Origin of the sequence: Kribbella sp. CA-245084, from assembly GCF_050942355.1 — a bacterium.
Lineage (GTDB): Bacteria > Actinomycetota > Actinomycetes > Propionibacteriales > Kribbellaceae > Kribbella.
Window position 1 is genome coordinate 2085865 of record NZ_CP192053.1, and the last position, 56513, is coordinate 2142377.

Annotated in this window: 54 protein-coding genes (2 of these 54 only partly in view); 38 read left to right on the forward strand and 16 right to left on the reverse strand. The window is 68.1% G+C overall.

The annotated features are described in order from the left end of the window. Positions 1–82, reverse strand: the 5' portion of a protein-coding gene (locus ACQPYH_RS10190) for a polysaccharide deacetylase family protein (RefSeq protein WP_432889401.1). It extends 707 nt beyond the left edge of the window; the window shows 82 of its 789 coding nt (coding positions 1–82); the start codon lies at positions 80–82; its stop codon lies off the left edge, out of view. A gap of 128 nt (positions 83–210) precedes the next feature. Here ACQPYH_RS10190 and ACQPYH_RS10195 point away from each other — a divergent pair, with 128 nt between their 5' ends. Then, on the forward strand, positions 211–2028 hold the full coding sequence (locus ACQPYH_RS10195; protein ID WP_432889403.1) for a bifunctional metallophosphatase/5'-nucleotidase: 1818 nt from the start codon (positions 211–213) through the stop codon (positions 2026–2028). Here the strand turns inward: ACQPYH_RS10195 and ACQPYH_RS10200 are convergent. Continuing rightward, entirely contained in the window at positions 2018–3511 is a 1494-nt protein-coding gene (locus ACQPYH_RS10200; RefSeq protein WP_432889405.1) for a M1 family metallopeptidase, read from the reverse strand. The two genes, ACQPYH_RS10195 and ACQPYH_RS10200, sit on opposite strands and share 11 nt — an antisense overlap. A gap of 114 nt (positions 3512–3625) precedes the next feature. Here ACQPYH_RS10200 and ACQPYH_RS10205 point away from each other — a divergent pair, with 114 nt between their 5' ends. The 7 genes from ACQPYH_RS10205 to ACQPYH_RS10235 all read left to right on the forward strand — a co-directional run bounded on the left by ACQPYH_RS10205 (position 3626) and on the right by ACQPYH_RS10235 (position 11886). Continuing rightward, positions 3626–4738 carry a histidine kinase gene (locus tag ACQPYH_RS10205; RefSeq protein WP_432889407.1) on the forward strand — a complete coding sequence of 371 codons (1113 nt, stop codon included), beginning with the start codon at positions 3626–3628 and terminating at the stop codon, positions 4736–4738. Further along, the gene (locus tag ACQPYH_RS10210) at positions 4735–5679 is read left to right on the forward strand and encodes a response regulator (RefSeq protein WP_432889409.1); all 945 of its coding nucleotides are present in this window, start codon (positions 4735–4737) and stop codon (positions 5677–5679) included. The genes ACQPYH_RS10205 and ACQPYH_RS10210 overlap by 4 nt, the downstream gene beginning before the upstream one ends. 86 nt (positions 5680–5765) lie before the next feature. Further along, entirely contained in the window at positions 5766–7829 is a 2064-nt protein-coding gene (locus ACQPYH_RS10215) for a hypothetical protein (protein WP_432889411.1), read from the forward strand. A gap of 43 nt (positions 7830–7872) precedes the next feature. Beyond that, entirely contained in the window at positions 7873–8562 is a 690-nt protein-coding gene (locus tag ACQPYH_RS10220) for a FadR/GntR family transcriptional regulator (protein ID WP_233714572.1), read from the forward strand. Then, the gene (locus ACQPYH_RS10225; RefSeq protein WP_432889413.1) at positions 8559–9302 is read left to right on the forward strand and encodes a creatininase family protein; all 744 of its coding nucleotides are present in this window, start codon (positions 8559–8561) and stop codon (positions 9300–9302) included. The genes ACQPYH_RS10220 and ACQPYH_RS10225 overlap by 4 nt, the downstream gene beginning before the upstream one ends. A 93-nt stretch (positions 9303–9395) precedes the next feature. Beyond that, on the forward strand, positions 9396–10346 hold the full coding sequence (locus ACQPYH_RS10230; protein ID WP_432889416.1) for an alpha/beta hydrolase family esterase: 951 nt from the start codon (positions 9396–9398) through the stop codon (positions 10344–10346). A 1-nt stretch (position 10347) separates the two neighbouring features. Continuing rightward, a complete protein-coding gene (locus tag ACQPYH_RS10235; protein WP_432889419.1) occupies positions 10348–11886 on the forward strand; it encodes an AbgT family transporter in 1539 nt (512 codons plus the stop codon). Here the strand turns inward: ACQPYH_RS10235 and ACQPYH_RS10240 are convergent. Together ACQPYH_RS10240 and ACQPYH_RS10245 are read right to left on the reverse strand one after the other, a co-directional pair. Then, positions 11879–12457, reverse strand: coding sequence for a nicotinamidase (locus tag ACQPYH_RS10240; RefSeq protein ID WP_432889422.1), 579 nt, complete (start codon positions 12455–12457; stop codon positions 11879–11881). The two genes, ACQPYH_RS10235 and ACQPYH_RS10240, sit on opposite strands and share 8 nt — an antisense overlap. Before the next feature lie 74 nt (positions 12458–12531). Beyond that, positions 12532–13311, reverse strand: coding sequence for an SDR family NAD(P)-dependent oxidoreductase (locus ACQPYH_RS10245; RefSeq protein WP_432889425.1), 780 nt, complete (start codon positions 13309–13311; stop codon positions 12532–12534). A gap of 137 nt (positions 13312–13448) precedes the next feature. Here ACQPYH_RS10245 and ACQPYH_RS10250 point away from each other — a divergent pair, with 137 nt between their 5' ends. Both ACQPYH_RS10250 and ACQPYH_RS10255 read left to right on the forward strand, forming a co-directional pair. After that, complete coding sequence (locus tag ACQPYH_RS10250) at positions 13449–14600, forward strand: cation:proton antiporter (protein ID WP_432889427.1); 1152 nt, start codon at positions 13449–13451, stop codon at positions 14598–14600. Then, the gene (locus ACQPYH_RS10255) at positions 14597–15634 is read left to right on the forward strand and encodes a DUF2252 family protein (protein WP_432889430.1); all 1038 of its coding nucleotides are present in this window, start codon (positions 14597–14599) and stop codon (positions 15632–15634) included. The genes ACQPYH_RS10250 and ACQPYH_RS10255 overlap by 4 nt, the downstream gene beginning before the upstream one ends. Here the strand turns inward: ACQPYH_RS10255 and ACQPYH_RS10260 are convergent. Beyond that, complete coding sequence (locus ACQPYH_RS10260; RefSeq protein ID WP_432889433.1) at positions 15623–16771, reverse strand: NAD(P)/FAD-dependent oxidoreductase; 1149 nt, start codon at positions 16769–16771, stop codon at positions 15623–15625. The genes ACQPYH_RS10255 and ACQPYH_RS10260 overlap by 12 nt on opposite strands. 94 nt (positions 16772–16865) lie before the next feature. Between ACQPYH_RS10260 and sigJ the strand changes: the two genes are divergently transcribed. The 6 genes from sigJ to ACQPYH_RS10290 all read left to right on the forward strand — a co-directional run bounded on the left by sigJ (position 16866) and on the right by ACQPYH_RS10290 (position 23489). Beyond that, the gene (sigJ, locus tag ACQPYH_RS10265; protein ID WP_432889435.1) at positions 16866–17723 is read left to right on the forward strand and encodes an RNA polymerase sigma factor SigJ; all 858 of its coding nucleotides are present in this window, start codon (positions 16866–16868) and stop codon (positions 17721–17723) included. A gap of 44 nt (positions 17724–17767) precedes the next feature. Beyond that, the gene (locus tag ACQPYH_RS10270; RefSeq protein WP_432889437.1) at positions 17768–19321 is read left to right on the forward strand and encodes a fibronectin type III domain-containing protein; all 1554 of its coding nucleotides are present in this window, start codon (positions 17768–17770) and stop codon (positions 19319–19321) included. A gap of 172 nt (positions 19322–19493) precedes the next feature. Further along, complete coding sequence (locus ACQPYH_RS10275) at positions 19494–20618, forward strand: sensor histidine kinase (RefSeq protein ID WP_432889440.1); 1125 nt, start codon at positions 19494–19496, stop codon at positions 20616–20618. Then, a complete protein-coding gene (locus tag ACQPYH_RS10280; RefSeq protein ID WP_432889442.1) occupies positions 20615–21274 on the forward strand; it encodes a response regulator in 660 nt (219 codons plus the stop codon). Before ACQPYH_RS10275 ends, ACQPYH_RS10280 begins: the two co-directional genes overlap by 4 nt. A 137-nt stretch (positions 21275–21411) precedes the next feature. Then, on the forward strand, positions 21412–22617 hold the full coding sequence (locus ACQPYH_RS10285; RefSeq protein WP_432889444.1) for an MFS transporter: 1206 nt from the start codon (positions 21412–21414) through the stop codon (positions 22615–22617). 107 nt (positions 22618–22724) lie between these two features. Continuing rightward, complete coding sequence (locus tag ACQPYH_RS10290) at positions 22725–23489, forward strand: sulfite exporter TauE/SafE family protein (RefSeq protein ID WP_432889446.1); 765 nt, start codon at positions 22725–22727, stop codon at positions 23487–23489. On the opposite strand, the gene ACQPYH_RS10295 is transcribed toward ACQPYH_RS10290, so the two are convergent. Genes ACQPYH_RS10295 through ACQPYH_RS10315 form a run of 5 tightly spaced genes read right to left on the reverse strand, consistent with a single transcriptional unit; the run spans position 23486 to position 28614 of the window. Beyond that, positions 23486–24481, reverse strand: a complete 996-nt coding sequence (locus tag ACQPYH_RS10295; RefSeq protein WP_432889448.1) for an ElyC/SanA/YdcF family protein — start codon at positions 24479–24481, stop codon at positions 23486–23488. The two genes, ACQPYH_RS10290 and ACQPYH_RS10295, sit on opposite strands and share 4 nt — an antisense overlap. Positions 24482–24523: 42 nt before the next feature. After that, entirely contained in the window at positions 24524–25537 is a 1014-nt protein-coding gene (locus ACQPYH_RS10300) for a LacI family DNA-binding transcriptional regulator (RefSeq protein WP_432889450.1), read from the reverse strand. A gap of 22 nt (positions 25538–25559) precedes the next feature. Next, complete coding sequence (locus tag ACQPYH_RS10305; RefSeq protein ID WP_432889452.1) at positions 25560–26402, reverse strand: carbohydrate ABC transporter permease; 843 nt, start codon at positions 26400–26402, stop codon at positions 25560–25562. After that, positions 26399–27298, reverse strand: coding sequence for a carbohydrate ABC transporter permease (locus ACQPYH_RS10310; protein ID WP_432889454.1), 900 nt, complete (start codon positions 27296–27298; stop codon positions 26399–26401). Before ACQPYH_RS10310 ends, ACQPYH_RS10305 begins: the two co-directional genes overlap by 4 nt. Then, complete coding sequence (locus tag ACQPYH_RS10315; protein WP_432889456.1) at positions 27295–28614, reverse strand: ABC transporter substrate-binding protein; 1320 nt, start codon at positions 28612–28614, stop codon at positions 27295–27297. Before ACQPYH_RS10315 ends, ACQPYH_RS10310 begins: the two co-directional genes overlap by 4 nt. A 157-nt stretch (positions 28615–28771) precedes the next feature. Here ACQPYH_RS10315 and ACQPYH_RS10320 point away from each other — a divergent pair, with 157 nt between their 5' ends. Genes ACQPYH_RS10320 through ACQPYH_RS10330 form a run of 3 tightly spaced genes read left to right on the forward strand, consistent with a single transcriptional unit; the run spans position 28772 to position 33202 of the window. Next, positions 28772–30766: a beta-galactosidase gene (locus ACQPYH_RS10320; protein WP_432889458.1), complete on the forward strand. Its 1995-nt coding sequence runs from the start codon at positions 28772–28774 to the stop codon at positions 30764–30766. A gap of 2 nt (positions 30767–30768) precedes the next feature. Beyond that, the gene (locus tag ACQPYH_RS10325; protein WP_432889460.1) at positions 30769–31923 is read left to right on the forward strand and encodes a glycoside hydrolase family 53 protein; all 1155 of its coding nucleotides are present in this window, start codon (positions 30769–30771) and stop codon (positions 31921–31923) included. Between the two features lie 43 nt (positions 31924–31966). Then, positions 31967–33202 (forward strand): D-arabinono-1,4-lactone oxidase, encoded by a 1236-nt coding sequence (locus tag ACQPYH_RS10330; RefSeq protein ID WP_432889462.1) that lies wholly within the window; start codon positions 31967–31969, stop codon positions 33200–33202. On the opposite strand, the gene ACQPYH_RS10335 is transcribed toward ACQPYH_RS10330, so the two are convergent. Together ACQPYH_RS10335 and ACQPYH_RS10340 are read right to left on the reverse strand one after the other, a co-directional pair. Beyond that, positions 33192–33890, reverse strand: coding sequence for a cache domain-containing protein (locus tag ACQPYH_RS10335; protein ID WP_432889464.1), 699 nt, complete (start codon positions 33888–33890; stop codon positions 33192–33194). The two genes, ACQPYH_RS10330 and ACQPYH_RS10335, sit on opposite strands and share 11 nt — an antisense overlap. Continuing rightward, positions 33887–34633, reverse strand: coding sequence for a FadR/GntR family transcriptional regulator (locus ACQPYH_RS10340; RefSeq protein ID WP_432889466.1), 747 nt, complete (start codon positions 34631–34633; stop codon positions 33887–33889). The genes ACQPYH_RS10335 and ACQPYH_RS10340 overlap by 4 nt, the downstream gene beginning before the upstream one ends. Positions 34634–34752: 119 nt before the next feature. Between ACQPYH_RS10340 and ACQPYH_RS10345 the strand changes: the two genes are divergently transcribed. From ACQPYH_RS10345 to ACQPYH_RS10370, 6 genes are all read left to right on the forward strand, one after another. Next, entirely contained in the window at positions 34753–36189 is a 1437-nt protein-coding gene (locus ACQPYH_RS10345; protein ID WP_432889468.1) for a gamma-aminobutyraldehyde dehydrogenase, read from the forward strand. Continuing rightward, on the forward strand, positions 36186–37256 hold the full coding sequence (locus tag ACQPYH_RS10350) for an ABC transporter ATP-binding protein (RefSeq protein ID WP_432889470.1): 1071 nt from the start codon (positions 36186–36188) through the stop codon (positions 37254–37256). The genes ACQPYH_RS10345 and ACQPYH_RS10350 overlap by 4 nt, the downstream gene beginning before the upstream one ends. A gap of 33 nt (positions 37257–37289) precedes the next feature. Further along, a complete protein-coding gene (locus tag ACQPYH_RS10355; RefSeq protein ID WP_432889472.1) occupies positions 37290–38492 on the forward strand; it encodes an ABC transporter substrate-binding protein in 1203 nt (400 codons plus the stop codon). After that, positions 38489–39337, forward strand: a complete 849-nt coding sequence (locus ACQPYH_RS10360) for an ABC transporter permease (RefSeq protein ID WP_432889474.1) — start codon at positions 38489–38491, stop codon at positions 39335–39337. Before ACQPYH_RS10355 ends, ACQPYH_RS10360 begins: the two co-directional genes overlap by 4 nt. Beyond that, positions 39337–40146, forward strand: a complete 810-nt coding sequence (locus ACQPYH_RS10365) for an ABC transporter permease (RefSeq protein WP_432889476.1) — start codon at positions 39337–39339, stop codon at positions 40144–40146. Before ACQPYH_RS10360 ends, ACQPYH_RS10365 begins: the two co-directional genes overlap by 1 nt. Before the next feature lie 66 nt (positions 40147–40212). Continuing rightward, a complete protein-coding gene (locus ACQPYH_RS10370; RefSeq protein WP_432889478.1) occupies positions 40213–40941 on the forward strand; it encodes a hypothetical protein in 729 nt (242 codons plus the stop codon). A gap of 24 nt (positions 40942–40965) precedes the next feature. Here the strand turns inward: ACQPYH_RS10370 and ACQPYH_RS10375 are convergent, their stop codons facing one another. Together ACQPYH_RS10375 and ACQPYH_RS10380 are read right to left on the reverse strand one after the other, a co-directional pair. Then, on the reverse strand, positions 40966–41430 hold the full coding sequence (locus ACQPYH_RS10375; protein WP_432889480.1) for a MarR family winged helix-turn-helix transcriptional regulator: 465 nt from the start codon (positions 41428–41430) through the stop codon (positions 40966–40968). After that, a complete protein-coding gene (locus ACQPYH_RS10380) occupies positions 41427–42716 on the reverse strand; it encodes a nicotinate phosphoribosyltransferase (protein ID WP_432894370.1) in 1290 nt (429 codons plus the stop codon). Before ACQPYH_RS10380 ends, ACQPYH_RS10375 begins: the two co-directional genes overlap by 4 nt. 106 nt (positions 42717–42822) lie before the next feature. Here ACQPYH_RS10380 and clpS point away from each other — a divergent pair, with 106 nt between their 5' ends. The 7 genes from clpS (at position 42823) to ACQPYH_RS10415 (ending at position 49867) form a co-directional block, all read left to right on the forward strand. Then, positions 42823–43110, forward strand: coding sequence for an ATP-dependent Clp protease adapter ClpS (clpS, locus tag ACQPYH_RS10385; RefSeq protein WP_130444963.1), 288 nt, complete (start codon positions 42823–42825; stop codon positions 43108–43110). Then, entirely contained in the window at positions 43107–43658 is a 552-nt protein-coding gene (locus tag ACQPYH_RS10390) for a DUF2017 domain-containing protein (RefSeq protein WP_432889482.1), read from the forward strand. The genes clpS and ACQPYH_RS10390 overlap by 4 nt, the downstream gene beginning before the upstream one ends. Positions 43659–44003: 345 nt before the next feature. After that, positions 44004–46991: an isoleucine--tRNA ligase gene (gene ileS, locus ACQPYH_RS10395; protein ID WP_432889484.1), complete on the forward strand. Its 2988-nt coding sequence runs from the start codon at positions 44004–44006 to the stop codon at positions 46989–46991. A 123-nt stretch (positions 46992–47114) separates the two neighbouring features. After that, complete coding sequence (locus ACQPYH_RS10400; RefSeq protein WP_432889486.1) at positions 47115–48092, forward strand: aldo/keto reductase; 978 nt, start codon at positions 47115–47117, stop codon at positions 48090–48092. Between the two features lie 71 nt (positions 48093–48163). Continuing rightward, the gene (locus ACQPYH_RS10405) at positions 48164–48622 is read left to right on the forward strand and encodes a Mov34/MPN/PAD-1 family protein (protein ID WP_432889488.1); all 459 of its coding nucleotides are present in this window, start codon (positions 48164–48166) and stop codon (positions 48620–48622) included. A gap of 1 nt (position 48623) precedes the next feature. Continuing rightward, positions 48624–48917, forward strand: coding sequence for a MoaD/ThiS family protein (locus ACQPYH_RS10410; protein WP_432889491.1), 294 nt, complete (start codon positions 48624–48626; stop codon positions 48915–48917). Between the two features lie 2 nt (positions 48918–48919). Beyond that, a complete protein-coding gene (locus ACQPYH_RS10415) occupies positions 48920–49867 on the forward strand; it encodes a PLP-dependent cysteine synthase family protein (RefSeq protein ID WP_432889492.1) in 948 nt (315 codons plus the stop codon). Between the two features lie 44 nt (positions 49868–49911). On the opposite strand, the gene ACQPYH_RS10420 is transcribed toward ACQPYH_RS10415, so the two are convergent. Further along, on the reverse strand, positions 49912–50205 hold the full coding sequence (locus ACQPYH_RS10420; protein WP_432889494.1) for a hypothetical protein: 294 nt from the start codon (positions 50203–50205) through the stop codon (positions 49912–49914). Positions 50206–50436: 231 nt separating this feature from the next. On the opposite strand from ACQPYH_RS10420, the gene murI reads away from it, so the two are divergent. The 3 genes from murI (at position 50437) to ACQPYH_RS10435 (ending at position 52940) form a co-directional block, all read left to right on the forward strand. After that, positions 50437–51240, forward strand: a complete 804-nt coding sequence (gene murI, locus ACQPYH_RS10425) for a glutamate racemase (RefSeq protein WP_432889495.1) — start codon at positions 50437–50439, stop codon at positions 51238–51240. A gap of 127 nt (positions 51241–51367) precedes the next feature. Then, entirely contained in the window at positions 51368–52114 is a 747-nt protein-coding gene (locus ACQPYH_RS10430; protein ID WP_432889496.1) for an MBL fold metallo-hydrolase, read from the forward strand. Positions 52115–52124: 10 nt separating this feature from the next. Then, positions 52125–52940 (forward strand): alpha/beta fold hydrolase, encoded by an 816-nt coding sequence (locus tag ACQPYH_RS10435; RefSeq protein ID WP_432889498.1) that lies wholly within the window; start codon positions 52125–52127, stop codon positions 52938–52940. On the opposite strand, the gene ACQPYH_RS10440 is transcribed toward ACQPYH_RS10435, so the two are convergent. After that, entirely contained in the window at positions 52920–53756 is an 837-nt protein-coding gene (locus tag ACQPYH_RS10440) for an alpha/beta fold hydrolase (RefSeq protein ID WP_432889500.1), read from the reverse strand. The two genes, ACQPYH_RS10435 and ACQPYH_RS10440, sit on opposite strands and share 21 nt — an antisense overlap. 77 nt (positions 53757–53833) lie before the next feature. On the opposite strand from ACQPYH_RS10440, the gene ACQPYH_RS10445 reads away from it, so the two are divergent. The 3 genes from ACQPYH_RS10445 to ACQPYH_RS10455 form a co-directional block, all read left to right on the forward strand. Then, on the forward strand, positions 53834–54535 hold the full coding sequence (locus tag ACQPYH_RS10445; RefSeq protein WP_432889502.1) for a TetR/AcrR family transcriptional regulator: 702 nt from the start codon (positions 53834–53836) through the stop codon (positions 54533–54535). Between the two features lie 61 nt (positions 54536–54596). Then, positions 54597–56105 (forward strand): DHA2 family efflux MFS transporter permease subunit, encoded by a 1509-nt coding sequence (locus ACQPYH_RS10450; protein WP_432889504.1) that lies wholly within the window; start codon positions 54597–54599, stop codon positions 56103–56105. Beyond that, positions 56102–56513, forward strand: the 5' portion of a protein-coding gene (locus tag ACQPYH_RS10455) for a TetR family transcriptional regulator (protein ID WP_432889506.1). The gene runs 173 nt beyond the window's last position; the window shows 412 of its 585 coding nt (coding positions 1–412); it begins with the start codon at positions 56102–56104; its stop codon lies off the right edge, out of view. Before ACQPYH_RS10450 ends, ACQPYH_RS10455 begins: the two co-directional genes overlap by 4 nt.

Consider the following 56513-nt stretch of genomic DNA (forward strand, 5'->3'; position numbering starts at 1 on the left):
ACGGACTGGCGGCTTGGGCTAGGACGGCACCGCAGAGCAGGGCGGCGACCAACGGCAGAAGTTTGCCGGGCGGCTTGGTCATGCACGGCATCCTCTCGCGCCGGGTGGTTCATCCGGGCACCGGGTCGCCCTTAGGGTGGCCCTCAGGCCGGAGATCCCGGCGGCAGACCAGTGAGGCGGCTGATGACCGACAGCGGTGAGCGTACGACGATGACCAGACGAACCCTGATCGGTGGAGCATCCGCCCTGGCCGCAGCCGGGTTCACGGCTGTCCCGGCGTACGCCGGTGGACCCGGCCACGGCCGGACCGTCCGGTTGAGCGTGATGGGCACGACCGACCTGCACGGCAATGTCTTCAACTGGGACTACTTCAAGAACACCGAGTACGACGACTCCGCGCACAACGACATCGGCCTGGCGAAGATCTCGATCCTCGTCACCGCGGTCCGGGACCGCATCGCCGCGGACCGCCACGCGCCGCGCCCGCTCCTGCTCGACGCCGGTGACACCATCCAGGGCACCCCGCTGTCGTACTACTTCGCCAAGATCGAGCCCATCACCGGCGGTCACACGCACCCGATGGCCGCCGCGATGAACCAGATCGGGTACGACGCGGCCGCGCTCGGGAACCACGAGTTCAACTACGGGATCGAGATCCTGCGCAAGTTCCAGCGGCAGTTGCGGTTCCCGCTGCTCGGCGCGAACGCTCAGGATTGGACCACCGGGCTGCCCGCGTTCCCGCCGTACGTGCTGAAGCGGGTGCAGGTGCCGGGCGAGAAGCCGATCACCGTCGGCATCCTCGGCCTGACCAACCCGGGGATCGCGATCTGGGACAAGGCGAACGTCGAGAACAAGCTGAAGTTCGGCGGCATCGTCGAGCTGGCCAAGATCTGGGTACCGCGGGTCCGCAAGGCCGGCGCCGACATCGTGATCGCGTCCGTGCACTCGGGCATGGACCTGTCCTCGTCGTACGGCGACGCGCTGCCGTACCCGGAGAACGCGTCCGTCCTGATGGCCGAGACGGTCCCCGGCATCGACGCCGTACTCGTCGGTCACGCGCACCTGGAGATCCCCGAGCGCCTCGTCACGAACAAGACCAGCGGCGAGCAGGTCGTGCTGAGCGAGCCGCTGAAGTGGGGCATGCGGCTGTCCCTGATCGACCTCGACCTGCAGAAGGTCCGTGGCCAGTGGAAGGTTGTCGGTCGGCATAGCCAGGTGCTGAACGCGAACACGGTCGACGCCGATCCTGCCGTCGTCGCGCTGCTGCAGAAGGACCACGACAAGGTCGTCGAGTACGTCAACTCGAAGATCGGCACCTGCACCGAGGCGATGTCCGCGGCCACGGCGCCGTGGGAGGACACGGCCGCGCTCGACTTCGTCAACTTCATCCAGGCGGATGCTGTCTCGAAGGCTTTGGTCGGTACGCCGCAGGAGTCGCTGCCTGTGCTGGCGATCGCCGCGCCGTTCAACCGGGCGGCTGCGATTCCGGCCGGCGATGTGTCGATCCGCGATGTCGCCGGGCTGTACGTCTTTGACAACACGCTGCTCGCGGTGACGATGACTGGCGCGGAGATCAAGGACTATCTGGAGTTCTCGGCGCAGTACTACAAGCAGGTGACCGGGGCCGGGCCGTTCCCGTCCGACCAGGTGACCAACGCGCCGACTTCGACCGCGCCGAACGGTACGCCGGACTACAACTACGACGTCCTCGGCGGGCTGACCAAGCCACTGACCTACAAGATCGATATCGCCAAGGGTGTGGGGGCGCGCATCACGGACCTTGCGTACGACGGGGTCGCGGTGGCGGCCGACCAGCAATTCGTTGTCGCAGTCAACAACTACCGCCAGTCCGGCGGCGGCAACTTCCCGCACGTCTCCACCGCGCCGGTCGTCTACAACCGCCAGGTAGAAATCCGCCAACTGATGATCGACTACGTCACCGCCACCGGCGAGGTCGACCCAACCACCTTCCACACGGTCGACTGGTCCCTAACCTCCAACGGCACCCCGATCGTGATCACCGCCTGACGCTTGCCTTCGCTGTGCTGTGCCAGTCCGGGTGGCCTGGCATGGGAGGGGTTGTAGGGCTGTAGAGCCAGTTGTCGAAGTACTGCGTGAGGTTGCGCCCGCTGACCTGGTTCGCGACGTCGATGTAGTCCTGCGTCGTCGCGTTCCGGTCGCGGTAGCGGTCGAAGAAGGTCTGCTCGATCCGCCGGAACGTCTGCTCGCCGACGATCGTGTTCAGGCCGGTGAGCATCAACTGACCGGGTGCGTCGGTGTCGAACAGCAGCCCGATCGGGTTGTCGACCCGCCCCATCGGGCCGGACTCGTCGCGGTTCTGCTGGTCGGCTGCGTAGAGGTCCTTGAGCTCGGCGTTCAGGTCGGTGAAGCCGCGGGCGGCGGCGTACTTGCGTTCGTAGTAGCGGGCGTGGCCTTCGCTCAGCCACATGTCGTCCCAGCTGCGGACGGCGACCGCGTCACCGAAGTACTGGTGCGTCATCTCGTGGACGAGCGTCGGCGCCTCGTCCTTCGGCGGCAGGGAGAGCCCGGCACCGAACGTCGACAGCGTGGCGGTCTCGAGCGCGACACCGTCGTACCCGCTCGCCAGCCCGAGTACGCCGTACTGCTCGAATGGGAACGGTCGCCCGATCTGCCCCTGCAGCCAGGCCAACTGGGCCGGTGTCTCCCTCGCGGTGACCTCCATCGCGTCCGTCAGCGGATGTCCTTGCAGCGACAGCTTCGTGAGGTAGCTCCGGACCGGCAATCCGTGCGGTCCTGTCTGGCGGAGCTCACGAAACTTGCCGACGGCAATCTGTACGACGTCGGTCGGGATCGGGTGTGCCGTTTGGTATACCCAAGTGGTGTCGCTGCCGATCCGGTACTTCGTGATCAGCCGACCGCCGGCGACACCCATCCGATCGTTCGGCGCCGTGATGCGGATCGTGAACCTGGCCTTGTCGCTCGGGTGATCGTTCGACGGGAACGCGAGATGCGCTCGGTCCGGCTGGCTCATGATGGCGAAGCCGTCCGCGGTGTTGTTCCAGAACTCGAGCGGGTACGGCGTGCCGGCGGGCCAATGCACGCTCGCGGGCGGCGGGTTCAGTGACCGATCGGCCGTGTAGACGACGCGCACGGTGAACGGGAGGTGGTTGTGAATCGCCCGCGCCGGGGTGACCGTCAACTTCTCGCCGGCCTGCTGGTACTTCGCCGGTCGTCCGTCCACGGTGACCGACGAGATCGCCTGCCCGACCGAGTCGAGCCCGAACCGCGACAGGTCCTGCGTCGCGACCGCCCGCATGGTGACCGCGCCGGGCATCTTCGTCGTCCCAGTTTGGTATACCAAACTCACGTCGTAGCTCTGCGCGTCGTACCCTCCGTTGCCCAGTCCCGGAAACAGCCGATCGCCGAGGTCCTGCGCACCGGGCGTCGCCGCGTAGGCACTGCTCACCCCGAGCGGGAGCAGGACGATGGTTGCCGCGAGCAAACTACCGAGCCGTCGTCTGGTTGCCATGTACCCCCAGACTTCCTGACAACGGCCCGGGGTACATCGGTCCTCGAGCTCAAACTGACCTAGTACCAAAGTGGTAGACCATCATCGGTTCGTCGAAGGCTCTACGGTGGTGGCATGCGGCTCGCGTGGTGGGACGGCAAGGTCCGGACCCTCATCTTCGACGTTCTGCTCGCCGCGGCGGTTACCGCCGGCACACTGCTGGACATCACGAACAACGGCACGCTGCGCTGGTACGGCGCCGTGTTCCTTGGGGTGTTGTTCTGCGGGATGGTGATCCGTCGGCGGTTTCCTTTGCTGTTCGCCGTGCTCGCTCCAGTCAGTCAGGTGTTCCCGAGCGTGCCGGTGAGCATCGCGGCGTACACCGCGGCGAGCCGCAAGGGCTTGCATTGGTATACCGCAGTCTCGGCCGTGATCGGCGCGATCGTGATCGTCGTGTGGCCGGTCCCCGGGCGGAGCCACCTCTCCTGGGCCGAACAGGCCGCTTCTGTCGCGTTGTTCGTCGGCGGTCCGGTCCTGCTCGGACTTTGGGCATACCAAAGGCGCGCGTTGCTCGCCGCCCTTCGCGATCGCGCCGACCAGGCAGAGCGCGAGCGCGACCTCCGCTCCGAGCGCGCGGTGACCGACGAGCGACGCCGGATCGCCCGCGAGATGCACGACGTGGTCGCGCACCGAGTGAGCGCCATTGCGCTGCAGTCGGGCGCGTTGACGATGACCGCGCCGGACGAGCAGACCGAGAAAGTTGCCGAGATCATCCGCAGGACGAGTACGTCGGCGCTCACCGAACTGCGCGAGATCCTTCAGGTACTCCGGGACGAGCTGCCCTGGGAGCCGGGCCATGTCGCGCCGTCGATCGGTGGGGTGCCTGTGCTGGTCGCGGACGCGGAATCGACGGGGCAGATTGTCTCGCTGGACTTGGCGGATCCGGTTCCCGAGGCGTCGTCTGCCGTCGGGCGGGCGGCGTACCGGGTGGTGCAGGAGGCGCTGACGAACGCGGCCAAGCACGCGCCGGGTGTTCGCGTAACCGTGAGGATCGTTGCTGAGGGCGACGATTTGACCGTCGAGGTGACGAATCCGCGGGGCGTCGTGGGAGTCGCCGTACCAGGGTCGGGGTACGGGTTGCTAGGGATGCGAGAGCGGGTCTCGCTGGCCGGCGGTCGGCTCGAGACCGGGTGGGACGGCGGAGTGTTCCGGGTCAAGGCGGTGTTCGGGCTGAAGGCGGAGGAATGACGATCAAGGTGCTGCTCCTCGACGACGAGGAGCTCGTACGCAGCGGCATCCGGCTGATCCTGCAGGCCGGCGGGACGGCCGAGGTCGTTGCCGAGGACACCGATGGTTCGCGCGTGGTCGAACTGGTCGAGAAGTACACTCCGGACCTCGTGCTGACAGACATCCAGATGCCCAAGGTGAACGGCATCGAGATCACTCGCCGAGTGAACGCCCTGCCAGCTCCACCACCTGTTGTAGTTCTCACGACCTTCGACCTGGACGAGTACGTCTACGAAGCACTCCAGGCAGGCGCCATGGGCTTTCTCCTGAAGGACATCGCCCCTAGGGCACTGGTCGACGCCGTAGAGCAAGCCGTCCAAGGCGACTCGATGCTGTCGCCCCAGATCACCAAACGCCTAATCGCGGCCTACACCGCCCGCCCAGCTCCACCGGGATGGCGGCGAGGGGCCGCGGGGAGGAAAGGCGCGGGCAGCACGTCCAGCACGTCCAGCGGGAGTGGCGCAGGTGGTGTGGGCGGCGCAGCTGGTGCGGGCGGCTCAGGTAGTGCGGGCGCGTGGGGTGCTGTACTCGAGCGAGCCGGAGGCGGAGCAGCCTCGCGCGGCGCAGATGGTCCGCGCGATGAGGGCGGCGGAGGCGGGGCGGCCTCGGGTGGCTCAGGTGGTGCGGGTGGGTGGGGTGATGCTGCACGCGAGGGAGGCGGAGCTGGAGCGGCCTCGGGCGGTGACGGCGCGTGGGGCTACGACGTTCTGGAGGAATTGACGCCGCGAGAGCGGGAGGTTGCGATGGCGGTAGGCGAGGGTTTAAGCAACGCGGAAATCGCACGGCGGCTCGAGCTGCGGGAGTCGACGGTGAAGGTACACGTCACGCACATCCTGGCCAAGCTCGCCGTACCCAACCGCACCAAGATCGCCCTCCTGATCCACGACGCCGGCTTGGCCTAGAACCCCGGCCGTTTCTCCTTATAAGTAAGGGGTTCGAGGTACCCGCCGATTTGGCCGAGACCTGATCGTGACCTAGAATAGAACACATGTTCGAAGGAGATCTGAACGACCTCGCCACCGTGGACCTACTGACCACGGCAGCTGAGTTCGCCCGGATCCAGGAACGCGCCGCCGTCCGCACCCTCGAAGCCGCCCTCGCGTTCGCCGACCGCAACGCCGTCGTGTCCGGCGATCCCGTCCTCCCTGGCTACGAACGGATCCAGGTGTACGGCGGTGACGGCTGCCCGGGCGTCGCGGAGTTCGCGCCGATCGAGCTCGGCGCGGTGCTGCGCATGTCGAGCGGCGCGGCCGCGTCCTTGATCGGCGACGCGCTCGCCCTGTGCCATCGACTCCCCAGGATCTGGGCCGCAGTCCTGTCCGGGAATGCGATCGCATGGCGCGCCCGCAAGATCGCCCAAGCCTGCATGTCCCTGTCACTGGAAGCCGCCGCGATCGTCGACCGACGCGTCGTCGGAATCGTGGACACCGTCACCCCCGGCAAACTCGCCACCATCGTCTCCGCCGCCGTCTGGCAGGCCGACCCCGAACTAGCCAAAGCCCAAGCCGAAGCCGCAGCCCGGGCCCGCGGAGTGTTCATCACCCCCTCCGACGACCACGGCACAAAGCGCTTCTGGGTCCGCGCCGCCGCCGGCGACGTCATCAGATTCGACGCCACCATCGACGACCTGGCCCGCGCCCTCAAAACCCTCGGCGACACCGACTCCCTCAACCAACGCCGAGCCAAAGCCATCGGCTGGATCTCGGACCCCGCCGCAGCGCACCACCTCCTAGAGGTAGCCCGCCACCTAGCCCGCACCCAACCAACCCACACCCCCACCCCGCACGGCGCCACCGCCCACGACCCCGGTCCACACGAAGCGGCCCCGCCCGACGCGTCCCTGAAGGCTCCAGCTCACAACGACGCAGCTGGCTCGAGTCGGGCCGAATCCCCACCGCGCTCAGCAACTGCCTCCGCCTCGCCGACCACGGCCGCCACCGACGCGGACGCTGCCGCCTGCGATGTCGACCAGCGCGGCACCGCCCCGCACGAGACCGCACCAGATGGCGCAGCCCCGCACGACACGCCTAGTGCCTCCTGGCGCCACTCAGTGCCGCGTGACGACCGGCCGTACGACGAGGTGCCGTACGGCGCGTGCGACGAGCCTCCGCATGACGAGGCGTCTTGCGACGAGCCTCCGTATGGCGACGAGCCACCGTACGACGAGGCGTCGTGCCACGAGGTTCGGTACGAGGAGCTGTCGTGTCACGAGCCTCCGCGCGACGATGCGTCATGCCACGAGGTGCCGTACGAGGAGGGCTCAGATGGGTCCGGCTCGGGAGTTGGCGCGCGTGGCGGCTCGGGTGTGACCTGCCAGGGCGCATTCCTGCGGGCCGCGGTGCCGGGCGACGTGGCTGCACGTGCGGCTGCCGGCAGTTGCGATGGTGAGGACTCGTTTGCGCGGACGGCCGTCGGTGACTGTGATGACGAGGATGCGTTTACGCGGCGGGTGTTGGCTGGTGGGCTTGCAGCGCGGCTTGCTGCGATTAAGCAGGATGCCTATAGCAACGGTCTTGGTGCTGGTAGTGGGCGGGCGAGACGGCACACGGTGTACGTGCACTTGACTGATCAGACGCTTGCCACCGGGACCGGCGTGTTGCGGGTTGAGGAACTTGGCCCGTTGCTGGCGCATCAGCTCAGCGAGCTGCTTGGCCATGAGCGGATCGTTGTTAAGCCGGTGATTGACCTGCATGACCAGGTCAGCGTGCATGCGTATGAGATTCCTGACCGCATTCGGGAGCGTGTCCGCCTTCAGTACCCGGTCGACATGTTCCCGTACAGCGGCGCCGAAGCCACCATGCGCATGGATCAGGACCACATCACTCCATACGACCGGACCGGCGCACCCAGCCCACCAGGCCGGCCGGGGCAAACCGGGACTCACAACCTCATACCGCAAGGTCGGCTCCATCACCGCGCCAAGACGTTCGGTGGCTGGCGTAACCGGCGTCTGCCTACTGGCGCCATCGAGTGGATCAGTCCTCATGGATTCACGTTCCATGTCGACCACACCGGCACCCACCCGGTTCCGCCCGACGGCGCGGTTCATTGAAGCAGGTCTTGACCCGGGAAAGGCTAAGTGATTTAGTCAGTTTGTGACTTACTCAGCGGCTGAGGTGCCGCCTAGCCTGTCGGACCGGTTGACCGAGTCGATTCTCGGGATCATCCGGGACGGCGGGTTGGGGCCGGGGGATGCGATTCCGTCTGCGCGGGAGTTGGCGAAGCGGTTCGCGATCACGACGCCGACGGTGCGCGAGGCGCTGCGGAAGCTGGAGGCGACCGGGGCGGTCGAGTTCCGGCACGGCTCGGGCACGTACGTCGGGCCGACGATCAACAACGTCGTACTGGCGAATCCGCATCGGCCGCCGATCACGAAGGACTCGGTGCTGCAGCTGATCAGCGCTCGGCTCGTACTCGAGCCGGCCGTCGCCGCGCAATCCGCGGTCGCACGCCAGCCCGAAAACCTGGAGCGCCTCGAGGCCGCGGTCACCAACGCGCTCATCCCGCCCGGCGGGCCGGCGTTCGCGCTCAACTTCCACGTCGAGCTCGCCGCCGCGTCCGGGAACCCTTTACTGCAAGAGGTTCTGTCGTCCTTGCTGAAGGTGCGCGTCCGCGAGCAGCAGCAGATCCGTGCCCTGTACGACAACCGCGAGCGCGACCACGAAGAGCACCAAGCGATCGTCGAGGCCGTCCGTGCCCAAGATGCCGCCGAGGCCGAACGCCTGACCCGCGAGCACCTCGACAACATCCGCCGCGCCATCGAGTCCGCCCCGGAGTGGTCATGAACCTTGCCGAGATGACGACCGACGAAGCGCTCGTCGCCGTACGCCGCTCCCCGCTGGTGATCGTTCCGGTCGGCGCGCAGGAGCAGCATGGTGGCGGGATGGCGATGTCCACCGACACCGTTCGCGCCGTCGGCGTGGCCGAGCGGGTCGCGGAGCGGCTGGCCGGTCGCGCGGTGATCGCGCCGGCCGTCCCGTACGGCGTTTCGCCGCACCACATGGCGTTCGCCGGCACCATGACGTTGTCTCCGGCAACGTTCATGCAAGTACTCCGGGATGTCGTCGCCAGCCTGCACGAACACGGCTGGCAACGGTTCCTGGTGATCACCGGGCACGGAGGCAACAACGCCGCCCTCTCCGTGCTGGCGCAGGAGTACGTCCGCAGCGAGCTCACGTTCGCGTGGACCCCGGTCACGTCCGTGGTGTCGGACCTGATCACAGGAGTCAGCGAGGTACACGGTCACGCCGGCGAGGCGGAGACCGCACAAATGCTGTACCTGGCCCCGGACCTGGTCCAGGCCGATCGTCTGGAGCCGGGCGCCACCATGCTCGACGAACTGACCACGACAGCCCGGCTGTCCCGGCAGACGCGCGGTCCGCGGCTGTCTGTCGGGTTCGACGCGTACCACAAGCGTGGCGTACTGGGTGACCCCCGTCGCGCCACCGCCGAGGACGGCCGTCTCCTGGTGGAGACCGCCGCCGACCGGATAGCCGCCTTCGCCGACGAGTTGCTCTCGGCCTGACGCCGCACCACCCCGAACACTGGACCTTCGCTCAGGGAGGTCCAGGCGCGAGCCTGCCCGCCTGCAGGCCGCCTGCCCGAGGAGGCACCCCTGATGAACCTCGCACGCCCGAAAACACTCAGCGGTTGGTATACCACCCGGCGGATCGGCGCACTGCTGGCGTCGGCGGCCCTGGTGACCGCCGCCACCACGTTGCCCACAGCAACAGCATCCGCCGCGTCCAGCACCGCCGGCTGTGGCAAGCAAGCCGCCCCGAGCGGCGACTACACGATCCAGAGCGGCGGGATCACCCGCACCTATCGCCTGCACGTTCCGGACAACTACAAGAGCTCCAAGGCGTCCGAGCTCATTTTGGTATACCACGGTCGCGGCAAGACCGGCGCCCAGACCGAAGCGTTCTCCGACCTGTCGAAACTCGACGCGATCGTTGCCTACCCCAACGGTGTGATCGGCGACGAGGACAAGCAGGCCTGGCAAGGAGCGCCGTACGCCGCCAAGGGTGTCGACGACGTGAAGTTCACCGCCGACCTGCTCGACGACCTGGAGTCGAAGTACTGCGTCGACACGCGCGCCGTCTACGCGACAGGCAAATCCAACGGTGCGGGATTCACCGGGATTTTGGCATGCCAAATGGCCGACCGGTTCGCGGCGATCGCCCCGGTCTCCGGCGCGTTCTACATCGAGGGCACACACTGCGCGCCGAGCCGTCCGATCCCGGTACTCGACATCCACGGCACCGGCGACACGACGATTCCGTACGGCGGTGACGGCGAACGGGACCTGCCGAGTGTCCAGACCTGGGTCCGCGACTGGACGGTCCGCGATCACTGCAATCCCGATCCGAAGACGAGTCAGCTCGGTGACGACGTACTGAAGTTCACGTACAAGGGCTGCAAGGCTGACGTCGTACACGTCGCGGTCACCGACGGCGGGCACAGCTGGCCGGGCTCGGACTCCACGTCCGGACCGGGCTACGTGACGCAGACCTTCGAAGCGCATGAGCTGATCGGCGCCTTCTTCCAAGCGCACCGGTTGAGGAGCTGACATGAGTACGGCTACAACCGCCGACCGCAGGGAGCTGCCCCGGCTGGTCCGGGCGATGGCTGTCATCGAGCGGGTCGGGAACGCACTGCCGCATCCGTTCTGGCTGTTCTGGATCCTGTCCGCGATCCTCGCTGTCGTCAGCGCGATCCTGTCGGCGCTGGATGTCTCGGTGCTCTCGCCCAAGGACGGCAAGGAGGTCGCCGTACAGAACCTGCTGTCCGGCGACGGGCTGCAGATGGCGGTCTCGACCGCCATCTCGAACTTCGCCGAGTTCCCGCCGATGGCGACGATCGTGGTCGTGATCATGGGTGTCGCGCTGGCCGAGCGGACCGGGTTCCTGCAGGCGCTGATGCGGGTCAGCGTGTCGCGGGTGCCTACGTCGATGGTGGTGTTCGCGGTCGCGTTCGCCGGCACGATGGCGCACGTGGCGTCCGCGGCGGCGTACATCATCCTGGTGCCGCTGGGCGGGCTCGCGTTCCGTGCGGTGGGGCGGTCGCCGATCCTCGGCATCGTGGTGGCGTATACCGCGATCGCCTCCGGGTACGACGCGAGCCCGATCCCGACCCCGAACGACGCGATCTTCGCCGGCATCACCACCGCGGCCGCGAAGACGATCGACCCGAATGCGCACATCTCGGTGCTGTCGAACTGGTTCTTCAACATCGCGTCGTCGATCCTGCTGGCGTTGGTGATCACGCTCGTCACCAGGCTGGTGCTGAGCAAGCGGACCGACTTGGACGCCGACCCTGACGCACCCGGCGACGACCCGGATCAGCTGGCGGTATCGGTTGCCGAGCGCAAGGGTCTACGCAGGGCGGGCATCGTGTTCCTGATCGCCGCGGTGGCGATCGTCGCTGTACTGCTGCCGCACGATTCCCCGTTACGCGGCAAGGACGGCAGCATCGTCGACTCCCCGTTCCTGGACGGGATCGCGATGGTCGTCGCCGTGCTGTTCGGTCTCGTCGGCATCACGTACGGCGTGACCGTGAAGGCGATCGAGCGCGCGGCCGACGTACCGAAGTTGATGGCCGAGGGCATCAAACAGATGGCGCCGGTACTGGTGCTGTTCTTCGCGATCGCGCAGTTCCTCGCGTACTTCGACTGGAGCAACATCGGCGACCTGTTGTCGGCGGAATCGGCCCGCTGGCTGGGCGATCTCGGTGCGCCGAAGGTGGTGATCTTCCTCGGCATCCTCGCGCTGCTCACAATCATCAACGTGCTGGTGACCAGCGGCTCGGCGATGTGGTCGGTGACCGCGCCGATCCTGGTCCCGATGATGCTCCTGCTCAACGTCCCCGCCGAGACCACGCAGGCGCTCTTCCGCATCGCCGACTCGGGCTCGACCGCTATCACCCCGATGAGCCCGTACTTCGTGATGGCCCTCGGCTTCCTGCAGCGCTACCGAAAGGACGCGGGCGTCGGCACGCTGGCGTCGTACACCGTGCCACTGGCGGTATCGATGACGATCGCGTGGACCCTGCTGTTCCTGGCTTGGTGGGCCCTAGGCATCCCTCTGGGCCCAGGCGCACCCGTCAGGTGACGTTGACCCCGGCTGTGCGCAGGTCGCTCAGTGCCTGCTCGGTGCTGGACGGAGCGACCCCGGCAGTCAGGTTGATGAGGACGGTGGTGTCGAAGCCCTCCTTGCGGGCGTCCAACGCAGTGGCGCGGACGCAATAGTCCGTAGCGATCCCGCAGACGTCGACGTCGGTCACGCCCTTGCCGCGCAGCCAATCGGCCAGGGCGTGACCGCCTTCGTGGGACTTCCCCTCGAACCCCGAGTACGCCGCCGCATACTCACCCTTGTCGAAGATCGCGTCGAACGGCTGCGGGTCCAGGTTCGGATGGAAGCTGACCCCGTCCGTCCCGGCTACGCAATGCCGAGGCCACGACTGGACGTAGTCAGGCTCCCTGGAGAAGTGGTCACCGGGATCGATGTGGTGATCGCGAGTGGCTACGACGTACGCGTACTGGCGCTCGTCGGGCTCCGCCTCGTGCCACTGGTGGAGGAGTTCGCCGATCCGGAACGCAACGTCGGCGCCGCCCGCGACGGCCAGGCTTCCGCCTTCGCAGAAGTCGTTCTGCACATCCACCACGATCAGTGCCCGGGCCATCGCGACGCTCCTTCATCGGGGAGTTCCCTCTGCCCACGGTACAAGCGTCGACGCCGTCGCGGCGGTATTGCGCGTCAGGCAGGCAGCAGGGTCCCGCCGGTGACGCGCAGGATCTGGCCCTGGATCGCCTTGGTCCGCGGCGAGGTCAGGAACAGGATGGCGTCTGCGAGTTCGGTCGTCTCCGGCAGGTGCCGCGCGCTGAATCCGGCCGCGATCTGCTCGAGCGCGGCCTGCGGGATCACCCGGTGTTCGCCGTTCTCGAGCGTGATACCTGGCATGACGACGTTGACCAGTACGCCGTCCGCACCCAGGTCGTGCTGCACGCTCGCGACCAACCCGTGCAGTCCGGCCTTGGCCGCGCTGTAAGGCCACGAGCCCGGCAGACCACGCTCGGCCAGGTCCGTCGAGATCAGCACGAGACGCCCGTGTCCGGACCGCCGCAGCGCCGGCGCCACCTGCTGGACGAGGTGGAAGTTGCCCTCCAGGTTGGCCCGCATGATCGGAACCCACCACTCCGCCGGCCCGTCCTCGACCTTGGTCGGCCGCTCGTGGAACCCGGCATTGCCCCAGTCGACCGCGTTCCCCACCACAACGTCGAGCCCACCCCAGTGCTCCACGACGGACGAGACTGCCGACGCGATCGTCTCGGGCACACCCAGCTCCATACCGACGACGTACGCCGTACCGCCCGCCGCCTCGATCTCCGCCGCGACCGCTTCGGCCGCGTCCTTGCGCGAGTTGTAGGTGATCGCGACCCGCGCCCCCTCGGCGCCGTACGCGATCGCCGTGGCCCGCCCGATCCCCGACGACCCGCCCGTCACCAGCACCGCCGCGCCCTTGAATCCCAGGTCCATGACCCGTCCTTCCGGTATTTGTTAGTCGGCTAAGCAGAAAACTTAGCCGACTAATTAATCCGACGCAACCCGACCACGTCCGCCGAATCTCAGGCTTGCGGGAGCACAATGGCGCTCTCTTGGGGAAAGGAGCTGCGGTGAGCTTCACCATGCTGGCCGTGGTGGTTGCAGTCGGTCTGGTCGGTCCGCTGCTGGCGTTGCCGCGCGGCTGGCACATCCCGGTCGTGCTCGGCGAGCTGCTGGCCGGCGTCATCCTGGGCAAGACGGGGTTCGGGTACTTGGTCGCGTCCGACGACAAGTTCACGTTCCTCGCCGATATCGGGTTCGGGCTGGTGATGTTCGTTGCCGGGACCCACGTTCCGGTCCGGGACGAGAGCTTGCGCAAGGCGATCCGGCCCGGGCTGCTCCGCGCGGTGGTGACCGGCATCGTCGCGACCGGCCTCGCCTACGCCCTGAACGCGATCTTCGACACCGGGCACGTCGCGCTGTACGCCGTACTCATGGCCTCCTCGTCCGCGGCGCTGGTCCTGCCGATCGTCAACTCGCTCGGACTCGGCGGGCGGCCGGTGGTCGAGCTACTGCCTCAGGTCGCGATCGCCGACGCCGCCTGCATCGTGGCGCTGCCGCTGGCGATCGATCCGCCGCACGCCGGCCGGGCGGCGCTAGGTGCGCTCGCGGTCATCGGTGCGGGCGGGGTGACGTACGTCCTGCTGAACTGGGCAGAGCGGTCCGGTGCGCGGCGTCGGGCGCACAAGGTGTCGGAGGACCGCCAGTTCGCGGTCGAACTGCGGGTCAGTCTGATCGTGCTGTTCGCGCTGGCCGGCCTGGCGACGGAGACGCACGTGTCGATCATGCTGGCCGGGTTCGTCCTCGGGCTCGCGGTCGCGGCCGTGGGCGAGCCGCGGCGGCTGGCGCGGCAGTTGTTCGCGCTGACCGAAGGTTTCCTCGGGCCGGTGTTCTTCGTCTGGCTCGGGGCGTCGCTCGACCTGCGGGAGCTCGGCACGAAACCCGAGTTCACCGGCCTCGGCGCGGCGCTCGGCCTCGGCGCCGTGATCAGTCACCTGTCCGGGATGCTGACTCGGCAGCCCGCGAGCCTCGGCGTGCTGGCGTCGGCCCAGCTCGGGGTACCTGTCGCGGCGGCCACGGTCGGTACGACGCTGCACGTGCTCCAGCCGGGGGAGCCGTCCGCGCTGATCCTCGGTGCGCTGGTGACGATCGCGGCCGGCGTCGTCGCGGGTGGGATCGCCGTACGGCGTGGGCTGGTCTCGCCGAAGGCGGTGTCGGGGTGACGGCCGATCCGGTGGCGGCGACCGCGGCGTACGAACGCTGGCTAGCGAACCGGATCCCCGTCGTACCAGAGGATCTCGAGCTCAAGCACCGCGAACTGGCGGCGGATCCGCTGCGCTTCCTGCGCGGGACGTACTACCTCTGGCTCGAGCGCGTCACCGAGCTGGCGCCGACCGTCCTGGCCGGTCCGCAGGTGCCGGCCGTCGGCGACCTGCATGTGCAGAACTTCGGGACATGGCTCGACCATCGCGGCGTACGGCGCTGGGGCGTCAACGATCTCGACGAACTGGGCTGGGGTTCACCCGCACTCGACCTGCTCCGGCTCGCGGTCTCGGCCGTGCTGACGCCGCAGGTGTCGATCAGCCCGAAGCGGATCTGTCGACTGCTCCTCGACGCCTGGTCCACGGCGAAACCGGGTCGCGCGGTCGATCTGGCCGACCCGGGCGCTGAGCATCTGCGTGCGCTGGTGCCCAAAGAGACCGACGCCGCTCGGTACTACGGCAAGCTGCGCGAAGGCACCCCGGCGGACCCGTCGGTACTGCCCGCCAGCGTCCAGGCGGCCGTGAAGATCGACAACGCCTCCTGGCATCATCGCCAGGCGGGTACCGGATCCCTTGGCCATCCGCGGATGGTTGCTGTCGGCAAAGACATTGCGCGCGAGGTGAAGGTCGTCGGTCCACCCACCGCCGGCTATGTCCCGATCGGTGCGCAATCCGACGACCTTCTCTACGGCCGCGTCCTGAGTGCAGTCCGCGGACCTTACCCGATGCGTCGCATCGACGGTTGGCAACTCCGCGCACTGTCCCCGGACGTCGAACGCATCACGATCGAATCCCTCCGCCCGAAAGCCGTCGAACTCGTCCTGACCTCGATGGCCCGAGCCGCCGCCGACGTCCACGGCGTCATCCCGCACCACCTCCACGACGCCCGCCGCCACGTCGAAACCCTCCCACCAACCTGGCTACTCGACGCCACCCAGCTACTCGCGGACGACACCAAGTCCCGCTACGACGAGTACGCCGCCTCAAGCAGTTGAGACGCGCGGCCCGCCCTTGGGCCAACCCATCGAACCGGGCTCCTGCGCCTCGCGGCGGATCCTTTTCTCGATGACGAACTTGCAGGCCGTCTCCTTGATCACCGCGCCCAGCCGGCCCGCGATGTAAAGGTTCACCGCGGTGTCGTCCTTGCGCGCTAGTTGCCGGATGCCGGCGTGGCGCCCGAGGCTGACGCAGGCCCCCGTGAAGGCGAGGTCGAGCGCTGCCGGTTCGGTCCCCGCGATGCGGCTGAGTACGGTGTTGGCCGCCTGTGCCCCGAGCGGCCCAGCGGCGTACGTGCTCATCCGCAACGGCCGGCCCGACGGCGCGGCTGCGTCACCGGTCGCGACGATGCGGTCGTCGTCGACGCTGGTCAACGTCTCGTCGGTGAGCAGCCGACCGAGCGTGTCGGTCTGCAGTCCGCTCGCAGCCGCCAACTCCGGTACGCCGAACCCCGCCGACCAGATCGTCAACGAACTCGCGTGCACAGCCCCGTCGGACAGCACGACGGCATCCGCCCGTACTTCGGTCACCCTGTCCGCCTCGAGTACGACGACCCCGTGCCGAGCCAGCCACTTCGCGATGTATCGACGACCCTGCGCGCTGAAGGTCGGCGCCAGCTTTCCGCCACCTATCAGCGTGACCTTGCGCCCCTGCTCAGCCAGCTCGGCAGCCGTCTCGATACCGGTCAGCCCGCCGCCGACCACCGTGACTGGAGCATCGCCAGGCAACTCGTCCAGCCGACTACGCAGGAGTTGCGCAGCCTCGTACTCCGCGATGTCGAACGCGTGCTCTGCCGCGCCGGGCACCGACGACGGAATCGCTGCCGTACTGCCGACCGCATAGATGACGTAGTCGTAGTCCAGCACCTCGCCCGATGCGAGCCGCACTGTGCGCGGGGCGGTGTCGATGTACGTCGCGCTGTCGACGACCAACTGGATGCCCTCGCCGAGCAGGGTGCCGTAGTCGATCGTGGCCTCGCCGGTCCGAGCGACGAACTGGTGCAGCCGGATGCGTTCGACGAACTTGGGGCGGGGATTGACCAGCGTGATGTCGATATCGGCGCGGAGCCGCAGATGGTTCGCCGCGAGCGTTCCGGAGTACCCGCCGCCGATGACGACGACCTTGTGTTCAGACATGGTGGACTTTCCTCTCGTTGTCTCACCAGTCCGACAAGCGAGTCCCTCGGAACGTGAGGCCTCACATTTCGCCGCGCTGCGCTGTCGTACGGACATGAACGAACGGCGCCAGCTGATCAACCTCGCCTACCGCCTGCTCGGCTCGCTGGCCGACGCGGAGGACGTTGTCCAGGAGGCCTACACCCGTTGGTATGCCATGTCTCCGCAGCAGCGGGACGCGATCGCGTCGCCGGGCGCCTGGCTGACGACGGTCACCAGTCGTCTCTGCCTGAACCTGCTCTCATCGGCGCGAGTACGGCGCGAGACGTACGTCGGTGAATGGATCCCTGAGCCGCTGCCCGAACCCACGAGCCTCGACCCGGCCGATCGGGTCACGCTCGACGAGTCGGTGAACATGGCCTTCCTCGTCGTGCTCGAGTCGATGACTCCGGCCGAGCGCGTCGCGTTCATCCTGCACGACGTCTTCCGATACCCGTTCGCCGAAGTTGCCGAGATCGTCGGCCGAAGCCCGGCGGCCTGCCGCCAGCTGGCATCGTCGGCGCGCCGACGGATTCGCGACTCGCAGGCGCCCGCGACACCGGCCGCCCGGCAGGCGCAGATCATCAGGGAGTTCAAGCAGGCGTGGGAGGCCCAGGACATCGAGGCTCTCGTCGGCCTGCTCGATCCCGACGCCACGGTCGTCGCGGACAGCGGCGGCCTGGTCAGCGCCGTACTCGGGCCGATCGAGGGCGCCGAGCGGATCGCGCGGTCGATGCAGAAGTTCGCCGGCAAGCTCCGCGAGCTGACGATCGTGGAACGTACGGTCAACGGCCAGCCCGGGCTGGTCGCGCAGCAGGACGGCGTGACCGTGACGGTGTACGCGTTCGAGGTCGTCGGGGACTGGATCAAGCACATCTGGGGAGTCCGCAACCCCGGCAAACTCCGGACCTGGTTTCGTGACAATGTGAGCTGACAGTTATCGTTTGACGGCGCATAGTCACCGAGGGGGGTTCGTTCATGAAGAAGGCTGTCCTGGCAGTTGTCACCGGCGCGGCTGTGGTCGCCGCGGCACTGGTTCCGTCGGGGCCTGCGGTGCAGGCGGCCGAGTCGGCTCAGTCGGCTGGGCAGGCGCACACTGCGCCGCCTGGTTTCGGCTCGGCGTTGTCGTCGGTGGAGCAGACGTCGTGGCAGACGAACGCGAGCGTGAACGCGGTCGCCGTGGCGGGCAACCTGGTGTTCGCGGGCGGGCTGTTCACCCGGGTCCGGCCGCCGGGGAAGGCCCGGGGCGTCGGTGACGCCGCACGCAAGTACTTCGTCGTGCTCAATCGGACCACCGGCGTACCGACGCGGTTCGCGCCGCAGGTCAACGGGCCGGTGTGGAGTGTGGCCACGTCGCCCGACGGCCGGTGGGTCGTGATCGGTGGCGACTTCACCGTCGTCGACGGTGTGCCGCGGTCGCGGGTGGCGATGTTCGACGTGGCGACCGGCAAGCTGGTCTCCGGGTGGGACCCGGTGGTCAACTTCCGGGTCGCGGCACTGAAGATCACCGCGAAGACGGTGTACCTCGGCGGCTCGTTCGGCCTGGTGGACAAGATGGCGCGCAGCCGTCTCGCCGCGGTCACGCTGAGCACCGGCACGCTGTTGCCGTGGAGCCCGGACGCGAACGACGATGTCCACGCGATCGAGATGTCCACCGACGGCGAGCGGGTGTTCGTCGGCGGCGGCTTCACCCGGATCGACGGCCGGAACGATCACGCGCTCGCGATGCTGAACGCGAAGACCGGCGCACTACTGTCGATGCGCGCGTCCGGGGCGATCCCGCCCGAGACCGAGGGCTGCGACAGCCAGGTGAAGGACCTCGAAGTCCAAGGAAACAAGGTCTTCGCGGCCAACGCCGGCTCGGGTCTCGGCTGCTACGACGGGGTCCTGGCCGCGGACGCGACGACGGGCAAGCTGATCTGGCAGAGCCACTGCCTGGGCGCGACCGAGGCGATCAAGGCGATCGGCAACTGGCTGTACAAGGGATCGCACGCGCACGACTGCAGCGCCGACGGCGGGTTCCCGGACAAGACCGGGATGCACCACCTGCTCGTCTACAGCACGATCACCGGCAAGCTCGGCCCGTGGTTCCCGAACACCGACGCCGGCGGCGAGACTCTCGTCGGCCCGCTGGCGTTCGCGTCCGGCGGCAACGACCTGTGGGCCGGCGGCGACTTCACCGAGGTGAACGGCGTACCGCAGGAAGGCCTGACGCGATTCAGCAGCGCACCGGGTGGAGCCGCACCGATCCGGCCGGCCGCCCCGAAGGTCGCGAGCGCCCGGGCCAACAAGGTGACGATCAGCTTCCCGACCGTCCTCGACCGCGACAACCTGACGCTGACCTACCTCCTGTACCGCGGCAGCACGCGCATCGGCAGCTGGTCCCGTACGTCGAACTCGTGGACCAAACCAACCGTCACAACCGTCACCGACGCGCGCCTGACCAGCGGCCAGGCCCTGTCCTACCACCTCGAGGTCAGCGACGGCCGCAACGTACAAAAGAGCCCAACGGCCAAGGTCAAAGTCCGCTAACTCAACAGCGCGTGCCGGGCCAACGGCGCGTTCGGCGGCTCTGGCACGAACCCGGATGCGTCGTCCGTCGTCGCGGCTCTTGATCGCCGCAGCAAGCTTCGGGTACATCGGACCACGGGCCGACGGACCTCGGGCCGAGGTGGTGGTCCGTCGGCTCGGTTAGGTTCGACCTGTGACAGAGGGTGCGGAGTACGGGCTGAGCCGACGGCAGCTGATCGTTGCCGACGGCGTCGTCGCCATCGGGTACGCCGTCCTGCTCACCACGTCGACGGGCTGGGGCCTCGGGAGCATCCTCACCGCGCTCGGGCTTGCGGCGGCGATCGCAGGCCGACGGCTCTGGCCAGTGCCTGCGTTCGCGATGGTCGCCTTGGTTTCGGTGTTTGCTGTTCTCGCCGACGTACTCCGTGACCCGCTGCTCGCCGCCGCCTATGTCTTGTACGTCGTCGCGCTCACCCGCGCGTCGCCGCGGCCGCTGTCCAGTCGGCGCTTGATCGGCCTGGGGAGCAGCGTCGGACTGGTCGTGCTGGTTCTCGCATTGATCGCGGGGGCACCGGCCGGCCGGACGGATGTGACGCTGGTGCTGACCGGGTTCGCGGCGCTGTACGGGGCGTGGATGCTCGGCCGGGTGGTCCGGGACCGACGGGCCGCCGCAGCGCGTGCGGCGCAGGCGCTGGCCGAGCGGGCCGTTGCCGACGAGCGGCTGCGGATCGCGCGCGAGCTGCACGACATCGTTGCCCACAGCATGGGTCTGATCGCGGTGAAGGCCGGCGTGGCCAACCATGTTCTTGCGGTGCGTCCCGAAGAGGTGTCCGACGCGTTGTCCGTGATCGAGTCGACGAGCCGTGACGCCCTGGTCGAACTGCGGCACATGCTCGGCCTCCTCCGTACGTCGAACGAGCCGACCGACCTCGCTCCGCCCGCCGGCCTGTCCGCGCTGCCGGAGTTGGTATCCCGCGTCGAGTCGACCGGAGTGCGAGTCGAGCTGGAGGTCGACGTACCCGAGCCGTTGCCTGAGGCGGTCGGGTTGACCGTCCATCGCATCGTCCAGGAGTGCCTGACCAACGTGACCAAGCACGCGCGCGCCGGCCGATGCCACGTGACGGTTCGCGCCGACGCGAACGCCGTACAAGTGCAGGTGACCGACGACGGGACCGGGGGATCCGCGGTGGAAGGGCACGGGCTGATCGGGATCCGGGAGCGGGTGAGTATGTACGACGGGTCGTACCGGGCCGGGCCGCGGGACCAGCGCGGGTTCGAGGTCGTCGTACGGCTGCCGTTCCAGCGGGTGAGCGCATGATCCGGGTGCTGGTCGCCGACGATCAGGCCTTGTTGCGGGGCAGCTTCCGCGTGCTGATCGACACGACGCCCGGGCTGGTGACGGTCGGCGAGGCCGCCGACGGGGTCGAGGCGGTCGAGCTGACCCGGCAAGAGCGCCCGGACGTGGTCCTGATGGACATCCGGATGCCGCGGGTGGACGGGATCGAAGCCACCCGGCAGATCTGCGCGGCCGGCCCGACGCCGCGGGTGCTGATCCTGACCATGTTCGATCTGGACGATTCCGTGTACGCCGCCTTGCGGGCCGGAGCGAGCGGCTTCCTGCTGAAGGACGTGCCGCCGGCCGACCTGCTGCAGGCGATCAAGATCGTTGCGGCGGGTGAAGGGCTGCTTGCACCGTCCGTCACGCGCCGGCTGATCGCGGAGTTCGCCCGCCTCGCCGAGCCGCGTCAGGCGCCGTCGACCGCGCTCGGCGGGGTGACCGATCGTGAGCGCGAGGTGTTGTCGCTGATCGCGCGGGGCCTGTCGAACAAGGAGATCTGTGACCACCTGCACGTCGGCGCCGGCACGGTGAAGACTCACATCGGCCATCTGCTCGCCAAACTCCACGCTCGGGACCGCGCGCAACTGGTGATCGCCGCCTACGAATCAAATCTGGTGCGGCCGCGGCGGGGATGATCTACGCTCGCCGTCGAGTCGAAACCTTCAAAGGAGTTGGGGATGCCCGGTCAACCGGGCACGCGCTGACAGTCATCGTCATCGCGTGCCGCCTGCAGCAGTCGTCGCGGAGTGGCACCTTTCCTTGGGGCTTCGTCATGTCGCTGTGGACGCATCGTGATTTCGTTCGGCTCTGGATAGGCCAGAGTGCATCTCAACTCGCAAGCTTCGCCGCTGAGGTGACGCTGCCGCTGGTCGCGGTCACCTCACTCGGCGCCGCCGCCACACAACTCGGCGTGCTGCGTGCCGTGCAACAACTCCCGATCCTGTTGTTCTCGCTGGTGGTCGGCGTACTGGTCGACCGCTGGCGGTTCCGGACTGTGCTGGTGGCTGCGGATCTGGGGCGTGCGCTGGTGTTCGCCTCGGTACCGCTCGGACTGGGGCTCGGGTTGCCGTTCCTGTATGTCGTGGGTTTCGTGGCTGGGACGTTCACGGTCTGCTTCGACGTGGCATACCAATCCGCGCTGCCGCGTCTCGTCGAGCGCAATCAGCTTGCCCAAGGCAACAGCATGCTCGAGACGACGCGATCCGCCGCACAGATCTCCGGGCCGGCGCTCGGCGGCGGACTCGTGTCGTTGCTGACCGCACCGATCGCGGTCCTCTCCAGCGCCGCGCTCTTCGCGTTCTCCAGTCTGTCCGTCGCCCAGATCCGCAACCGGACAACAACCGGTGTTCCGCGGACAGGTGTATTGCGCCAGATCGGCGAGGGTCTCCGCATCGTGCGCCACGACAAGTCGTTGCGGGCGATCGCGGCCGCGACCTGTGTGTACCAGTTCGGCTTCACCGCACTGACAACGGTCTATCTGCTGTTCCTGAGCCGCACCCTCGACCTGCCGAGCGCGGTCGTCGGCCTGGTGCTGGCGTCGTTCGGCCCCGGCGTACTGATCGGCTCGTTGCTCTCCGCCTGGCTGCCGAGACGCTTCGGCTACGGCCCGGTCGTCGTCTTCGCCGCATTGATCTCGGATCTCGTCATGCTGACCACCTCGACGCTGCACGGCTCCGGACCGATGACGATCGCCGCCCTGATCGTCATCAACATTCTGTACGGCGCCCTCAGCCAGTCCGTCGACGTGGCGGTCACCGCGATCCGCCAACTGGTCACCCCACTCGACGTCCAGGGCCGAGTCGTTGCCACGATCAACTTTCTCGGGTTGGGGCTGACTCCGTTCGGAGCGTTGCTCGGCGGCGCCGCGGCCGGAGGACTGGGAATCCGCGCTGCGTTGCTGATGTCGACTCTGGCGCTGCTTCTCTCCCCGCTCTGCCTGAGCCTGTCCCCGCTGGCTCGGCTACGTCACCTCAGCTGATGAGTCAGCTCGATCCGTAGCGGAGAGGTCACCCATCGCAGTCTGCCTTGGCGCCGGATCACCGGGCACCGGCGTCTCACCGGCGCAGGTGTGATTGGGTGGTCGGCATGACGGGCGCGGAGCACTTGGCGGTGATCGCTGCTGGGCTCGGTGCAGGCATCCTGACCTCGACCGTCGGCGTCGCCTCGCTCCTGAGCTTCCCGGTGCTGATCGCGCTGGGAATCCCGCCCGTGGTCGCCAACGCGTCGAACACTCTCGGGCTGCTGCCTGGCGCCCTCAGCGGCGCGGTCGGGTACCGGCGCGAGTTGCGCGAGGTGCCGCGCCACCAGACGGTTGCCGTCGTAGTGATCTGTGCCGTCGGCGCGATCGGTGGCGCCGCGCTCCTGCTGGCGTTGCCGTCGCAGGTCTTCGCGTCGGCAGCGCCTTGGCTGATCCTCTTCACCTGCCTGATCGTCGGTGTTCAGCCGTGGATCTCCCGGTGGCTGCGCGCCCGGTCCGACCACCCGCATGGGTTGCGGCGATCGATGTCACCGGCAACGACTGTGTTCACCGCGCTGACCGGCGTGTACGGCGGTTACTTCGGCGCCGGCGCCGGCGTCATGATGATGGCCGTCCTCGGCCTCGGGCTCGACCTGGAGCTGCGGATCGTCAACGGTCTCAAGACGCTCGCGCTCCTCGCGGCGAACCTCGTCGCCAGCATCATCTTCATCTTCATCGCCGACCTCGACCTGACCGCGAGCGGCCTGCTCGCGGCCGGCTCCATCGTCGGCGGGTACGTCGGCGCCCACATCGGCCGGCGGCTCCCGGAAACCCTGCTCCGGGTGCTGATCATGCTCGCCGGCGTGGTCGCCGCCGTACTGATGTTGCGCTAGACGTGCTGTGAGATGGCCGCGACCGCGATCAGTAGGCAGATGCCGCCGTTCAGGTACGGGTGGCTGAACAGGATCGCGACGAACTCGCGGATCGTTGCCGTCGGCCAATAGTACGCCGCGGTGGGCGAGCCGATCACCTGGCCGTTGACCTTGGCCTTGCGAGCCGTCATCGCGGCGCGGAACGCGTGGAAGTTGTTCGTCACGATCAGGCAGCGGTACTTCGGCGTCCGCGCGACCATCAGCTCCCGGCTGAACGTCAGGTTCTCCAGCGTGCTGGTCGACCGGTCCTCGCGCAGGATCCGTTCGTCCGGGACACCACGCTCGATCAGGTACGACGCCATCGCATGCGACTCGGAGACGTCCTCGTCGGGACCTTGACCGCCGGACGTGATCATCATCGGCGTACGGCCCCTGCGCAGCGCCCGGTCGTACACCTGCTTGCCGCGATCCAGCCGGCTCGCGAGCAGCGGTGTGACCCGCGACCCGCGCAGGCCGGCGCCGAGCACGATCACGAAGTCGACCTTCCGGGAAGAGCGGACCCGGCTGTAGACGAACGCGTACACGAGGAAGCAGACGAACAGGAACGCGATGTAGGTCAGCACCCCGATCAGCACCGAGCGCAGCGCGGCCAGCGGCTCCCAGCCGATCTTCTGCACTGCCACGCTGAACACGACGAACCCGATGATGCCCAGGCCCGCGAGCAGCGACAGCAGGTTCTTCGGCCGACGGCCCTCCCGGCGCAGCATCGTGATGCCGTTGACGACCAGGAACACCGCGAGTACGGCGATCGCCAGCGGAATGATGCCGAGGATCGCCAGCACGAGCCAGCGGGCCGCGGTGTCGTTGAACGCGTCGACCACGAAGATCATCCCGATCCCCGCGAACATCAGCGTCAGGACCAGAAAGATCCCGTTCTTGAAGAGCCGCCGGTCCCGCAGGAAGCTGACCGCGAACACGACGAACCAGAACGCGGCGATCAGGAAGGCGTACATCGTTGCTATCCAACCACCCCGTGGCGCCCGCGCGGTGCAGGTTCAGGTCGAGTCGCGGCGGACCAGCGTGGTCGGCACGATGACGGCGGCCGGTTGCTCGCCGTTGATGACATCGCCGAGCAGCCGGACCATCTCGGAGCTGATCCGCTCGAACGGCTGCCGCATCGTGGTCAATGCCGGGGTCATCGTCGCGGCAAGGTAGGAATCGTCGAAGCCGCCGACCGCCACGTCGTCCGGCACCCGTCGGCCCTGCGCCGCCAGGGTGGTCAGGGCGCCGGCCGCCATCAGATCGGACGCGACGAAGACCGCGTCGAGATCGGGCCGGCGCTCGAGTAGCTCGGTCATCGCGCGTTGCCCGGCCAGACGCGAGTAGTCGCCGTGGGCAACGAGTGTCTCGTCGTACGCGTCGCCGAGCTCGTCGCGGTATCCCTGCAGCCGCTGCACCCCGCCGGGAGTGTCGAGCGGGCCGGTGATGGTCGCGATGCGCTTCCGGCCGGTGTCGCGCAGGTGCCGGACCATCTCGCGGGCGCCGGAGATGTCGTCGGCGGCGACGTACCCGATCTTGCCCTCGTGCCCCAGCGGGGTCCCGCAGGCGACGGTCGGTACGCCGTTGCGCAGCAGCGAGCCGACCACCGGGTTGCCGGCGTGGGACGAGATCAGCAGTACGCCGTCCACGTGACCGGCTGTGACGTAGTCGGTGACCCGCTGCCGTTCCTCCGGGGTGCCGGCGACCATCAGCAGCAACGGCATGTCGCGTTTGGCCAGCGCGTCGGCGGCGCCGCGCAGCAAGACCGAGAAGTTCGGGTCCTCGAACAGCAGTTGCTGCGGCTCGGTGAGCAGGAACGCGACCGAGTTCGCCCGGCCGGTGACCAGGCTGCGAGCGTGCCGGTTGGCGGCGTACCCGGTGGATTTGATCGCGGCCTGGACGGCGGTCAGCGCCTCCGGCGAGACCCAGTGGCCGCCGTTCAGCACCCGCGAGACCGTGCCGCGGGAGACGCCGGCAACAGCGGCGACGTCCTTGATCGTCGGTCGCCTGCGGCCGCCGTTCTGCTCCACGGATCCGGAGTCTAGCCTCACCTCAACTCTTCACCCCGCCAGCCGCGAGGTCGACCTTCCAGTAGCGCTGCAGGGTGAGGAACAGGACCAGCAGCGGGATGATCGACAGCAGCGACCCGGTCACCACCGAGGTGTAGAGGCTGGGCTGGGACGCACCTTGGTTGAGCAGCCCGGACAGACCCACCGTGATCGGGAACAGGTGATCGTCGCCGAGCATGATGTACGGCAGCAGGAAGTTGTTCCAGATCGCGACGAACTGGAACAGGAACACAGTGACCAGGCCGGGCGCCATCAGCGGTACGGCGATCGACCGGAAGATCAGGTAGTCGCCGGCGCCGTCGGTGCGGGCGGCCTCGACCAGATCGTCGGGGACCGCCGCGGCCGCGTAGATCCGGGCCAGGTAGATGCCGTACGGGCTGATGATGCTCGGCAGCAGCACGGCCCAGTAGGTGTTGGTCAGCCCGATCTTGGCCAGCAGCAGGTACTGCGGGATCGCCAGCACCACGCCCGGCACGAGGACTCCGGCCAGCAGGACGTTGAACGTCGCCTTCTTGCCGGCGAACGAGTACTTCGCCAGCCCGTACCCCGCCGCCGCGGACACCGCCGTCGACAGCACACCGCCGACTCCGGCGTACAAGGCGGTGTTGGCCATCCACCGCCAGAACAGACCGCCGCGGTACGCCGTCAGGTCGGCGATGTTGCCGAACAGGTGCGTCGACGGGCTGAACGTGTTGGTGGAGAACAGCTCGGCCCCGCTCTTGGACGACGCCACGAGGACCCAGGCCACCGGGAGCAGGCAGTACGCCGCGCCGACCAGCAGGATCGCGGTCGCCGCCGGGCTGTGCGTGCCTGCGCGCCGGATCAACGGTTCTCCTGGCTGAAGGCTCGGTTCTGGACCAGCCGCAGGAAGCCGAACGACAGGACGAAGGTCGCCACCGCGAGGATCACCGAGGTCGCCGCCGCCGAGTAGATGTCGTCCCGGGTGAACGCGTCCCGGTAGACCTTCATCAGCGGGGTCCAGGTGCTGGAGATCGTGTTCGTCAGCGGCCGCAAGGTCACCGGCTCGGCGAACACCTGCAGCGTCGCGATGATCGAGAAGACGAACGTCATGATCAGCGACGGCAGTACCACCGGGATCTTGATCCGCCAGGCAATCGCCAACTGCCCGCAGCCGTCGAGCTCGGCGGCCTCGTAGATCTCGGTCGGGATCGCCTTCAGGGCGGTGAAGATCACCACCATGTTGAACCCGACCCCGCCCCAGACGGCAATGTTGGCGACCGCGAAGATCACCGACCCGGATGACAACAGATCGGGCAGGCTCCACCCGAACTGGCCGGCGACATGGTGGAACGGACTCACCGACGGCAGATAGAGGAAGCCCCACAGCAAGGACGAGATGACTGCGGGTACGGCGTACGGAAGGAAGATCGCCAGCCGGGAGAACCGCCGCGCCCGGGCCCGCGGACTGTCCAGCAGCAACGCGAACACCAGCGCCAGCCCAAGCATCATGGGTACGACGATCGCGCCGTACGCCGCGACCCGCAGCACGCTCGCGGCGAAGTCCGGGTCGGTGAGGGCCTTGCTGTAGTTCGACAGGCCGGCCCAGACCTGTTCGCGGGAGCCCTTGCCGAGCCCGAGCCCGCGCACCTTGACGGTGCGCAGGCTCAGGTAGACGGCGTACCCGATCGGCAGCGCGAGGAACGCTGCGAACAGCAGCACCGCCGGAGCGAGGAAGACGTACGGCGCACGAGACTTCTTCACTTGACCGAGAACCCCGAGCTCTTGAGGTTGTCCAGCGTGGTCTTCTGCATCGCCTTCACCGCCGCCGTGAAGCCCGGTTGGGACTTGGCCTGCGCGGCCTTGCCGAACTCGTCGTTGTACGCCGAGTACGCGACGTTGACGTTCGGGCCGAAGGTGAAGCTGCGGGCGGTCTTGGCGATCTCGGCCGCCTTCGGATAGAAGTCCGCCTGGTTCGAGAAGAACGCGGGCGGCGCCGACAGCGCGGCAGCCTGGCCGGGCTGGTCGGCCGGGTACACACCGCTCACCTTGGCGAGCGCGCTAACGGCCTCCGGTGAGGTGTTCATCCAGGCGATGAACTTCGCGGCCTCGGCCGGATGCTTGGACTGCGACGTGACCGAGGTCGCGGAGCCGCCCCAGTTACCGGTGGCGGGCTGGTCCGGAGTCCACTGCGGCATCGGCGCCATGGCCCACTTGCCCTTGGTCGCGGCCGCGTTGCCCTCCAGCACACCGGGCGCCCAGACGGCCGAGAGCCAGCCGACCTGCGTGCCGTTGTTGAGCGCCGCGTTCCACTCCGGCGTGTACATCGGCTTGTTGTCGATCGCGCCGCTCTGCACCAGGCCACCCCAGTAGTCCGCGACCTTCAGCGTTGCCGCGTCGTCGATCGACACCGACCACTTGTCACCGTCGATGCCCCACCAGGACGCACCGGCCTGCTGTGCCAGTCCGGCGAACCAGCCGGGGTCGTTCGCCGAGAACGTCCCGAGGTACTTCTTCGGGTCGGCGGCGTGCAGCTTCTTCGCGACCTCGGCGTACTGGTCCCAGGTGGTCGGGACCTGCAGGCCGTACTGCTTGAAGACGTCGGTGCGGTAGTAGAACATCATCGGCCCGGAGTCCTGCGGTACGCCGTACACCGCGTCGGTGCCGAGCGTGACCGACTTCCACACCGTGTCCGGGAAGTGCCCCGCGATGCTCTGGTCGAGATTCTTCGAGATGTCGGCCAGCGCGTCGGCCGAGACCAGCGTCGGGATCTTCTGGTACTCCGCCTGCATCACGTCCGGGGCGCCGCTGCCGGCCTTGATCGCGGTCAGCAGCTTGGTCACCGCCGGGTCGCCGCCGTCCTGCTTGTTCACGGTCACCTGGATCTCGGGATGCGCGGCGTTCCAGGTCGCCACCACCTTGTCCATGTTCGGCGCCCAGGTCCAGAACGTGAGCTTGACGTTCTGCTGCGCCGTCGACTGCTGGGCCGACGGCTCGTCCGAATTGCCGCTCGAGCACCCCGCCAGCAGCGTCGCGGTGGCCGCGAGCGCGGTCAGCCACAGACTTCTGTGTGGTCGCATCGCGTGTGTCCTCCTCAGGGGAAGCCAGCCGTCGGGGCGGCTGTGCACGTTCACAGTGATGTTCTGTTCCAGGCCTTGTCAACAGCTCGTTTCGTCCTGTTTCCTAGCTGTTGCAGACCGGCGATCGGCTGTGTGCGTGCACAGATTGTGAGGATTCATGGGGTGGCTTTCGGGTGTGTCGGCGATCAGTTACGGCGGCGACTACAACCCCGAGCAGTGGCCGGAGGAGACCTGGCCGGCCGATATCGAGCTGATGCGGCAGGCCGGGGTGAACCTGGTCAGCATCGGGGTGTTCTCGTGGGCGCTGATCGAGCCGCGGCCGGGTGAGTACGACTTCGGCTGGCTGGACCGGCTGTTCGACCTGCTGCACGCCGCGGGCATCCGGATCAGCCTCGGTACGCCGACCGCCTCGCCGCCCGCGTGGTTCTTCCACCAGCACCCCGAGGCCCGTGTGGTGACCCGGGACGGCACCGTCCTCGGCTTCGGTTCACGGGGCATGGCCAGCCCGAGCTCACCGGCGTACCTGGAAGCGAGTACGTCGATCGCCCGCGCCCTCGCACAGCGGTACGGGAACCACCCGGCGCTGGCCGTCTGGCATGTCCACAACGAGTACGGCGCTCCGGTGTCCGAGTGCTACTCCGAGCAGAGCACCATCGCGTTCCGCGCCTGGCTGCAGGACCGCTACGGCTCACTCGACGCGCTCAACGAGGGCTGGGGTACGGCGTTCTGGGGTCAGCGCTACGGCGAATGGGACCACGTGTCCGCGCCCGCGATCGCTGCCAGCGTGGTGAATCCGGCACAGCGCCTGGACTTCGCGCGCTTCACCTCCGACGCGTTGCTGCGGTGCTTCGTCGCCGAACGGGACGCGATCCGGGCGGAGTCGCCGGACATCCCGATCACGACGAACTTCATGGCCGGCACCTGTCCGTCCGTCGACCTGTGGAAGTGGGCCGACGAGGTCGACATCGTTGCCAACGACCACTATCTGGTCGCCGCCGACGCGCGCAGCCATGTCGGTCTGGCGCTGTCGGCCGACCTGACCCGGTCGCTGGCCCGGGGCAAGCCCTGGATCCTGATGGAGCATTCGACCTCCGGCGTGAACTGGCAGCCGCGCAATCTGGCCAAGCGATCCGGCGAACTCGCCCGCAACGCGCTGTCCCACCTCGGCCGGGGTGCCGATGCGGTGATGTTCTTCCAGTGGAAGGCGTCCCGGTCCGGTGCGGAGAAGTTCCACTCGGCGATGCTGCCGCACGCGGGCACGAGCAGCCGGGTCTGGCGAGAGGTGTGCGCCCTGGGTGACGGGCTCGGCCGGCTGGGGGAGGTGCTGGGATCGCAGGTGCGCGCGGACGTCGCCGTGCTGTGGGACTGGGAGTCGTTCTGGGCTCAGGATCTGGAGTGGCGGCCGAGTGCGGATCTGTCCCATCGCGAGCGTGTCGACACGTTCTACGACCGGCTCTGGCGGGACGGGCTGACGGTCGACTTCGCTCACCCTTCGGCGGATCTCTCGGCGTACAAGTTGGTTGTCGCGCCGGCGTCGTACCTGCTGACCGAAGTTGCTGCCGGCAACCTTCGCCGGTACGTCGAGAGCGGTGGCACGCTGGTCGTGTCGTACTTCTCCGCGATTGTGGACGAGTTCGACGCCGTTCATCCCGGCGGTTATGTGGCGCCGTTGCGGGACGTTCTCGGGCTGACGGTCGAGGAGTTCCTCCCGCTGCGCGCGGGGGAGACGGTCCGGCTCACCCTCGACGGTCTCGGTGGCGACGTCTGGGCGGATGATGTCGCGCTCGACGGAGCCGAGGTGGTCGCCGCCTTCGAGGACGGTCCGGGAGCCGGGAAGCCGGCCATCACCCGGCACGCGCTGGGGGCGGGAACGGCCTGGTACGTCGCCACCCGGCTCGGGGTGGACGAGCTGGCCGTCGTACTGCGGAAGGCCTATCAGGACGCTGGGATCACGCCGGCCGACGGGCCGGCCGAGGTCGAGATCATCCGGCGGCACGGGGATCGTGCCGACTATCTGATCGCGGTCAATCACGGCAATCGGCCGGTGGACCTGCCGGCCGGTGGAACCGATCTGCTGACCGGCGAGGCGGGTGACTCGCTGAAGCTCGAACCCGGCGGATCCCGCGTCGTCCGTGTCGCCCGAGGAGGTTAGAGATGATTACCCGAAGAGCAGCACTCGGTGGTGCAGCAGCGATCGCGCTCGGCGGTGCCGGCGCCTTGCCTGCTTCAGCAGCGCGCGACCGGACGATCCGCGGCGGCGATCTGTCCGGCCTGGCCAAGAACGAAGCGTTCGGTGCCAGGTACGCCGACGCGCACGGGCGACCCGGCGATGCCGTCAAAATCCTCGCCAGGGCAGGGATGAACCTGGGCCGGCTGAAGGTCTGGGTGAATCCGGCCGACGGGTTCAACGACAAGGCGCACGTCGTCGCGATGGGGAAGCGGATCAAGGCGGCCGGGATGAAGCTGCTCGTCGACTTCCACTACTCCGACCGATGGACCGACCCGGGACAGCAGGCCGTACCGGCTGCGTGGCACGGCTTCACACCGCCGCAGCTCGCGGATGCGGTGCACGAACATACCTACGACGTACTCCGTGCCTTGAAGGCGGTCGGGGCGACGGCGGACTACGTGCAGGTCGGCAACGAGATCAACCCGGGCATGTTGTGGCCGTGGGGTCAGACCTGGGACGTCGATCCGACGGACGGGGTCGTCGACCCGCAATGGGACAACCTGGCCTCGTTCCTGACCGCGGGCTCTCGGGCGGTCAAGGAGGCCAGCCGTTCCACCAAGACGCTGCTGCATCTGACCAATATCAACAACGGCAGTCTGGCGTGGTGGTTCGACGAGGTCGTGGCGCGGAAGGTGCCGTTCGACCTGATCGGCCTGTCGTACTACGGCTACTGGCACGGCAGCCTCGCGGACCTGCAAGGGGCGATCACCGAGCTGTCCGGCCGGTACGACCGCGACGTACTCGTGGTGGAGACGGCGTATCCGTTCACGCTCGCCGACGACACTCCCGCCTTCGCCAACATCATCAACGACGCCAGTCAGCTGGTCCCCGGGTATCCGGCGACGCCTGCCGGACAGGCAGCCGCGTTCCGGGCGGTGCAGGACGCGGTCGCGTCGGCCGAGAGCGGCCGGGGCATCGGAACGGTGTACTGGGAGCCGGCCTGGACCTCGGTTGCGGGTGCCGGGTGGGACCCCGCGGACCCGGCCTCCGGCAACGCCTGGGAGAACCAGGCGCTGTTCGATTTCTCCGGCCGGCTGCTGCCTGCCGCGCGAAACTTTTCGGCGCGGGCCAGAGGATAAGACTCCCGCCTGACGGTGGGTGGTGATGTGCGAGGCTGACGCCATGAGCGGTGTGACTAACTGGGCCGGCAACGTCAGATTCGCCAGTGCGCTGCAGCGGCCTCGGTCCGTCGAGGAACTGCAGGAGCTGGTCGCGGCGGCGGAGAAGGTGCGGGTGCTCGGTACCGGGCACTCGTTCAACCGGATCGCGGACAGCACCGGCACGTTGGTGAGCGTCGCCGACCTGCCGACGGAGATCGCCGTCGGCGAGCGTGGTGTGACTGTCTCGGCCGGGCTTCGGTACGGCGAGATCACGGCTGCGCTTCAGGCCCAGGGGCTCGCGCTGCACAACCTCGGTTCGCTGCCGCACATCTCGGTGGCGGGCGCCTGCGCGACCGGGACGCACGGGTCGGGGGACGGGAACGGGCCGCTGGCGGATGCGGTCAACGCGATCACGTTCGTCGACGCCCGCGGCGAGCTCGTCACGCTGACCCGTGACGACGAGGACTTCGCCGGGTCGATCGTCTCGCTCGGTGCGCTCGGCGTGGCGGTGAGCATGACGCTCGACGTGCAACCGGCGTACCAGATCAGTCAGGTGGTGTACGACGGGTTGCCGGTGGAGCGCCTCGGGTCGGACTTCGGCGAGGTGATGGGGAGCGCGTACAGCGTCAGCGCCTTCACCGACTGGGTCGACCCGGATGTGATGGTCTGGCGGAAGTCGCGTGACCTCGGCGAGCCGGCGCCGGAGTGGCTGGGTGCTCGTCTCGCGGACGGGCCGCGACACCCGATCAAGGTGATGCCGGCCGACTACGCGACCCAGCAGGGCGGCGTACCGGGTCCGTGGAACGAGCGGCTCCCGCACTTCCGGCTCGAGTTCACGCCGAGCAACGGCGACGAGCTGCAGTCGGAGTACTTCGTGCCGCGGGAGCGCGCGGCCGAGGCGTTCGAGGTATTACGGGCCTTGGGCAACCAGTTTGCGCCGGTGATCCAGGTGTCCGAGGTGCGGACGATCGCGGCCGACGAGCTGTGGTTGAGCCCGAGCCAGGGCCGGGACACGGTCGCGCTGCACTTCACGTGGATCCAGGACGAGGCCGCGGTCCGGCCGGTCGTCGCTGCGATCGAGGAGGGGCTCGCCTCGCTCGACGTACGACCGCACTGGGGCAAGGTCTTCGCTGCCGATGCCGCGACGCTGGCCGAGCGGTACCCGAGGGTGAAGGACTTCATCGAGCTGGCGACGAGGTACGACCCGGCCGGGAAGTTCCGGAACGAGTACCTCGACACGTTCCTGCCTACGAGCTGAGCTCGACCAGCGACAGCGGGAGATCCTCGATCCGGTACGCCGGGGCCGGTGTCCGCAGCAGCGTGCCGCCGACGTGGCGGGCGCTGTTGCTGAGCACGATCCGGCCCTGATCGTTGACGATGGCAACCTTCCGGTGGGTCGCCCGCAGGCACGGCAGGATCGCCTTCTCGAACGTGAAGACCCGGACGTCGGCCCCGGCCACGCCGACGAACCGGTCCCGGACGACGACCGGCACAGTGAACGTCAGCGTGTAGTCGTCGGTGCAGAGGTAGTCGACGTACGGGCCGGTGATGTGCCGACGGCCGGTCCGCTGCGGTACGTCGTACCAGGGCAAGGCCTCGTAGTCGTAGAAGTTCTCCCCGCGCGGGTCGATGTCGACGATCAGGCGCTCGGTGACGCCGTTGCTGAGCATGAACCACTCGAGCCACCACTGGGCGTCGTCCAGTGCGTCGATCGCGGCGACGAAGCCGGCGCCCTGGATCAACCCGGCCGGGGCCTCGAGCGCGGGCTGGACGAGCTCGCGCACGCCGCCGAGGTCCGCACGGCGGACGGCCGGCTGCAGGTCGAAGACGGCCGCGGTCGCCGCGCCGATCTGCTCGGCCAGCCCGAACGCCTCCCCGACCACGGACTCGACCAGCTCGAGCACCGTCTCGAGACCGGCGTCGAGGGTCAAAGACTCTGTGCTCATGTGTCCTCCAACGCCAGTCTGAGGTCGATCAGGCGTGCCGTCGAGTCGGCCACGCGTTCCTCCGCGGCGGTGCGGGCCGCGTCGCCGTCGGTGCGGTCGATCGCCGCGACCACCTCGCGGCAGCTCTCCACCGTCCGGCGGTGGCTCTCGTCATCGCCGAACGCGAGCCAGAGCAACGTGCCGACCTCCGCCTGCAGGCTCACTTCGGCCCGGTAGAGCCGGGTTGACTGCGCGGTCGCGGCGACCTCGATGTGGAACTGCGCGTCCGCGCGCCGGCGTCCACCCAGACCCTCGGCGTTCTCCAGGCTGTCGCAGACCGCCGTGAGCCGTCGTACGTCGTCAGGCGTCGCGCGCTCGGCCGCGAGCCGGGCCGCCGTCCCCGCGATCGCGCTGTAGTGGTCGCCGAGATCCCGTAGTTGCGCGAGGCTCAGCTCGGCCAACCGATCGCGGACGATCGCAGTCGACATCTCCTGGTGGGCGCGGACGAAACTGCCGCCGCCGCGACCCCGGCGGGTATCGATCAGGCCGCGCTGCCGCAACGACGACAGGGCTTCCCGGATCGTGGTGGTGGAGACGCCGAAGATGCCGGCCAGGTCGGTCTCGCCCGGCAGTTGCCCGGAGTCGGGGACGAGGCCGAGCGCGATCGCGTCGGTCAGCCGGCGGGCCACCAGTTCCGATCGGCTCAGCGACTCCAGCGGTGCGAACACCGCCGCCGCGCCACTGCCGTAGAACCGCAGCGCCATCCGATCCCACCCACCCTCACGACACGACTTCGAAACAGGTCGCGGACATTCTCGTCGATGGCTTGAACTTTAACATCTGGTTTCATATGTTTACGCTCAACCAGCGTTCGGGAGTGCTGATGAGAACAGTGCGGAACCTGATCAACGCAGAGCTGCGGGACGCGCTCAGCGGCGCGACCAGTGAGCTGATCGACCCGGCCACCGGCAAGCTCTTCGGCACGGCTCCACTGTCCAGCGAAGAGGATGTGGACGCGGCGTACCGGGCAGCGGCCGCGGCCGTGCCGAGCTGGGGCGGGATCACGCCGGCCGAGCGGCAACGCATGCTGCTCCGGTTCGCCGACCTGGTCGAGGCGCGCGGTGACGACCTGGTCGCCGCCGAGTCGGAGAACACCGGCAAGCCGCTCGAGCTGACCAGGACCGAGGAGCTCGCAGTGATGGTCGATCAGCTGCGCTTCTTCGCCGGGGCGGCCCGGATGCTCGAAGGCAAGTCGGCGGGTGAGTACCTGGCCGGCCACACCTCGTGGATCCGCCGCGAGCCGATCGGCGTCGTCGGGCAGATCACGCCGTGGAACTACCCGATGATGATGGCGGTCTGGAAGATCGGGCCGGCGCTTGCGGCCGGGAACACGCTCGTGCTGAAGCCGGCCGAGACCACACCGGTGACGACCTCGATGCTGGCGGAGTTGGCGGCCGAGGTGCTGCCGCCGGGAGTCTTCAACGTCGTCTGCGGCGACCGCGCGACCGGCCAGGCCGTGGTCGCACATCCGACGCCGGGCCTCGTCAGCATCACCGGTTCGACCCGGGCCGGCTCGGAGGTCGCGAGTACTGCGGCACTCGATCTGAAACGCACGCACCTCGAGCTGGGCGGCAAGGCGCCGGTGCTGGTCTTCCCCGACGCGGACCTCGCGGCAGCGGCCGAGGCCATCGGTGTCGGCGGCTACTTCAACGCCGGCCAGGACTGTACGGCGGCCTGCCGCGTTCTGGTCCATGCCTCGGTCCACGACGAGTTCGTACAGGCTCTGGTCGACTGGGCGCGGGACAATGCCAAGCCAGGGCTCGCCGAGGACGAGGACGCGCTCTTCGGCCCGTTGAACAGCAGCCTGCAACTCGATCGGGTCCGCGGCTTCCTGGCCCGGATGCCCGAGCACGGCTCGATCGCGCTCGGCGGTGGACGACCGGGCGGAGCGCTTGCCGACGGCTACTTCCTCGAGGCGACGGTCGTCACCGGGCTCCAGCAGGACGACGAGATGATCCAGGACGAGGTGTTCGGGCCGGTCATCACCGTGCAGTCGTTCGCCGACGAGGACGAGGGTCTGAGCAAGGCCAACGACGTACAGTTCGGGCTCGCCGCGAGTGTGTTCACCGCCGACCACTCCCGGGCGATGCGGCTGTCGAAAGCCCTCGATTTCGGCTGCGTCTGGATCAACACGCACATCCCGCTGGTGGCGGAGATGCCGCACGGCGGCTTCAAGCACTCCGGGCACGGCAAGGACCTGTCGCTGTACGGCGTCGAGGACTACACCCGGGTGAAGCACGTGATGTCGGCGATCGGATGAGTTCCGTGGACGCGCAGGTGCAGGCCGTGGCGACAGATGCCGCCGCGGTCAGCCTGCGCGGCCTGCGGAAGACGTTCGGGGATGTGACCGCGGTCGACGGGATCGATCTCGACCTGACCGAGGGCGAGTTCTTCTCGATGCTCGGCCCGTCCGGTTCCGGCAAGACCACGGTGCTGCGGATGATCGCCGGCTTCGAGGTGCCCACCGCCGGCCGGATCCTGCTCGGCGGCACCGACGTCACGGACCAGGCGCCGTACGCACGGGACGTGAACACGGTCTTCCAGGACTACGCGTTGTTCCCGCACATGAACGTGCTGCAGAACGTCGAGTACGGGCTGCGGGTGAAGGGGGTCGACCGGCGGAGTCGCCGTACGCGGGCTGTCGAGGCGCTCGAGACAGTCCGGTTGGAGGGGTACGGCGACCGCCGGCCGAGTCAGCTGTCCGGTGGCCAGCAGCAACGAGTCGCGCTCGCGCGGGCGCTGGTGAACCGGCCGAAGGTGCTGCTGCTGGACGAACCGCTCGGCGCCCTCGACCTGAAGCTGCGGCGCGAGATGCAGATCGAGCTGAAGGCGATGCAGCGCGATGTCGGCATCACCTTCGTGTTCGTCACGCACGACCAGGAAGAAGCACTCACCATGAGCGACCGGATCGCCGTGTTCAACGGCGGCCGGATCGAGCAACTGGCCACCCCGGTGGAGCTGTACGAACACCCGGCCAGCGCGTTCGTCGCCGGATTCGTTGGTACGTCCAACCTGCTCGAGGGCGACATCGCGAAGGCGATCCTCGGGACCGAGGGCCTGTTCACGGTCCGGCCCGAGAAGATCCGGTTGCAGGTGCGCGACACCGCTGCCGAGCCCGGGACATGTACGGCGACCGGAGTGGTCCGCGAGGTGGTGTACCTGGGGTCGGCAACCCAGACAGTCGTCGACCTGGACGCCGGCGGCTCGCTCATCGTCCTGCAGCAGAACCAGCACGGATCGGTGCGGGACAAGCTCGAACTTCGCGGTACCGGGGTCCGGCTGACCTGGGCCCGCGAACACACCGTCGCGATCGGCGGTCCGCAGTAGCAGTCTCCGCCCCGAACCTTGAGGGAGCTTGGGATGAACAAACTCAGTGTGGCGGCGAGCCTGGCAGTGCTCGCCCTGGTCGCGGCCGCTTGTGGCACCTCCGGCGGCGACTCTACGACCAAGGCCGGCAGCAGCAGCGGATTCTCCGCGCCGAGTCTGCCGAAGCTGGACAAGCTCGGAGCCGGGGAGGGCAAGCTCAGCGTGCTGGCCTGGCCCGGGTACGCCGAGGACGGCTCGAACGACCCGAAGGTCGACTGGGTGACGCCGTTCGAGAAGCAGACCGGCTGCCAGGTGACAGTGAAGACGTTCGGCACCTCCGACGAGGCCGTCACGCTGATGAAGACCGGGCAGTACGACGTGGTGTCGGCCTCGGGCGACGCGACGCTGCGGCTGATCGCGGGCGGACAGGTCGAGCCGGTGAACACCGACCTGGTGCCGAACTACGCGGACGTCTACCCGTTCCTGAAGAACCGGCCGTGGAACTCGGTGAACGGCCAGATGTACGGCATCCCGCACGGCTGGGGCGCGAACCTGCTGATGTGGCGGTCCGACAAGGTCAAGCCGGCCCCGACCTCGTGGGGCGTGGTGTTCGACGCGAGCTCGCCGTACAAGGGCACGGTGACGGCGTACGACTCGCCGATCTACATCGCTGACGCGGCGATGTACCTGATGGCGACCAAGCCTGATCTCGGCATCAAGAACCCGTACGCGCTGGACGACAAGCAGTTCGCGGCCACCGTGGATCTGCTCAAGACGCAGAAGACGCTGGTGTCGGAGTACTGGTCGGACTACCTCAAGGCGGCGCAGGCGTTCACCAGCGCCAACACGGTCGTCGGCACCACGTGGCAGGTGATCGCGAACATCGTGACCGGTGAGAAGGTGCCGGTCCAGGTCACGGTGCCGACCGAAGGCGTGACCGGGTGGTCCGACACCTGGATGGTTAGCGCGACGTCCAAGCACAAGAACTGCGCCTACCTGTGGATGAACCACATCATCAGCCCAGAGGCGAACGCGGCAGTGGCCGAGTACTTCGGCGAGGCCCCCGCCAACGGCAAGGCCTGCGCCCTGACCGCCGACAAGAACCACTGCACGACCTACCACGCCGGCGACTCGGCGTACGCCGAAAAGATCTGGTACTGGACCACCCCCATCGAGCAATGCCTCGACGGCCGCACCGACGTCAAGTGCACCGACTACACCAAGTGGACCCAAGCCTGGACACAGATCAAGGGATGAGCGCTCGGGATCGGCGGTCGCGGGCTCGGTTGGGGTTGTTGCTCGGGCCGCCGATGGTCTGGCTCGGGGTTGCGTATCTGGGGGCGTTGGCGGCGCTGTTCGTCACCGCTTTGTGGACGCAGAACGGGTTCACCGGGCAGATCGAGCGGGTGTGGACGCTGGACAGCTTCAAGACGCTGTTCACCGTCGACGTGTATCGGACGATCGCGTTGCGCACGGTTGGGGTTGCCATACTGGTGACCGTGATCGATGCGCTGGTGGCGTTTCCGATCGCTCTGTATATGTCGAAGGTGGCGGGGCCGGGGCTGCGGCGGTTCCTGCTGGTGGCGGTGCTGATGCCGTTGTGGGCCAGCTATCTGGTCAAGGCGTACGCGTGGCGCGGAATGTTCTCCGAGGGTGGGCTGGTGTCGTCGGCCTTCGAGGCGGTCGGGTTGAAGTCGCCGGGGTACGGGTTGACCGCGACGGTGGTGACGCTGGCCTACCTCTGGTTGCCGTACATGATCCTGCCGATCTACGCCGGCCTCGAACGGCTGCCGAACTCGTTGCTGGAGGCATCGGCCGACTTGGGGGGCCGGACGCTGCAGACGCTGCGGCGGATCGTCCTGCCGACCATCCTGCCTGCGATGGCGGCGGGCTCGATCTTCACGTTCAGCCTGACGCTGGGTGACTACATCGCCGTCCGGATCGTCGGTGGCACCAATCAGCTGCTCGGCAACGTCGTGTACGACAACGTTGGTGCGGCCAATAACTTGCCGTTCGCGGCCGCGGTGGCGACGGTCCCGGTCGTCGTGATGGTGGTCTACCTGGCGGCGGTACGTCGTACTGGAGCGATGGAGAGCCTCTGATGACGATGTCGCGCTCTACCCGGATCGTGCTGCGGATCCTGACCGTGCTCGTTCTCGGGCTGATCTATGTGCCGCTGCTGCTCGTGCTGGTGAACTCGTTCAGCGTGAACAAGACGTTCGCGTGGCCGCCGCGGGCTTTCACGCTCGAGTGGTGGCGGCGGGCGGCCGAGAGTCAGGGCGCGCTGGACGCGCTCTGGGTGAGCGTGCGGGTCGGGCTGGCCGCGACCGTGGTCGCACTGGTGCTCGGCACGATGATCGCGTTCGCGCTGCAGCGGTTCAAGTTCTACGGCCGGGAAGTCGTGTCATTGCTGGTGATCCTGCCGATCGCGCTGCCGGGTATCGTCACCGGGATCGCGCTGAACAACGCCTTCCGGACCATCTTCGGCTGGCAGCTCGGGTTCGTCACGATCGTGATCGCGCATGCGACGTTCTGCATCGTGACGGTGTTCAACAATGTGATCGCCCGCTTGCGCCGTACCGGAGTCGCGCTCGAGCAGGCCTCCGCGGATCTGGGTGCGTCCGGGTTCACGACGTTCCGCCTGGTGACGTTCCCGCTGATCCGGTCGGCCTTGCTGGCCGGCGCGTTGCTCGCGTTCGCGTTGTCGTTCGACGAGATCGTCGTGACCACGTTCACCGCGGGCGCGGACGTCCAGACGCTGCCGATCTGGATCTTCAACAACCTCTTCCGGCCGAACCAGGCGCCGATCGTCAACGTCGTCGCGGCAGCACTGATCCTGATCTCGGTGATCCCGGTGTGGCTGGCCCAGAAACTGTCCGGCGACGCAGAATCACTGGGCGCCGGCCGCTGACGGGATGTCGCGCGGATCACACCGACGGACAGCAACTGCCGAGCCTGTCGCCTGCGTCATTGACATGTGGGGATCCTCGACAGAACTGTCACGACGATTTTCGCTCTCCTGGGTGGTGTTGCCCTGGTCGGTTTCGCTGCCGACCTCAGCACGGTGGTGGCGCCGGACAACGTCCGCGAGCTCCACGCCTATCAGACTGCGCCGCGCTGCCCGGTGGCTCCGTCCGCACCGGCCGAATGCCGGTGGACGGAGGAGTTCACTGTGTCCGACGTCCGCGTCGTCCCGGAGTCCAAGACGGGCGACCGCAGCGCGGTCCTGACCAGCGCGTCCGGCGTCAGGTGGACCACTGGGTACGGCCACAGCGGCCCGGTCCTGGAGCAACTCGCCGATGGCGACCGGGTGACGGGCACGATCTGGCGAGGCCGGTTGACCGAGATCGCGGCCGACGGCGCCGCCCAGGAGACCAGCAGGGCTCCGGTCAACGGGGGCGCGCCCGACATGCTGGCGCTGGTCCTGGCGTCCAGCGGCCTGGTCACGATCGTCGTTTGCGGCTGGCGGCTGCGACGCCGCCGCGCGACCCCGGCGATGGAGTCCACCCTCGGCGTCGCCATCGGACTGCTCGTCCTAGGGCTCTTCTCCGCGGTTGTGCTTTTTGTCCTCGCCGATTTCCTGCCGTGGGACGTGGCCGACAACTTCTGGCTGTTCGCGGTCATCTTCCTCACCGGCGCCGCCGGGATAGCTGTTTGGGAACGCCGTAGCAAGGCGCCGCCGAGCCTCCCGGGGATTCCGATCTAGGCGCGCCGCCGGTCGGCGTACACCTCAGGGCTCGAGGGTGGTGGTGATGGTCCAGAGGAGGTTGCGCATGATGCGACGGTCTTCGGGCGAGAGGGCGGCGAGCGCGCGGCGGCCGGCGCGGTCGTAGATCTCCTGGACCGTGTGGGCGAGCTCGACGCCGCGATCGGTCAGCTCGATGCCGACCTGGCGGGCGTCGGCCGCGCTCTTCACCCGGCGCACCAGGCCGGCGGCCTCCATCCGCTGGGTGGTCTTGGTCGCGGTCGGTACTTCGACGTCCAGCACCTTGGCGAGCTTCGCCACCGGGAGCGAGCCGTGATGCAGCAGCTTCGCCAGCACCAGCTCCTGCCCGGTGTGCAACCCGCTGCCCGCCAGCTCCTCAGCGACCGCCTTCCGCGCTGCCCGCTCGGCAAACCGCAGCGCAACCAGCACATCCGCCTCATCAGCAGGCGCGTCGGCCGACCATCCCGCCTGGCCGGGTGCGGTACTCACGTGTGGCTCCTGGGGTGGAACGGGTTGCGGGCGTCGTAGTCGCCTTCGTACTCGGTCGGGATGGCGGGCTCGCCGCGGCTCAGCTGGCTGGCGGAGCGGGGGAGCTCGTCGCGGACCTTCTGGTGGAACGCCTGCGACTCCGCCGGCGTGGTCCGGCCGACGATCTTCCCGGCCTCCACCAGTTGCTTGAGCAGCAGCCGGTCGTCACCGTCGTCGACCGGCTGCTCGCCGACCCCGATCAGCTCGATCTCCGCGACCCCGGCTGCGGAGCGCCGCCGCAGCGCCCACTTCCGGCCGCCGATCGAGATCTTGTCCGGGCTCTTCTTCGCGACCGGGACCAGCGTGCCGCTCTCGTCCTCGCGGGCGACCAGCTTGTACACGAATCCGCAGGTCGGGTAGCCGGACCCGGTGACGAGCGACGTACCCACGCCGTACCCGTCGACCGGCGCCGGGGCGAGGGCGGCGATCTGGTACTCGTCCAGGTCGCTCGTCACGATGATCCGGGTCTTGGCCGCGCCGAGGGAGTCGAGCAGCTCACGGACCTGGCCGGCCAGTGAGGGCAGGTCGCCCGAGTCCAGCCGTACGGCGCCGAGCTCGGGCCCGGTCAGCTCGATCGCGGTCCGGACGGCCTCGGCGACGTCGTACGTGTCGACGAGCAGCGTCGTGCCCTTGCCGAGCGCGTCGACCTGGGAGCGGAACGCGTCCCGCTCGCGGTCGTGGAGCAGCGTGAACGAGTGCGCCGCCGTACCGGTGCTGGGGATGCCGAACCGGCGGGCCGCCTCCAGGTTCGAGGTCGCGGTGAAGCCGGCGATGTACGCCGCCAGCGCGGAGGCGACGGCGGCTTCTTCGTGGGTACGCCGTGAGCCCATCTCGATACAGGGCCGCCCACCGGCCCACCAGGTCATCCGCGACGCGGCCGAGGCGACCGCGGAGTCGTGGTTCAAGATCGAGAGGAAAACGGTTTCCAGGAGGACTGCCTCGGCGAACGAGGACTCGACCACCAGCACCGGGGAGCCCGGGAAGAAGATCTCGCCGTCGGCGTAACCGGAGATGTCGCCGGTGAACCGGTAGTCGGCCAGCCAGTCCCGGGTAGCCTGGTCCACGACGCCGCGATCGGCCAGGAAGGCGATCGTCTGCTCGTCGAAACGGAACCGCTCGAGCGCGTCGAGCAGCCGGTTCACGCCGGCCACCACGCCGTACCGGCGGCCGTCCGGCAGGCGGCGGGCGAACAGCTCGAAGACCGAGCGGCGTTGCGCCGTGCCGTCGGCCAGGCTGGCCTGCAGCATCGTCAGCTCGTAGTGGTCCGTGAGAAGTGCCGTCGAGTGGGGCGCGGTGTCTGTCACAGGGGCAGCCTATTGCGAGACTCGAACCGATGATGGGGAGAATGGACGGGTGAGCACCGCACCGAGCGAGTTGGACAGCCCCGAGGTCACCGAGGCGATCCAGCTGAGCCCGCCCTGGATGACGATCGTCTGGAACGATCCGGTGAACTTGATGGATTACGTCACGTTCGTGTTCCAGACGTACTTCGGCTACTCCAAGCAGAAGGCGGAGAAGCTGATGCTGCAAGTGCACCAGGAAGGCAAGTCCGCGGTCTCGAACGGCAACCGGGAAGCGATGGAACGCGACGTGGAAGCGATGCACTCCTACGGCCTGTGGGCCACCTGCGAGAAGTCGTGACCCGGTTCCGCAAGCGCCGCAAGACCGTCGTCGTCAGTTTCGCCGAACACGAGGCGGACATCCTGGCGAACCTGCTCCGCAACCTGGTCGAGCTCCTGTACGACGGCCTGCCCCCGCGCTCGGCCGAGTCGTCGGATCCGCTCGCGGCACTGCTGGAGTCGGACGGGCCGACGTCGCCGCCGGAGGACGTCGTACTGCAGCGGTTGCTACCGGACGCTTACAAGACCGACGACATGGCCTCGTCCGAGTTCCGCCGCTTCACCGAGCGCGGCCTGCGCGAGGGCAAGGTCACCGACGCGAAGCGGGTCCTCTCGGCCCTGGAGGAGTCCGGCGCCGACGAGATCGCGCTGGAGCCCGACGAGCAGCTCTCGTGGCTCCGCGCCTTGAATGACCTTCGCCTGGCCATCGGTACGCGCCTCGACATCAAGGACGAGGACGACTACTCCACCTGGGAAAAACTCCCCGACGAAGACCCCCGCCGCCTCACCTACGACCTGTACGACTGGCTCGGCTACCTCCAGTCAGCCCTCCTCCACAACATGCGCTAACCACACCAGCCAAAGGACACCGCCTCCGGCGGCGGCTGTTCTCTTGGCGCCTTCGGCGCAGGCGCAGCAGGTGGTCGGGCGCGGGGCTGGTTGGCGCGGGCGGGGGTGGTCCGGCGAACGGTGGAGGGCATGCCTGTGGTGGTGACTGCTTGTTGGTGCCTTCGCCACGGACGCGTGGGGTGTGACGCGTGGAGGTGGTCGGCGCGGGCGGCGCTTGAACGGCTGACGACAGCGGGTGTTTGGCGGTCGCGTCACGGAGACTGCGTTGGCTGGGGGCTGCGTAGCATGCGGGGGGTGAGTTATCCGAGGGTTGGGGTGCCGGGGTTTCCTGGGGTTGAGCGTGGGGTGCTTGAGTACTGGGAGGGGGATGGGACTTTTCGGGCGTCGTTGAAGGGGGAGGACGAGTTCGTTTTTTATGACGGGCCGCCGTTTGCCAACGGGTTGCCTCATTACGGGCATTTGCTGACGGGGTACGTGAAGGATGTGGTGCCGCGGTATCAGACGATGCGCGGGCATCGGGTGGAGCGGCGGTTCGGGTGGGATACGCATGGGTTGCCGGCTGAGTTGGAGGCTCAGCGGGTACTGGGGCTGAAGACCAAGGCGGAGATTCTCGAGCTGGGGATCGAGAAGTTCAACGATGCTTGTCGGGCTTCGGTGCTGAAGTACACCGATGAGTGGCGCTCGTATGTGACTCGCCAGGCGCGGTGGGTGGACTTCGAGCACGACTACAAGACGCTGAACCCCGACTACATGGAGTCGGTGATCTGGGCGTTCAAGACGCTCTACGACAAAGGCCTGGTGTACGAGGGGCTGCGCGTCCTTCCGTACTGCTGGAACGACGAGACGCCGTTGTCGAACCACGAGCTGCGGATGGACGACGACGTCTACCAACCGCGGCAGGACCCGTCGGTGACGGTCGCGGTCGAGCTGGAGACGGGCGAGAGGCTGCTCGCCTGGACGACGACTCCGTGGACACTGCCGAGCAACCTCGCGATGGCGGTGGGGCCGGACGTCGACTACGCGGTTGTGCTGGTGGATGGCCGGGAGACGATTCTCGCTGAGGCTCGGTTGGCTGCCTACGGGTATGCCGACGTCGTCCGGCGCTTGAAGGGCTCAGACCTGATCGGGCTTCACTACACCCCGCTGTTCGACTTCCTCGCCGGCACCGACAATGCCTTCCAGGTGATCGCGGCCGACCACGTCACGACCGACGACGGTACGGGCGTGGTGCACATGGCACCGGCGTACGGCGAGGAGGACCAGCTCGCCTGCGACGCAGTCGGGATCCCCACGGTGCTGACCGTCGACGACGCGGCGCATTTCACGGCGGTCGTTCCGCCGTACCAAGGTCTGCACGTCTTCGAGGCGAACCGGCCTATCATCCGCGATCTGCGCGCCGCAGGGGCCCTGGTGCGCGAGGACAGCATCGTGCACAGCTACCCGCACTGCTGGCGGTGCCGGAATCCGCTGATCTACAAGGCGGTGTCGAGCTGGTTCGTCGAGGTGACCCGGATCCGGGATCGGATGGTCGAGCTGAACGAGCAGATCACCTGGGTGCCGGAGCACGTCAAGCACGGGCAGTTCGGCAAGTGGCTGTCGAACGCGCGCGACTGGTCGATCAGCCGCAACCGCTTCTGGGGTTCACCGATCCCGGTCTGGCGATCGGATGATCCGGCGTACCCGCGGATCGACGTCTACGGCTCGATCGAGGAGCTCGAGCGGGACTTCGGGGTGGAGGTCCGCGATCTCCATCGGCCGTACGTCGACGAGCTGACCCGGCCCAACCCGGACGACCCGACCGGGCGGTCGACGATGCGGCGGGTTCCGGATGTGCTGGACGTGTGGTTCGACTCGGGGTCGATGAGTTTCGCGCAGGTGCATTACCCGTTCGAGAACACCGACTGGTTCGAGGAGCATTTCCCGGGCGACTTCATCGTCGAGTACATCGGCCAGACGCGCGGCTGGTTCTACACCATGCATGTGCTGGCGACGGCGTTGTTCGACCGGCCGGCGTTCCGGTCCTGCCTGAGTCACGGGATCGTGCTCGGCAACGACGGACAGAAGATGAGCAAGTCGCTGCGGAACTACCCGGACGTCACCGAGGTCTTCGACCGCGACGGCGCGGACGCGATGCGCTGGTTCCTGATGTCGAGCCCGATCCTGCGCGGCGGCAACCTGATCGTCACCGAACAGGCCATCCGCGACGGCGTCCGCCAGACCTTGATCCCGCTCTGGAACGCCTGGTCCTTCTTCACCCTGTACGCCAACGCCGCCAACGCCGCCAACACCGAAGGCGCCTGGTCGACCACGTCGCCGCACGTCCTGGACCGCTACCTCCTCGCCGGCCTCCGCACGCTGGTCGCCGACGTCCAGACCCACCTCGACAGCTACGACATCGCGTCCGCTTGCGATGCAGTTCAGGGCTACACCGAGATTCTGACCAACTGGTACATCCGCCGCTCCCGAGACCGCTTCTGGTCCGGCTCGCAGGACGCGATCAACACGCTCTACACCGCCCTTGAGGTCCTGTGCCGTACGGCGGCACCGCTGCTCCCGCTGGTGACCGAGGACATCTGGCGCGGCCTCACCGGCGAACGGTCGGTGCACCTGACCGATTGGCCTTCGTACGCTGAACTCCCGGACGATCCTGAGCTGGTTGAGCGGATGGAGCGCGCGCGTGAGGTGTGTTCGGTGGCGTCGTCGATCCGGAAGGCGAGCGGGATCCGAGCTCGGCAGCCGCTGCTCAAGTTGACCGTGGCAACGTCGACCGACCTGGCTGAGCTGGCGCCGTTGATCGCGGCTGAGGTGAACGTCCGCGAGGTCGTGCTGACGCCGGCGGACAGCGTCGGTACGCAGATGGAGCGGCGGCTGACGGTGAACGCGCGGGCGGCCGGTCCGCGGTTGGGGCGGGAGGTGCAGCAAGTGATCAAGGCGTCGAAGAGCGGCGACTGGTCGGTCTCCCCGGACGGAGTAGTAGTTGCCGGGGGCATCGAGTTGCAGGACGGCGAGTACACCCTCGAAACCACGCTGGCCGACGATCAGGCCGCAAGCGGTCTGCTGTCCGGCGGCGGCTTCGTCGTACTCGACACCACGATCACGCCAGAGCTCGCGGCCGAGGGGGTGGCGCGGGATGTAATCCGCTCGATCCAGCAAGCCCGGCGGGACGCCGGCCTCGAGGTGACCGACCGGATCCATCTCACGCTGACGGCCGACCCCGGCACGACAGCCGCGGCCGAGCAGCATCGCGACCTGATCATGGCCGAGACGCTGGCTGTGTCCGTTGCGATCGAGGCGGGCCCGGAGTTAACCGTCGGCGTCGAGAAGGCCGGGTAGGCGGACGCCTGCCACTGATCAACCCCCGCAGCCGGGTCGGCGGCACGCTCAATCCGCCCACGATCGGGCTCGTGAGCGGGGGTTGGTCAGTGTTGGAGATCCGCCTACGGGAGACTGGACGGCATGGAGACGCGGAGGCTCGGGCGGACCGGCCGTGATGTGGGTGTGGTCGGGCTCGGTGCGTGGCAGTTGGGCGCGGACTGGGGCGCGGTGGACGAGAGCGATGCGCTCGGCGTACTGCATGCGGCGATCGAGGGCGGCGTCACGTTCATCGACACCGCGGACGTGTACGGCGATGGGCGGAGCGAGCGGCTCGTCGGACAGGTGCTGAAATCGCACGACGGGCTGACCGTCGCGACGAAGATGGGCCGCCGGGTCGAGCAGGTGCCGGAGAACTACACGCCGGACAACTTCCGCGCGTGGAACGACCGCTCCCGGCAGAACCTCGGCGTGGACACGATCGACCTGGTCCAGCTGCACTGCCCGCCGACGGCCGTGTACTCGAACGACGCGGTGTTCGACGCACTCGACTCGATGGTTGACGAGGGGCGCATCGCGGCGTACGGCGTGAGCGTCGAGACCTGCGCCGAGGCCCTGACCGCGATCGCGCGGCCGAACGTCGCGTCCGTGCAGATCATCCTGAACGCATTCCGGCTGAAGCCGCTCGACGAGGTGCTCCCCGCGGCTGCCGCGGCCGGTGTCGGCATCATCGCGCGGGTCCCGCTGGCCAGCGGTCTCCTCTCGGGCAAGTACCACGAGCACACCACGTTCTCCGCCGATGACCACCGCACGTACAACCGCCACGGCGAGGCCTTCGACGTCGGCGAGACCTTCTCCGGCGTGGACTTCGGGACCGGCCTGGAAGCCGTCCGCCGCCTGATGCCCTGGCTCCCCGCCGGCGCCACCATGGCCCAGTTCGCGCTCCGCTGGATCCTCGACCAACCCGGCGTCTCGGTCGTCATCCCCGGTGCCCGCAACCCCGAGCAGGTAGCCGGCAATGTCTCCGCCGCCGCCCTCGCTCCGCTGACCGACGACCAACTGACCGCCGTGCGCGACACGTACGACGAGCTGATCCGGCCGCAGATCCACGACCGCTGGTAACACGCTGTCCGCATCGTGGACCGACTTCGCGGTTGGCGGGGTCGGTCACGCGGTCGCCGTACCGTGGAGGCGTGCTGGTCATCGAGAAGGAGACGTACGACGCGATCGTCGCGCATGCCCGGAAGGATCATCCGGACGAGGCGTGCGGGGTGGTTGCGGGCGCGGAGGGGTCGGATCGGGGTACCCGGCTCATCCCGATGCTGAATGCGGCGATGTCGCCGACGTTCTACGAGTTCGACTCCGGGGACCTGTTCCGGCTGTACAAGGAGCTCGACGAGCGGGACGAGGAGCCGGTGGTGATCTACCACTCGCACACCGCCACCGAGGCGTACCCGTCACGCACCGACATCACCCTCGCGCAGGAGCCCGGCGCCCACTACGTGCTGGTGTCGACGCGGGACGGCGCGGAATCCCCGGCGTACGACGGGCCGGTCGAGTTCCGCTCGTACCGGATCGTCGACGGCGAGGTCGCGGAAGAAGAAGTACGCGTAGTTGGTTCTTATGAAGAAACCTCTCAAGGAGAACACTGATATGGCGATCGAGCTGCGCGTGCCGACGATCCTGCGCACCTACACCGGTGGCGCGAAGGCGGTCGACGGTGCCGGCGCGACCCTGGCCGAGTTCATCGACAACGTGAACGGCAACCACCCGGGCCTCAAGGAGCGCATCGTGGAGGGTGAGCCGGAGGAGCTGCGCCGGTTCGTGAACGTTTACGTGAACGACGAGGACGTCCGCTTCACCGGTGGCCTGAAGACCGAGGTCAAGGACGGCGACGTCGTCGTCGTACTGCCGGCGGTGGCCGGCGGCTCCACGAGCACGGTCTGACGATGCGCTTCGACAGCCTGCTCGACTCGGTCGGCGGCACCCCGCTGGTCGGCCTCCCGAAGCTGTCGCCGTCGGGTGATGTGCGCCTGTGGGCCAAGCTCGAGGACCACAACCCGACCGGCTCGATCAAGGACCGGGCCGCGCTGCGGATGCTGGTGGACGCGGAGAAGGACGGCCGGCTCCGCCCGGGCAACACGATCCTCGAGCCGACGTCGGGCAATACCGGGATCTCGCTGGCGATGGCGGCCAAGCTGCGCGGCTACCGGATGGTCTGCGTGATGCCGGAGAACACCTCCGAGGAGCGCCGCCAGATCCTGCGGATGTGGGGCGCCGAGATCATCTCGTCCCCGGCCGCGGGCGGTTCCAACGAGGCCGTGCGGGTGGCGAAGCAGGTCGCGGAGGACCACCCGGACTGGGTGATGCTGTATCAGTACGGCAACCCGTCGAACGCACTCGCTCACTACGACGGCACCGCGCGCGAGATCCTCGACGACCTCCCGTCCGTGACGCACTTCGTCGCCGGCCTCGGCACCACCGGCACGCTGATGGGCGCCGGCCGGTTCTTCCGCGAGCACAAGCCCGAGGTGAAGATCGTCGCCGCCGAGCCGCGGTACGGCGAACTCGTCTACGGCCTGCGCAACCTCGACGAGGGTTTCGTCCCCGAGCTGTACGACGAGACGCTGATCGACGCTCGCTTCTCGGTCGGCCCGCGCGACGCCGTCCGCCGGGTGCGCGAGCTGCTCGACAACGAAGGGATCTTCGCGGGCATCTCGACCGGCGCGATCCTGCACGCCGCGCTCGGCCAGGCGGCCAAGTGCGTGCGTGACGGCGAGACCGCGGACATCGCGTTCGTGGTCGCGGACGGCGGCTGGAAGTACCTGTCGACCGGCGCCTACGAAGGCACGATCGACGAAGCCGAGGACCGCCTCGAAGGCCAGCTCTGGGCCTGACGGCGCCTTGTGGTTGCCTTAGGCACCTAAAGCGTCATGTCCCCCTACTGTTGTTTGAAGAAGAGCTTGCGGCCCAGCCGGGGCTGGATGCCACGACCCTTGCAGCTGTTGCAGGGGCGTTGGGCGTAGCTGAAGACGCCGCCGTGGTGCCGGCCGGCACCTTTGCAGCGGCCGCACTTCGCGTTCGGGTGCAGGGACAGTGAGACGACGTACAAAGCGAACGCCGCCATCAGGAGCAGCACCAACATCCCGGTCGGCCCGATGGCCGTCAGGATGCTTGCGGCAGTGCCCGTGTTGGAGTCCGAGGCCTGAGTGGCCGCCTGTCCTGCGGCGGTCACGTGGTCAGGCTGTGGAGTTGGTGCGGTGCCCAGTACCACCGCGAAGTGGTGCGCCAAGTTCATGGCATCACGAGGGGCGGTCGAACAAACATCGCTCCAGAGTGGCGCGCATCACGCGAAAAGGCAATTCCATAACGTAAAGATGTGGATAACCTCGGCGTGTCTCCTGGTGAGGTTAGGTAAGGCTCCCTTCGGGTCTGCCCGTCCGCGGACCTGTATAAGCTTTCACCCGTGGCTGACGCACCGGTGGGGATCTTCGATTCAGGCTTCGGCGGACTCACCGTCGCCCGCGCGGTTCTCGATCAGTTGCCGCACGAACCGATCCTGTATCTCGGCGACACCGCCCGCCAGCCCTACGGTCCGAAGCCGATCGCCGAGGTGCGTGAGTACGCGCTCGAATGCCTCGATCACCTGGTCGAGGCCGGCGTGAAGATGCTCGTGATCGCCTGCAACTCCGCCAGCGCCGCGATGCTGCGCGACGCCCGCGAGCGGTACGACGTACCCGTCGTCGAGGTGATCCTGCCCGCGGCCCGGCGAGCGGTTGCCGCGACGCGCAATCAGCGCGTCGGCGTGATCTGCACCAGGGCAACAGCTCAATCGCTTGCGTATGAAGACGGTTTCGCCGCGGCGCCGCAGATCGAGCTGTTCACCCAGGCGTGCCCGAAGTTCGTGCCGTTCGTCGAGGCCGGCGTGACGTCCGGGCAGGAGCTGATCGAGGCCGCGCACGAGTACCTCGACCCGATGGTCGAGGCCGGCGTCGACACGCTGATCCTCGGCTGTACGCACTACCCGCTGCTCACCGGCGTGATCTCGTACGTGATGGGCGACAACGTCACCCTGGTCAGTAGCGCCGACGAGTGCGCCAAGGACGTCTACAGCATGCTGACGAAGACGGGCCTGCTCCGCCCCGACAACCTGCCGGCTCCGCAGCACCGCTTCGTCACCACCGGAAGCCCGGACGAGTTCGCGGCGATCGGCTCGCGCTTCCTCGGGCCGGTCCTGTCCAGCGTTGACCAGTTCGCTTGGGTTCGCTGAAGTGTGACCTGGGTCGCACGCAGATGTTGTCGGTGGCATCGGTCAACCGCGGAACGCCTGTCTGGCAGGCGGATCGACGCGTCGGGCCTTCCTGCGAACGTCGGAACTCGCCGGTAGTGTTCCAAGTATGAAGCTCACCGTGATCGGTTGCTCCGGGTCTGTGCCCGGGCCGGACTCGGCCGCCTCGAGCTATCTGGTCTCTGCCGACGGGTTCAACCTGATCCTGGATCTCGGCAGCGGCGCGCTCGGTTCGCTCCAGCGGCACCTCGCCGTGCCGGAGATCGGGGCGATCGGCCTGTCCCACCTGCATCCTGACCACTGCATGGATCTGTGCGGTCTGTACGTCGCGGCGAAGTACGCGCCGGGCGCGCCGATCCCGCGGATCCCCGTCTTCGGCCCACCCGGCACGGCGCAGCGGATGGCGCTCGCCTACGACCTGCCGCTCGATCCGGGGATGGAGGAGCAACTGGACTTCCATGCCTGGCAGGAGGTTCAGACCGTCGGGCCGTTCACGATCAGGACCGCCCCGATGGTGCATCCGGTGCCGGCGTTCGCGATCCGCGTTGAGCACGGCAACAAGTCGCTCGTCTACACCGGCGACACGGGGCCGAACGACGCGTTGATCGATCTTGCTCGCGGCGCCGACGTGCTGCTCTCCGAGGCTGCGCTCCCGGACAACGATCCGCACAATCCGATTGACCTGCACCTGACGCCGGCGGATGCTGGCGAGCATGCGAAGAAGGCCGGCGTGAAACGGCTCGTGATCACCCACGTCCCACCCTGGTACGACCGCGTCACCCAAGCCGAGAACGCCCGCCGCACCTTCTCCGGTCCGGTCGAGATCGCCACGCCGCATGCCGTTTTCGACATCTGACGGTGTGCGGTTGTGGACCGCAACCACCGGTACGGCCACGTCCAGGCCGCCTGTTGTGATCCTGCACGGCGGGCCGGGACTCTGGGACGACTACGCCGTGCTCGCGGAGATGATCGACGACCTCACCGTCGTGCATCGCTTCGACCAGCGCGGCTGCGGCCGGTCGGATCCGTCCGAGCTCCAGACCATGGCCCGGCACGCCCAGGACATCGACGAGCTCCGCGCGTACTTCGGCCATGAGCAGATCGTTGTCCTCGGCCACTCCTTCGGCGCCACGCTCGCCCTGCTGTACGCCGGGACGTACGGCGACCAAACAGCGGGTCTGATCTACCTCGGCGGCGTCGGCATCGGCGACTGGAGTACGCCGTCCCGCGCGGAGCAGCTGCGCCGGATGACCGCGGAGCAGATTGCGCAGCTCGACGAGCTCTCCGGCCGCCAGCGCACTCCGGCCGAGGAGACCGAGTTCCGGATGCTGTCGTGGTTCACCGACCATGCCGACCGGGACCGGGCGATGGAGTGGGCCTACCGGAGTGCGTCGGTCGATCTCCCGATCAACTTCACTGCCAACAGGGCGCTCATGGTCGACATCCGGAGTTGGCCGGACGACTTCCTCCCGGGGCTGGCGGCGGGCCTCGAGTGCCCGGCCACGTTCATTCACGGCGACGGCGATCCGCGGCCGGTGTCCACCGTGCGGGACCTGGCCGCGCACGTCCCGGATCACACGTTCGAACTGATCCCGTCCGCCGGGCATTCGCCCTGGCTGGAGCAGCCGGACGTGTTTCGGAGTGTGCTGCGTCGCGTCGTGTCAGGCGAAGAAGCCGCGTAGAGCCTGAGCGACCTCGGCCGGGCCGCCGTCGTCGGTGGGGCCGGAGTGGTCGAGCTTGGGGATCGTGATCCGCCCCGAGCGGGGCAGTACGCCGGTCAGCGCCTCCAGCGAGCGCCCGAAGTACGCCGGACTGCGCGATCCGCCGAGCAGGAGGACATCCGCGTCGATCGTCGCGTAGTCGTCTGTGGTGTCCGCGAGTTGCGCGACGAGCCGCATGTCGCCGGACATCGTCGGGACGAGGTCCGGGATCGGTACGTCGTCGCCCTTGGCCTCGCGCTGGAACCGGAACCCGAGGTTCATCGGCGGGACGAGGATGAACCTCGGGACCGTGCGGAACACGCGATCTGCTTCGAGACCCTTGAGCACGGTCACCAGCGCTGCCGCGATCTTTCCGTCGGCGAGCTCGCGGCGATACCGCGGCAACCACTCGACGGGGACCGAGTTGTTGATGGACAGCGGCGGCTCGTAGAGCGCGAGCTTCTCGATCGCCGGCGTCACGCGCGCCGTACGAAGGCCGATCAGCGCACCTGAACTCAGTCCGAAGACCCGCGACGCATCGGTCTCCTTGAGCAGCGCCTGCAGGTCCTCGACCTCGCGCTCGATCCCGTAGTCGGCACCGGTCGGTCCGCTCAGGCCGCGTCCCCGGCGGTCCGGCACCGTGACGGTGAAGTCGTCCGCCAACGCTTCGGCCAGCTTCATGAAGTCCTGTGCGGCGAGCATCGAACCGTGCAGCAGGACCACACCCGGCCCGCTTCCGAACCGACGAAAGCCGATCGTCGTGCCGTCGGCCGACACCACAGATCCCTTGCGATACATCCGTCCTCCTCCAAAAACCCGGGCACGCTGTACGCAGTAACAGTACTGCGAACAGCGTGCGCAGTAAACTCCTGCCCATGGACCGACCATCGATCTGGCTCCGCCCGGAGCGAGCCGCCCGCGGGCCGCGGCCGGCGCACAGTCGCGAGGAGATCGCCGCAGCCGCCGTCCGGGTCGCGGATGCCGAAGGACTCGCGGCGGTGTCGATGCGGCGCGTCGCGACCGAGCTCGGCACCGGCACGACCTCGCTCTACCGCTACGTCGACGGCAAGGACGAGCTCTTCGACCTGATGGTCGACCGGGCGATGGGTGACAGCCGGCCGCCGGTGCCGACGGGTGACTGGTGCGTCGACCTGGCGGCGGTCGCCCATGCGCAGCGCGCCATGATGCTGCGCCATCCGTGGCTCGTCCGGCTGCCCGCGACCAGGCCCGTCCTCGGTCCGAACACGCTGGCCTGGCTCGAGGCAACGTACGCCGCGGTCGACGTACCAGAGCTGGCTGCCGACGAGGTGCTGGCGCAGGCGGCGACCTTGCTGACCTTCGTTCGCGGTCATGCGCTGGAGGAGCTGACCGAGCGCGAGGCGGGCTCGACGATGACGGACTGGCTGACCAAGCAGTCGCAGCAGTACGCCGAACAGGTCATCGGGAGCGGCGACTACCCGCATCTGAGCCGGATGATGATCGAGGCCGAGACGCCGCACGCGGCCGACCGGTTCGACCGGCTGTTCGCGCGGAGTCTGGAGCATGTGCTGACCGGGCTGGCGGCTGAGCGGGACTAGACATTTCGCAATTCTGAGATCTACTCTCAAATTAGAGTTGATCTCAGAAAGGTGTTTCGTCATGACCGCTACGACCCTCGACCCGCGCCGGTGGTGGGCGCTGGGTGCGATGTCCATCAGCCTGATCGTGGTCGGGCTGGACCTGACCGTGCTGAACGTCGCGCTGCCGACGCTGGCCACCGATCTGCAGGCGTCGACCAGTCAGCTCCAGTGGTTCGCGAACGCCTACACGCTGGTGCTCGCCTCGCTGCTGCTCCCGGCCGGGCTGCTCGGCGACCGGTTCGGGCCGAAGCGGCTGATGCTCGGCGCGCTCGTGGTGTTCGGGCTGGCGTCGGCGGCGTGCGCGTTCGCGAGCTCGCCTGGTCAGTTGATCGCGGCCCGGGCGGCGCTCGGGGTCGGGTCGGCGTTCCTGATCCCGCTGTCGATGTCGTTGCTCAACCTGCTGTTCGCGCCCGAGGAACGGCAGCGGGCGATGACGATCTGGCTGATGGCGAACTCGATCGGGATCCCGCTCGGTCCGCTGCTCGGCGGCTGGCTGCTCGATCACTACCGCTGGGGCTCGATCTTCCTGATCAACCTGCCACTAGTTGCAATCGGACTAGTTGCAGTGGCGCTCTTGATCCCGACGATGGCCGGCCACCGGTCGCGGCGGATCGACGTACCGGGGATTCTGCTCACCGCGGCCGGGCTGGTAGCGCTGACGTACGGGTTCATCGCGGCAGGCGAGCACGGCTGGGGCTCGGCGTGGGCGCTCGGTGGGATCGCCGTCGGCGTGGTCTTGCTGACCGCGTTCTGGGCGTGGGCCCGGCGTACGGCAGATCCGTTGGTCGACCTGAAGCTGTTCAGGTCGGCGGGGTTCACGTGGGGGACCGTGCTTGCGACGCTGGCGTCGTTCGCCTTGGTCGGGTTGCTGTTCGTGCTGCCGCAGTTGTTCCAGGCTGTGCAGGGTGCGGACGCGTTCCAGGCCGGGCTGCGGTTGCTGCCGATCATCGGCGGGATGCTGATCGGCGCGAAGGTTGCCGAGCGGCTGCTCGAGCGGGTCGGGGCGCGAGTGACCGTGGTGATCGGGTTCTCGTTGATGCTGGCCGGGTTGGTGATCGGGGCGTTCACGAAGGCCGGCGACGGCTACGGGTTCACGGCGATCTGGGTGAGTCTGGTCGGGGTGAGCATCGGATTCACGTTGCCGCCGATGAACGGATTGGCGCTCGCGGCATTGCCGATCGAGCGGAGCGGGTCCGGGTCCGCGCTGATCCAGGCGTCACGGCAGGTCGGCGGCACGCTCGGCGTGGCGATCCTCGGGACGGTGCTCAACGCGGCGTACCGGAGTCAGCTGGATGTCAGCGGACTGCCGCCCGCGGCCGCGGACGTGGCCCGCGACAGTGCGTCGGCTGCGATCGCGATCGGTTCACCCGGCCTGACGCGGTCGGCGCAGGCGGCGTTCGTCAACGGCATGGACGTGACGCTGTGGGTGTGCAGCGGGCTCGCGGCGGCCTCGATCGTGCTCGCGATCGCCTTTCTGCCACGCCGTACCGCGGTTCCCGACCGGGAAGTTGTCACAATCAGAGCATGAGCGGGCTGCGGGAACGGAAGAAGGCCAAGACCAGGGCGGCGATCCAGGAGCATGCCCTGCGGTTGTTCCGGGACCAGGGGTACGCCGAGACGACCGTCCAGGAGATCGCCGCCGCGGCCGAGATCTCGCCGGCGACGTTCTTCCGGTACTTCCCGACCAAGGAGGACACGATCGTCCTCGACCGGCTGGACCCGGTGATGATCGAGCTGTTCCGCGCTCAGCCTGCCGAGATGAGCCCGACCGATGCCCTTCGCGCTGCGATCAGGCAGAGCCTCGACACCCTGACCGAGGACGAGTGGGCGCTCGAGTCCGAGCGCCAGGAACTGGTGATGAACGCTCCAGAACTGCGGGTGCGGATGCTCGACCAGCTCTACGAAGGCATCGACCTGCTCGCCTCCCTGGCTGCCG

Excerpts from the sequence above, each read along its gene's own strand:
- ACQPYH_RS10195 (WP_432889403.1), top strand. The coding sequence starts at position 211 with ATGACCAGACGAACCCTGATCGGTGGAGCATCCGCCCTGGCCGCAGCC.
- ACQPYH_RS10200 (WP_432889405.1), bottom strand. The coding sequence starts at position 3,511 with ATGGCAACCAGACGACGGCTCGGTAGTTTGCTCGCGGCAACCATCGTC.
- ACQPYH_RS10205 (WP_432889407.1), top strand. The coding sequence starts at position 3,626 with ATGCGGCTCGCGTGGTGGGACGGCAAGGTCCGGACCCTCATCTTCGAC.
- ACQPYH_RS10210 (WP_432889409.1), top strand. The coding sequence starts at position 4,735 with ATGACGATCAAGGTGCTGCTCCTCGACGACGAGGAGCTCGTACGCAGC.
- ACQPYH_RS10215 (WP_432889411.1), top strand. The coding sequence starts at position 5,766 with ATGTTCGAAGGAGATCTGAACGACCTCGCCACCGTGGACCTACTGACC.
- ACQPYH_RS10225 (WP_432889413.1), top strand. The coding sequence starts at position 8,559 with ATGAACCTTGCCGAGATGACGACCGACGAAGCGCTCGTCGCCGTACGC.
- ACQPYH_RS10230 (WP_432889416.1), top strand. The coding sequence starts at position 9,396 with ATGAACCTCGCACGCCCGAAAACACTCAGCGGTTGGTATACCACCCGG.
- ACQPYH_RS10235 (WP_432889419.1), top strand. The coding sequence starts at position 10,348 with ATGAGTACGGCTACAACCGCCGACCGCAGGGAGCTGCCCCGGCTGGTC.
- ACQPYH_RS10240 (WP_432889422.1), bottom strand. The coding sequence starts at position 12,457 with ATGGCCCGGGCACTGATCGTGGTGGATGTGCAGAACGACTTCTGCGAA.
- ACQPYH_RS10245 (WP_432889425.1), bottom strand. The coding sequence starts at position 13,311 with ATGGACCTGGGATTCAAGGGCGCGGCGGTGCTGGTGACGGGCGGGTCG.
- ACQPYH_RS10260 (WP_432889433.1), bottom strand. The coding sequence starts at position 16,771 with ATGTCTGAACACAAGGTCGTCGTCATCGGCGGCGGGTACTCCGGAACG.
- sigJ (WP_432889435.1), top strand. The coding sequence starts at position 16,866 with ATGAACGAACGGCGCCAGCTGATCAACCTCGCCTACCGCCTGCTCGGC.
- ACQPYH_RS10270 (WP_432889437.1), top strand. The coding sequence starts at position 17,768 with ATGAAGAAGGCTGTCCTGGCAGTTGTCACCGGCGCGGCTGTGGTCGCC.
- ACQPYH_RS10280 (WP_432889442.1), top strand. The coding sequence starts at position 20,615 with ATGATCCGGGTGCTGGTCGCCGACGATCAGGCCTTGTTGCGGGGCAGC.
- ACQPYH_RS10285 (WP_432889444.1), top strand. The coding sequence starts at position 21,412 with ATGTCGCTGTGGACGCATCGTGATTTCGTTCGGCTCTGGATAGGCCAG.
- ACQPYH_RS10290 (WP_432889446.1), top strand. The coding sequence starts at position 22,725 with ATGACGGGCGCGGAGCACTTGGCGGTGATCGCTGCTGGGCTCGGTGCA.
- ACQPYH_RS10295 (WP_432889448.1), bottom strand. The coding sequence starts at position 24,481 with ATGTACGCCTTCCTGATCGCCGCGTTCTGGTTCGTCGTGTTCGCGGTC.
- ACQPYH_RS10315 (WP_432889456.1), bottom strand. The coding sequence starts at position 28,614 with ATGCGACCACACAGAAGTCTGTGGCTGACCGCGCTCGCGGCCACCGCG.
- ACQPYH_RS10320 (WP_432889458.1), top strand. The coding sequence starts at position 28,772 with ATGGGGTGGCTTTCGGGTGTGTCGGCGATCAGTTACGGCGGCGACTAC.
- ACQPYH_RS10325 (WP_432889460.1), top strand. The coding sequence starts at position 30,769 with ATGATTACCCGAAGAGCAGCACTCGGTGGTGCAGCAGCGATCGCGCTC.
- ACQPYH_RS10330 (WP_432889462.1), top strand. The coding sequence starts at position 31,967 with ATGAGCGGTGTGACTAACTGGGCCGGCAACGTCAGATTCGCCAGTGCG.
- ACQPYH_RS10335 (WP_432889464.1), bottom strand. The coding sequence starts at position 33,890 with ATGAGCACAGAGTCTTTGACCCTCGACGCCGGTCTCGAGACGGTGCTC.
- ACQPYH_RS10340 (WP_432889466.1), bottom strand. The coding sequence starts at position 34,633 with ATGGCGCTGCGGTTCTACGGCAGTGGCGCGGCGGCGGTGTTCGCACCG.
- ACQPYH_RS10345 (WP_432889468.1), top strand. The coding sequence starts at position 34,753 with ATGAGAACAGTGCGGAACCTGATCAACGCAGAGCTGCGGGACGCGCTC.
- ACQPYH_RS10350 (WP_432889470.1), top strand. The coding sequence starts at position 36,186 with ATGAGTTCCGTGGACGCGCAGGTGCAGGCCGTGGCGACAGATGCCGCC.
- ACQPYH_RS10355 (WP_432889472.1), top strand. The coding sequence starts at position 37,290 with ATGAACAAACTCAGTGTGGCGGCGAGCCTGGCAGTGCTCGCCCTGGTC.
- ACQPYH_RS10360 (WP_432889474.1), top strand. The coding sequence starts at position 38,489 with ATGAGCGCTCGGGATCGGCGGTCGCGGGCTCGGTTGGGGTTGTTGCTC.
- ACQPYH_RS10365 (WP_432889476.1), top strand. The coding sequence starts at position 39,337 with ATGACGATGTCGCGCTCTACCCGGATCGTGCTGCGGATCCTGACCGTG.
- ACQPYH_RS10380 (WP_432894370.1), bottom strand. The coding sequence starts at position 42,716 with ATGCTGCAGGCCAGCCTGGCCGACGGCACGGCGCAACGCCGCTCGGTC.
- ACQPYH_RS10400 (WP_432889486.1), top strand. The coding sequence starts at position 47,115 with ATGGAGACGCGGAGGCTCGGGCGGACCGGCCGTGATGTGGGTGTGGTC.
- ACQPYH_RS10410 (WP_432889491.1), top strand. The coding sequence starts at position 48,624 with ATGGCGATCGAGCTGCGCGTGCCGACGATCCTGCGCACCTACACCGGT.
- ACQPYH_RS10415 (WP_432889492.1), top strand. The coding sequence starts at position 48,920 with ATGCGCTTCGACAGCCTGCTCGACTCGGTCGGCGGCACCCCGCTGGTC.
- ACQPYH_RS10430 (WP_432889496.1), top strand. The coding sequence starts at position 51,368 with ATGAAGCTCACCGTGATCGGTTGCTCCGGGTCTGTGCCCGGGCCGGAC.
- ACQPYH_RS10440 (WP_432889500.1), bottom strand. The coding sequence starts at position 53,756 with ATGTATCGCAAGGGATCTGTGGTGTCGGCCGACGGCACGACGATCGGC.
- ACQPYH_RS10445 (WP_432889502.1), top strand. The coding sequence starts at position 53,834 with ATGGACCGACCATCGATCTGGCTCCGCCCGGAGCGAGCCGCCCGCGGG.
- ACQPYH_RS10450 (WP_432889504.1), top strand. The coding sequence starts at position 54,597 with ATGACCGCTACGACCCTCGACCCGCGCCGGTGGTGGGCGCTGGGTGCG.